This window comes from Microbispora sp. NPDC046973, from assembly GCF_040644495.1.
Classification (GTDB): Bacteria; Actinomycetota; Actinomycetes; order Streptosporangiales; family Streptosporangiaceae; genus Microbispora.
This window is the reverse complement of record NZ_JBEYWQ010000012.1, coordinates 1-57,671: the sequence shown is the minus strand read 5'-3', so window position 1 is coordinate 57,671 and position 57,671 is coordinate 1. Positions and strand designations below refer to the sequence as shown.

The 57,671-nt window shown below is 72.1% G+C and carries 40 protein-coding genes (1 of these 40 running past the window's edge); 16 read left to right on the top strand and 24 right to left on the bottom strand.

The window, feature by feature from the left end; all coding sequences use genetic code 11:
- On the bottom strand, window positions 1-59 hold the 5' portion of the coding sequence (locus tag ABZ860_RS22460) for a hypothetical protein (RefSeq protein WP_357223123.1). 532 nt of this gene lie to the left of the window's left edge; 59 of the gene's 591 nt are visible here — the first part of the coding sequence; its start codon is at window positions 57-59; its stop codon lies beyond the left edge, outside the window.
- Between the two features lie 80 nt (window positions 60-139).
- On the bottom strand, window positions 140-5,155 hold the full coding sequence (locus ABZ860_RS22455; RefSeq protein WP_357223120.1) for a LamG-like jellyroll fold domain-containing protein: 5,016 nt from the start codon (window positions 5,153-5,155) through the stop codon (window positions 140-142).
- Between the two features lie 526 nt (window positions 5,156-5,681).
- Here ABZ860_RS22455 and ABZ860_RS22450 point away from each other — a divergent pair.
- Together ABZ860_RS22450 and ABZ860_RS22445 are read left to right on the top strand one after the other, a co-directional pair.
- The gene (locus tag ABZ860_RS22450; RefSeq protein ID WP_357223117.1) at window positions 5,682-5,819 is read left to right on the top strand and encodes a hypothetical protein; all 138 of its coding nucleotides are present in this window, start codon (window positions 5,682-5,684) and stop codon (window positions 5,817-5,819) included.
- A 257-nt stretch (window positions 5,820-6,076) separates the two neighbouring features.
- A complete protein-coding gene (locus tag ABZ860_RS22445; RefSeq protein WP_357223115.1) occupies window positions 6,077-7,078 on the top strand; it encodes a helix-turn-helix domain-containing protein in 1,002 nt (333 codons plus the stop codon).
- 176 nt (window positions 7,079-7,254) lie between these two features.
- On the opposite strand, the gene ABZ860_RS22440 is transcribed toward ABZ860_RS22445, so the two are convergent.
- Window positions 7,255-8,202: an SDR family NAD(P)-dependent oxidoreductase gene (locus tag ABZ860_RS22440; protein WP_357223112.1), complete on the bottom strand. Its 948-nt coding sequence runs from the start codon at window positions 8,200-8,202 to the stop codon at window positions 7,255-7,257.
- Window positions 8,203-8,342: 140 nt separating this feature from the next.
- Here ABZ860_RS22440 and ABZ860_RS22435 point away from each other — a divergent pair, with 140 nt between their 5' ends.
- Window positions 8,343-8,942, top strand: coding sequence for a helix-turn-helix domain-containing protein (locus tag ABZ860_RS22435; RefSeq protein WP_357223109.1), 600 nt, complete (start codon window positions 8,343-8,345; stop codon window positions 8,940-8,942).
- A gap of 22 nt (window positions 8,943-8,964) precedes the next feature.
- Here ABZ860_RS22435 and ABZ860_RS22430 read toward each other — a convergent pair whose 3' ends face one another.
- From ABZ860_RS22430 to murQ, 3 genes are all read right to left on the bottom strand, one after another.
- Entirely contained in the window at window positions 8,965-9,777 is an 813-nt protein-coding gene (locus tag ABZ860_RS22430) for a DUF1206 domain-containing protein (RefSeq protein ID WP_357223107.1), read from the bottom strand.
- Window positions 9,778-9,864: 87 nt separating this feature from the next.
- Window positions 9,865-10,884: a serine hydrolase domain-containing protein gene (locus tag ABZ860_RS22425; RefSeq protein WP_357223104.1), complete on the bottom strand. Its 1,020-nt coding sequence runs from the start codon at window positions 10,882-10,884 to the stop codon at window positions 9,865-9,867.
- A gap of 14 nt (window positions 10,885-10,898) precedes the next feature.
- Window positions 10,899-11,801, bottom strand: a complete 903-nt coding sequence (gene murQ, locus ABZ860_RS22420; protein WP_357223101.1) for an N-acetylmuramic acid 6-phosphate etherase — start codon at window positions 11,799-11,801, stop codon at window positions 10,899-10,901.
- Window positions 11,802-11,830: 29 nt separating this feature from the next.
- Between murQ and ABZ860_RS22415 the strand changes: the two genes are divergently transcribed.
- Complete coding sequence (locus ABZ860_RS22415) at window positions 11,831-12,937, top strand: DUF1343 domain-containing protein (RefSeq protein ID WP_357223098.1); 1,107 nt, start codon at window positions 11,831-11,833, stop codon at window positions 12,935-12,937.
- Between the two features lie 17 nt (window positions 12,938-12,954).
- Here ABZ860_RS22415 and ABZ860_RS22410 read toward each other — a convergent pair whose 3' ends face one another.
- The 9 genes from ABZ860_RS22410 to ABZ860_RS22370 form a co-directional block, all read right to left on the bottom strand.
- A complete protein-coding gene (locus ABZ860_RS22410) occupies window positions 12,955-13,821 on the bottom strand; it encodes a GNAT family N-acetyltransferase (protein WP_357223095.1) in 867 nt (288 codons plus the stop codon).
- The gene (locus tag ABZ860_RS22405) at window positions 13,818-14,837 is read right to left on the bottom strand and encodes an ABC transporter ATP-binding protein (RefSeq protein WP_357223092.1); all 1,020 of its coding nucleotides are present in this window, start codon (window positions 14,835-14,837) and stop codon (window positions 13,818-13,820) included. The genes ABZ860_RS22410 and ABZ860_RS22405 overlap by 4 nt, the downstream gene beginning before the upstream one ends.
- Window positions 14,834-15,877, bottom strand: a complete 1,044-nt coding sequence (locus ABZ860_RS22400) for an ABC transporter ATP-binding protein (protein WP_357223089.1) — start codon at window positions 15,875-15,877, stop codon at window positions 14,834-14,836. Before ABZ860_RS22400 ends, ABZ860_RS22405 begins: the two co-directional genes overlap by 4 nt.
- A gap of 5 nt (window positions 15,878-15,882) precedes the next feature.
- Window positions 15,883-16,815 carry an ABC transporter permease gene (locus ABZ860_RS22395; RefSeq protein ID WP_357223086.1) on the bottom strand — a complete coding sequence of 311 codons (933 nt, stop codon included), beginning with the start codon at window positions 16,813-16,815 and terminating at the stop codon, window positions 15,883-15,885.
- Window positions 16,812-17,846, bottom strand: coding sequence for an ABC transporter permease (locus ABZ860_RS22390; RefSeq protein ID WP_357223083.1), 1,035 nt, complete (start codon window positions 17,844-17,846; stop codon window positions 16,812-16,814). The genes ABZ860_RS22395 and ABZ860_RS22390 overlap by 4 nt, the downstream gene beginning before the upstream one ends.
- Window positions 17,843-19,663, bottom strand: a complete 1,821-nt coding sequence (locus tag ABZ860_RS22385; protein WP_357223080.1) for an ABC transporter substrate-binding protein — start codon at window positions 19,661-19,663, stop codon at window positions 17,843-17,845. The genes ABZ860_RS22390 and ABZ860_RS22385 overlap by 4 nt, the downstream gene beginning before the upstream one ends.
- Before the next feature lie 149 nt (window positions 19,664-19,812).
- Window positions 19,813-21,282, bottom strand: coding sequence for a glycoside hydrolase family 3 protein (locus ABZ860_RS22380; RefSeq protein WP_357223077.1), 1,470 nt, complete (start codon window positions 21,280-21,282; stop codon window positions 19,813-19,815).
- Window positions 21,279-22,298 carry a BadF/BadG/BcrA/BcrD ATPase family protein gene (locus tag ABZ860_RS22375; protein ID WP_357223074.1) on the bottom strand — a complete coding sequence of 340 codons (1,020 nt, stop codon included), beginning with the start codon at window positions 22,296-22,298 and terminating at the stop codon, window positions 21,279-21,281. The genes ABZ860_RS22380 and ABZ860_RS22375 overlap by 4 nt, the downstream gene beginning before the upstream one ends.
- 85 nt (window positions 22,299-22,383) lie before the next feature.
- Window positions 22,384-22,608: a hypothetical protein gene (locus ABZ860_RS22370; protein WP_030509920.1), complete on the bottom strand. Its 225-nt coding sequence runs from the start codon at window positions 22,606-22,608 to the stop codon at window positions 22,384-22,386.
- 357 nt (window positions 22,609-22,965) lie between these two features.
- On the opposite strand from ABZ860_RS22370, the gene ABZ860_RS22365 reads away from it, so the two are divergent.
- A complete protein-coding gene (locus ABZ860_RS22365) occupies window positions 22,966-23,589 on the top strand; it encodes a hypothetical protein (RefSeq protein ID WP_357223071.1) in 624 nt (207 codons plus the stop codon).
- A 167-nt stretch (window positions 23,590-23,756) separates the two neighbouring features.
- On the opposite strand, the gene ABZ860_RS22360 is transcribed toward ABZ860_RS22365, so the two are convergent.
- On the bottom strand, window positions 23,757-24,410 hold the full coding sequence (locus tag ABZ860_RS22360) for a PadR family transcriptional regulator (protein ID WP_357223067.1): 654 nt from the start codon (window positions 24,408-24,410) through the stop codon (window positions 23,757-23,759).
- 152 nt (window positions 24,411-24,562) lie between these two features.
- Here ABZ860_RS22360 and ABZ860_RS22355 point away from each other — a divergent pair, with 152 nt between their 5' ends.
- The 5 genes from ABZ860_RS22355 to ABZ860_RS22335 all read left to right on the top strand — a co-directional run bounded on the left by ABZ860_RS22355 (window position 24,563) and on the right by ABZ860_RS22335 (window position 29,055).
- Window positions 24,563-25,435 carry an alpha/beta hydrolase gene (locus ABZ860_RS22355; protein ID WP_357223064.1) on the top strand — a complete coding sequence of 291 codons (873 nt, stop codon included), beginning with the start codon at window positions 24,563-24,565 and terminating at the stop codon, window positions 25,433-25,435.
- Window positions 25,436-25,598: 163 nt separating this feature from the next.
- Window positions 25,599-26,168: an MFS transporter gene (locus ABZ860_RS22350; RefSeq protein WP_357223061.1), complete on the top strand. Its 570-nt coding sequence runs from the start codon at window positions 25,599-25,601 to the stop codon at window positions 26,166-26,168.
- Window positions 26,169-26,382: 214 nt separating this feature from the next.
- Complete coding sequence (locus ABZ860_RS22345; RefSeq protein ID WP_357223058.1) at window positions 26,383-26,949, top strand: copper chaperone PCu(A)C; 567 nt, start codon at window positions 26,383-26,385, stop codon at window positions 26,947-26,949.
- Window positions 26,942-28,156, top strand: coding sequence for a Dyp-type peroxidase (locus ABZ860_RS22340; protein WP_357223055.1), 1,215 nt, complete (start codon window positions 26,942-26,944; stop codon window positions 28,154-28,156). Before ABZ860_RS22345 ends, ABZ860_RS22340 begins: the two co-directional genes overlap by 8 nt.
- Before the next feature lie 134 nt (window positions 28,157-28,290).
- Window positions 28,291-29,055 carry a glucose 1-dehydrogenase gene (locus tag ABZ860_RS22335; protein ID WP_357223052.1) on the top strand — a complete coding sequence of 255 codons (765 nt, stop codon included), beginning with the start codon at window positions 28,291-28,293 and terminating at the stop codon, window positions 29,053-29,055.
- An 88-nt stretch (window positions 29,056-29,143) separates the two neighbouring features.
- On the opposite strand, the gene ABZ860_RS22330 is transcribed toward ABZ860_RS22335, so the two are convergent.
- From ABZ860_RS22330 to ABZ860_RS22320, 3 genes are all read right to left on the bottom strand, one after another.
- Window positions 29,144-29,878 (bottom strand): YcnI family protein, encoded by a 735-nt coding sequence (locus ABZ860_RS22330; RefSeq protein WP_357223049.1) that lies wholly within the window; start codon window positions 29,876-29,878, stop codon window positions 29,144-29,146.
- A gap of 123 nt (window positions 29,879-30,001) precedes the next feature.
- Window positions 30,002-30,592, bottom strand: coding sequence for an MFS transporter (locus ABZ860_RS22325; protein ID WP_357223046.1), 591 nt, complete (start codon window positions 30,590-30,592; stop codon window positions 30,002-30,004).
- A gap of 191 nt (window positions 30,593-30,783) precedes the next feature.
- Window positions 30,784-32,529, bottom strand: coding sequence for a lectin (locus tag ABZ860_RS22320; RefSeq protein ID WP_357223043.1), 1,746 nt, complete (start codon window positions 32,527-32,529; stop codon window positions 30,784-30,786).
- Window positions 32,530-33,227: 698 nt separating this feature from the next.
- Between ABZ860_RS22320 and ABZ860_RS22315 the strand changes: the two genes are divergently transcribed.
- The gene (locus ABZ860_RS22315) at window positions 33,228-35,090 is read left to right on the top strand and encodes a cytochrome c oxidase assembly protein (protein ID WP_357223040.1); all 1,863 of its coding nucleotides are present in this window, start codon (window positions 33,228-33,230) and stop codon (window positions 35,088-35,090) included.
- A 47-nt stretch (window positions 35,091-35,137) separates the two neighbouring features.
- On the opposite strand, the gene ABZ860_RS22310 is transcribed toward ABZ860_RS22315, so the two are convergent.
- On the bottom strand, window positions 35,138-36,856 hold the full coding sequence (locus tag ABZ860_RS22310) for a DEAD/DEAH box helicase (RefSeq protein WP_357223556.1): 1,719 nt from the start codon (window positions 36,854-36,856) through the stop codon (window positions 35,138-35,140).
- Between the two features lie 243 nt (window positions 36,857-37,099).
- On the opposite strand from ABZ860_RS22310, the gene ABZ860_RS22305 reads away from it, so the two are divergent.
- Together ABZ860_RS22305 and ABZ860_RS22300 are read left to right on the top strand one after the other, a co-directional pair.
- A complete protein-coding gene (locus tag ABZ860_RS22305; RefSeq protein ID WP_357223037.1) occupies window positions 37,100-38,305 on the top strand; it encodes a monooxygenase in 1,206 nt (401 codons plus the stop codon).
- 21 nt (window positions 38,306-38,326) lie between these two features.
- On the top strand, window positions 38,327-39,511 hold the full coding sequence (locus ABZ860_RS22300; protein WP_357223034.1) for an MFS transporter: 1,185 nt from the start codon (window positions 38,327-38,329) through the stop codon (window positions 39,509-39,511).
- Here ABZ860_RS22300 and ABZ860_RS22295 read toward each other — a convergent pair.
- Entirely contained in the window at window positions 39,478-40,284 is an 807-nt protein-coding gene (locus ABZ860_RS22295; RefSeq protein ID WP_357223031.1) for an SAM-dependent methyltransferase, read from the bottom strand. The two genes, ABZ860_RS22300 and ABZ860_RS22295, sit on opposite strands and share 34 nt — an antisense overlap.
- Window positions 40,285-40,406: 122 nt before the next feature.
- On the opposite strand from ABZ860_RS22295, the gene ABZ860_RS22290 reads away from it, so the two are divergent.
- A complete protein-coding gene (locus ABZ860_RS22290; RefSeq protein ID WP_357223028.1) occupies window positions 40,407-41,729 on the top strand; it encodes an MFS transporter in 1,323 nt (440 codons plus the stop codon).
- Here ABZ860_RS22290 and ABZ860_RS22285 read toward each other — a convergent pair.
- The 3 genes from ABZ860_RS22285 to ABZ860_RS22275 all read right to left on the bottom strand — a co-directional run bounded on the left by ABZ860_RS22285 (window position 41,632) and on the right by ABZ860_RS22275 (window position 47,370).
- On the bottom strand, window positions 41,632-43,095 hold the full coding sequence (locus tag ABZ860_RS22285) for an acyltransferase (RefSeq protein ID WP_357223025.1): 1,464 nt from the start codon (window positions 43,093-43,095) through the stop codon (window positions 41,632-41,634). The two genes, ABZ860_RS22290 and ABZ860_RS22285, sit on opposite strands and share 98 nt — an antisense overlap.
- A gap of 81 nt (window positions 43,096-43,176) precedes the next feature.
- Window positions 43,177-45,831: an exo 1,3/1,4-beta-D-glucan glucohydrolase gene (locus ABZ860_RS22280; protein ID WP_357223022.1), complete on the bottom strand. Its 2,655-nt coding sequence runs from the start codon at window positions 45,829-45,831 to the stop codon at window positions 43,177-43,179.
- Between the two features lie 117 nt (window positions 45,832-45,948).
- A complete protein-coding gene (locus tag ABZ860_RS22275; RefSeq protein WP_357223019.1) occupies window positions 45,949-47,370 on the bottom strand; it encodes a carboxyl transferase domain-containing protein in 1,422 nt (473 codons plus the stop codon).
- Window positions 47,371-47,720: 350 nt separating this feature from the next.
- Here ABZ860_RS22275 and ABZ860_RS22270 point away from each other — a divergent pair, with 350 nt between their 5' ends.
- Both ABZ860_RS22270 and ABZ860_RS22265 read left to right on the top strand, forming a co-directional pair.
- The gene (locus ABZ860_RS22270) at window positions 47,721-55,799 is read left to right on the top strand and encodes a type I polyketide synthase (RefSeq protein ID WP_357223016.1); all 8,079 of its coding nucleotides are present in this window, start codon (window positions 47,721-47,723) and stop codon (window positions 55,797-55,799) included.
- 28 nt (window positions 55,800-55,827) lie between these two features.
- Window positions 55,828-57,671, top strand: a 1,844-nt coding sequence (locus ABZ860_RS22265; protein ID WP_357223013.1) for a type I polyketide synthase, incomplete at its 3' end; no start/stop codon positions are given.

Here is a 57,671-nt window from a genome sequence, read left to right as displayed (position 1 = left end):
AGATTCTCACCATGTCGATCGAGAAGCGACCGGTAGTGGGACTCAACTGCATCGAGCATGAGACCTCCATCAACAGGAGATTGCTGCGAGACGCTGTTTGCGCCTCGCAGCAATCAAAATTCGACTATCGTTCAGTCGTTTAGTTGGGCGTCTTCACGTAGAAGCGCTCGAACGGATGCCATCGGTCTACACCGTTCTCAGGATCGGAACCGAAGACCCGATAGTCCTGGAAGAACCATCTCAGGTATCGGCCAACGTGCTGATTATGATCCCAGATAATGTAGTCTACCGCAACGTTGCCGTTCGTGCTATCTCCCGCCGACCCTTCATGAGTGGCGGCGAAGGGAAACTCATCGCAGTCTCGGTCGATAGGTCTAGGCTCTTTGAGTTCCGCGAGCATTTGCGCACAGTAGGCCCTCGACTTATCCCTGTTCTTCTCGTCTCGTGCCGTACTACTGCTTCTATGTATAGGGCCGACCTGCTTCGCTCCCGGAATCACCTTAGGCCCGTCTGTCTTCTTCGGGTAGGTGTCCTTTGGTTCTTCAAGTGCCCGACGGATCAAGTCGGCAGACTCGTTCATGACGGGTACGCCATTTTTCCACTCGTAGATCATGGGCACTACGAAGGTGGGAGTGAACTCGGAGAAGACGCAGCCGCCGTAGCGCGACTTGAGCTCCTCTGACGTGTCGCAGCGCACCGGTTCGTCGGCCATTTTAGTATTGATGAATGGAGATCCCTGGCCAGGGTAGTATCCAGCCACAATTATGGGCGTGAAAGTGCACACGCTGAGCTTGTGCGGACCTCTGCTGGAGTTCTTGTCCGAGACGTACTCGTAGTACTGCTGCGGATTCGATCTCCACTCGGCCAGAGTAGACTTACGGGTGCCACCGGAGGTGAGCCTACAGCTCATATCATTGGCCGTGGCCGGCACCAGATGCACGGTAAGCTCCGTGGTTTCCGGCCAGACAACCGGCCCCGCCTCGCCACTGACGCGTATCTGGTCTATCCGCGCCCACAACCTCATCGTACGGCTATCGATGCTACCGTTGTTCTGGTCGCGTTCTGCATACGGGCCATCTTTTTTCCCACCGGCGAATGTGTGCCCTGCAACACTGAAGAGAAATTCGATCTTCCCCTTCACCTTGCGCTTGCATCCGCATTCATCCACGATCTCCTGCACACGGGCCTTTCCAACGGTCCGGACCGAACACCAATTGTACGAATCTCGCACCCACCCATGGGGGTAGTTCTTCTTACTGTTGGCCTTGTTGTTCCCCCAACAGTCTTCGAACTTGATCCGCTTGTCGGGCCACGTCGGCCACGGGCCGGTTGTCGGACCGGCCGCAGCGCTTTGAGTGTTGGGTGCCGACGCCCCCGCGACCGCTCCGGAGGCGCTGGTAGCGAGGGTGCGCCAGGCGGTCCAGGCGCCGCTCTTGCCTTCAGCGGTGGCACGAGCGCGCCAACGCACATCCCAGCCGTTCTTCAATTTCCCGGCAGGTATCTGCAGCGTTTTCCGGGAGCCGATGGTGGCATTTGCCGTCTTGCCTGACCAGATCAGGCGCTTGTCCTGTGAGGTCTTGCTCGGTTTATTTGCCACCTCGACTTCCACCGTCGTCTGGCGGCTCTGCCCTCCGGAAACCCAAACCGCAAGCTTCGGTGTGAGGGTGGGCGTGATCACCTTTTCACCCGCAGCCTTTGAACCGAGCACCGCCAGCTTCTCGACGACGGGAGCGGTGGTGTCCGCCGCTGCTGTCGTCCTGGCGAGTGCCTGTGCCCCGGCCGACGAGCCTATGCCGACGGGGGTGTTCATGTCGGTTTGGATCTGCGCTGCAGTTTGGGCGCGGTTGTAGATGCGGACCTCGTCGATGAGGCCTTGGAAGTATTCGCCCCATACGTTGTTGCCGCCGATGTGGAGCGGGCCGCCGTCGTCGTAGAGGCTGCCGCCGGTTATCGCGGCGGTGGCCGCCTGGGTGCCGTTGACGAACAGGCGGGCGGTCGTGCCGTCGTAGGTGACGGCGATGTGGCTCCAGGTGTTGGTCGGCAGTGGTGTGGGGGGGCCGAACTCCCAGTCGTAGTTCGTGGTGAGGTAGCCGACGGGTCCTTGTCCGTTGGATGCGTACAGCGAGTAGGAGGCTCCATCAAGTGAGCTGAGCTCCTTCATGATCACGCTGCGGTAGTTCGTCACTGTGCTGGGTTTGACCCAGGCAGACAAGGTCATGCCGGTGGACAGGCGAAGCGACGGCGCGTTGTTGATCGTGACCCAGCTCGAGGTGCCGTTGAACGACAGGGCCTTGCCGTACTTGCCCTGGGTGGTCCAGGTGGTGTCCGTGGCCGTGCCGGTGTTGTTCTTCCCGGACGAGTCGGCGACCACCGTGCCGGCGCCTTGCTCCATGCCGTAGGCCGCCACCAGCCCCTGAACCGGAGTCGGGGTGGGCGTCGGGCTCGGTGTCGGGCTGGGGCTGGGGCTGGGGCTGGGGCTGGGTGTGGGTCCCGGCGTAGTGGAGCCGACGGGGGTACTCATGTCGGTTTGGATCTCGGCCGCGGACTGGGCTCGGTTGTAGATGCGGACCTCGTCGATCAGGCCGCTGAAGAACTCGCCCCAGGCGTCGTTGCCACCAATGTGGAGCGGGCTGCCGTCGTCGTAGAGGCTTCCGCTCGAAGCTTTCTGGGCAACCTGCTGGCCGTTGACGAACATCCGCAGGGCGGTTCCGTCGTAGGTCAGCGCCAGATGGCTCCAGGTGTTCACCGGCAATGGCGAGGTCCCGCTGACCGTTGAGAAGTCTTCAGGGGAGGTCTGCACCCAGCCGGCCGGGCCTGCGCCGTTGGAGGCGTACAGGGTGTAGGAGACGCCCTCGGTGCTCAGCTCCTTGGCCAGCACGCTTCTCCAGTCGGTCACCGTGGCCGGGTTGACCCAGGCAGAAAGCGTCATCCCGGTCGTCAGGCGCAGCGACGCGGCGTCCTGGACGGTGACCCAGCTGGAGGTGCCGTTGAACGACAGGGCCTTGCCGTACTTACCATTCGCCCAGTCGATGTTGCTGCCCGTGCCGTTGTTGTTCTGCCCGGTCGCATCGGTCACCAGCGCCCCGGTGCCCTCCTCCATGCCATAGGCGGCCACCAGACCAGGAACAGGGCTCGGTGTCGGGGTAGGAGTAGGCGTCGGGGTAGGAGAGGGCGTAGGTGATGCCATCCCCGTCGACGTCGTGAACGACCAGGTGTACGGTTCCGACAGGGTGTTCCCGGCGGCGTCTGTAGCCCCGCTGACTTCCGCTGTGAATACGACGCTCGGCTCTAATGGTTGCGCAGGGACGAAGTCCACGATGTCACCATGAGGACTCTGCCGCATGGTGCCGGCGATGACCGCTCCGGAAGCGTCCTTCAGCGTGATTTGCTGACCGGTCACGGGTTCGCTCAAGAAGGCTGTGATGTAGCCGTTCCGAGGAACATCCACCGCACCCTTGAGGGGAACCGTGGCTACTACTGTTGGCGGTTTAGAGTCCGGTTCCGGATCGTCTGCCACAAGATCCTCGGTAGGCAGCGTCTCCGGATCCACTTCGATCGTCTGATCTGAAGCCTCTTGTCGCTGCGCCACCTCTTCGACACTGACCGGCTCCGGCTCGGGCTGCGTATCGGTCAGCGGAATCTGGTTTTCGAGCAGTTCCTCGTATGTCGGGAGCGTGTCGTCGGGAACGCCGTCACGCTCATAAGCAATGTCGAATTCCCTCACCTGCGGCGGCTCGTATTCGATCATGAGGGTGGGAGGGTGGCGGTAGCCCGGGTACGGTTGGCCGCCGCTGTATTCGCTGGAGTAGTACTGGCGCCAGTTGGTCGTCGCGGTTTCGCTGACGGCCCGCAACATCAATCCCTTGTTGGGCACGCCCTGTTCGATCCAGGCGCGGACCATGGTTTTGACCTGATGCCACAGCGCCTCGTCCTTGGCACACCAGGTGCCGCTGGCGTCGTAGTTGTAGCCGGCGTCGTTGGTGCCCTCGGTGCCGCTAGCTATCGACGGCTGATTGCCCCAGGAGACATAGCCCTCTTTCCAATCGGAAGTGACTCGCTGGACCGTGATGCCCGCACCCAGCGGGTCACCGCACAGCGCTCCGTTGGGGCCGCCGGACTTGTAGTTCCAGATGATCAGGTCGGCGTCGTTGACGGTGGCACCCTCCAGCGCCGGGTCCTTGGTGTCGAATTGCAGGTACACGCGGGCGATGTCCGCGCTGGTTTGGGTGGTGCCCGCGCGTAGCCACCCGTCCGGGCCGTGGTTGCTGTAGGGCTCGTTCTTGTTGACCCAGGCGTCGGCGGGTTTGCCGCCGCCGAACCAGTCGGAAGAGGCGGCGATCGTCACCGGGTAGGTCACCGCCGGGTCGGCCAGGAACTTCTCATCCGGGGTGAACACCAGCTCCGACGTCGTGCCAGAGGTATCCACGTGCGCGTCGACCCGGGAACTCCTGCCCTGCTCGGGCGAGGCCTCCACCTTGGCGTCCATCGCCGTCAGCACGACCGGCGCCGCCGCCGCCTTCCCCTCGGCGTCCTGCAGCTGGGGCAAACCCTCGGGACCCTTACCGAACTTCGTGCCCTCGGGCAGCGTGAGCGGCAGGCGCACCGTCACCGGGCCGTCCGGCTTGCGCCGGAAGACCACCTGGGAGACGAAACCGTCGCCCTGGGCGATCACCACCAGATCCGCCCCCGGCGCGACGGCGTCAGGATAGGTGACCGTACTGCCGGAGACCTTCGGCTCCGGCAGCGCCCGGGTCACCCCCAGGCCGCTGGTGCCCTTCTCCCCCTTCGCCGAGACCAGATGCTTGGCCCCGAGCCCGCCGAAGGTCAGCGGCGACTTGACCCGCGCCGCCTGCAGCGTGCCGCCACGGGCCACGATTTTGGTGTCGATCGGCTCCCACGCGCCGCTGGAGGGGTTCTTCAGCTGTACGGGCCGGGTGGACAACTCGGCGCGCAGGTGCTTGCCGTCGGGCTGCGCCCAGACCTTCATCTTCTCCGTGAAGCGGGCCGGGACCTCGACGGGTTTACCGGACTTGGCTGCCTTGTCCCAGGCGGCCTTCAGGTCCGGATCCGAAGAGTCCTTCGGTTGTGCCGCTGTTTCGGATTTCGGGGCTGGGGCGGGTGGCGTGGGGACCTGGGCGACCGCGGGCGCGCTCATGAGCGGGAGCGGTAGCACCAGGGTCGCGATCAGGGCAGCACGGCGGCGCGTCCGGACGGATAAGCCGGACGCTGATCGGCGTCTGTTCACTCACAACCTTTCGCAACACATTGGATGGGGGGATACAGCACGACCAGGAATGGAAACAGATATGTTTGAGCCGCCCTGCGCCAGGAGTGGTTACGCGACTCACATGGCCGTGCCTGGTTCTCGCGCTACGAGGCACGGATGAGGGGGCGATACGTCTTCCGTGTGAACGGCAGCGGCTTCACCCCGTGTTCACTGTGCTCCCCACGTGAAGTACAAGGGCCAAACCCTTCTCTTGCAGCACGGCGTACCACCCTGGCCGACGGGTGCCTATGTAGCCAGGGTGCCGGGAGCCCTCATGGATGTCTTGACTTCTTCTGCACGCTTCATGGCGATTTGTGCACGCCGCTGACGGCCGACGGCCTGCGCCACGTCCAGGCCGGACCTCGCCGGGGGCAACCGCCGGCGGCTGAGCCTCACCGACGAGGGAAAGCGGCGCGTGGCCTCGATCCGGCAGGAATTCGAAGACCGGCTGGCCGTCGTCGCGGCAAGCGGCGTGCCCTACGCCGGCTACGCCGAGCACACCGCGCGGCTGTCGGCCACCTTCGACCGGCTGGAGCGGGAGGCGGGCAAATGAGCCCGAGCATTGACCCCCGCCCTTACACACCCGCGCACGGTCTGTACGCGCAGGTCCGCTCCTCGGTGAGCGGCTTTCCCTGCTCACGCACCGCAACGCCACAATCGCGCACATGACATTGACGGCGACTTGTCAGCGAGCCATCCTGCTGTCTGCTCTGTACATCGTGCTCATCGCATTCACAATGCCGTGCGGCGAAGAGCGCTGCGCGCTAGAGAAGTTGGCGCTGCCGTAACGACGACTCGTTGAGGACAGGCATGAGAGTGATGGACTGGAGCACCAGGGATCTGGCCGTTCGGGATCGGTTTCCCTCCTGGTACGACGCCATGTCAGAGACACTTGTCTGCACATGGTTGACCACGGAAGATCCCGCCCGCTTCCACGCATCAGCCCGGCTGGCCGACCTCGGCGGATTACAGTTTTCGGTGATGAGCCATAACACGCTTCAGGCGAGCCGGCCCGCGAAGCTCATCCGGAAATCGGATCCGGAAGTTTTCCAGCTGCACCTTGTCCTCACCGGCGGTGGCGGCATACGGCAGGCGGGACGGGAAGCCACCTTTCAGGCGGGGCAGTTGCTCATCATCGATTCCTCTTGGCCTTATCAGGGGTGGCGAGGAGCGGACGACAATCAGGCCCGTGCGGTGATAGTCCAGTTCCCCCGGGCGGCGCTCAGCCTGCGTTCCGATATGGTCAGGCAGCTCGCGGCGGCGCCGATTCCCGTCCAGCACGGCATCACCGGCGTCCTTGCCGGGCATCTCAAGCATCTGGCAGAACACGCCGAGGGTCTCACCCCTCGCAACGCGGAGGCGGTGTCCGCCGTCACCCTCGATCTGATCGCGGCCGCCTGCGCCGACCGGCTCGAGACCACCGCCCTGCTGTCACCCGAATCGCGGCACCAGGCTCTGCTGTCGCTGATCCACGACTTCATCCGGCAGCGGCTCGGCGACCCGGACCTGACCCCGGAGACGATCGCCGCGGCGCACCAGGTCTCCGTCCGGCACCTGTACAAGATCTTCCAGAAGCAGGGCGTCACCGTAGCCGCCTGGATCCGCCGATGCCGGCTCGAACGGTGCCACCGCGATCTCGCCGATCCCCGACAGCGTGCTCGTCCCATCCAGGCCATCGCCGCCCGCTGGGGCTTCACCGATGCCGCGACCTTCAGCCGCGCCTTCCGCGCCGCCTACGGCATGTCACCCCGCGATCACCGTAATTCCGCTGCAGGAACCGAACTTCCGGTGAGTGCGCCCTTGTGGTCCTGATGCTTCTGTCTCGAAGCGCTCGACCGGTGACCCGCCAGGTCACCGGTCGACGAGGGCGGCGAAGGGCTCCAGCCCGTGCAGGCGGGCGATGAACGCGCGAGCGCCCCGGCCTGCACGGCGACGCGGGCGCCGGCAATGGCGAGCCCGTCGTGCCGGCAGGAGCACCCCGAGGTCTGTCAGAGGCCGAGCTGGTCCAACGACACCTGCCAGAGGAGGGTGGCCGCCTCCGGGTCGAGCGCGTACGCCGCGACGCCCCGGCCCGCGCCCGGCTCGACGATCTCCGCCTCCTGGTTGTCCTCGAAGTAGCGTCCGCTGACGCCCTCGACCAGCGGCGACGCGGCGAGCAGCACGGAGGTGGCCGCGCCCTGCTCGGTGTTCTTCCACGTCACGCCGGTCGAGTTGCCCAGCGCGCGGCGGCGCTCGATGTAGTCCGGCTCCAGGTGCCGCTGCAGGCCGGTCGGGATGCCGCCGGGCATGAGCGCGTTGACCGCGATGCCGTCGCCGGCCCACCGCCTGGCGGCCTCGACCGCGAACAGCACGTTGGCCGTCTTCGACTGCCCGTACGCCAGCCAGGGGTCGTAGGCGCGCTCCCGGAAGTGGATGTCGTCGAAGACGACCGGCGAGCGCAGGTGGGCGCTGGAGCTGACCGACACGACGCGGGCGCCGCCGGCCGCAGCCAGCGCCGGGTGCAGGCCCATGGCGAGCGCGAAATGACCGAGGTGGTTGGTCGCGAACTGCAGCTCCCAGCCCTCGGGCGTCCGGGTCTCCGGGCACGCCATCACCCCGGCGTTGTTGACCAGGATGTGCAGCGGACCCTCCCACGCGGCGGTGAACGCGGCCACGGAGGCCCGGTCGGCGAGGTCCAGCGGCGCGACGTGGACGGCCGCGCCTTCGGCGGTGGTGGCGATGTCGTCCGCGGTCCGCCTGCCGGCGTCGAGGTCGCGGACCGCGATCGTCACCTCCGCGCCCGCCGCGGCCAGCGCCCGGGCGGTCTCGACGCCGATTCCCGACGCCCCGCCCGTCACGATGGCCCGCCGCCCACGCAGGTCGACGCCCTCCAGGACCTCGGCCGCGGTGGACTGCCCGGTGAACGGTGTGGTGACACGAGTGGTCTGAGTCGTCATGGTCGTCCCCGTCCCGTACGGCGGCGAGGGCCCCTCGGGAGCCCGGCCGCTACAATCAGGAAAACCGGAGGAACCTCCGGTACGCCTGGAACTCTAATCGGAGGTTCCTCCGGTTAGCAACTCGCGCTTGTGGAGGAGCCGTGTCCACCCCCGCCCGACCGCCCGAAGCCAAGCCGTTGCGCGCCGACGCCCGGCGTAACCGCGAGCGGCTGCTCGACATCGCCGTGCGGGCGTTCTCCCAGGACGGGCCGGACGTCACCCTCGACGCGATCGCGAAGGAGGCGGGCGTCGGCATCGGCACGCTCTACCGCCACTTCCCCACCAGGGAGGCGCTGATCGAGGCGGCCTACCGCAACGAACTGGCGAAGCTGTGCGACGCGGCGGCCGAGCTCGCGGACGAGATGCCGCCCGACGTGGCGATGCGCACCTGGATGGACCGTTTCGTCGACTACCTGGCGACCAAGCGGGGCATGGCCGACGCACTGCGCGCCGTGATCGCCTCCGGCGCGAACCCGTACGCGCACAGCCGCGACCGGCTGCTCGGCGCGATCGGCACGCTGCTCGACGCGGGCGGCCGGGCCGGGACGCTGCGGCGGGACGTGGCGGCCGAGGACGTGCTCACCGGCGTGAACGGCGTCTGCCTCGCCGCCGGCGAGCCCGCGCAGCGCGAGCAGGCCGGGCGCCTGCTCGACCTGCTGATGGACGGCCTGCGCCACGGGGCGCCGGGCGCGCCTGCCTGAGGCGGGGCTGCGGCGGGTCCGCTCACACCCGGTGCCAGCGGGCCTCCGCGAAGCAGTAGACGGCGAACAGCACCAGGCCGAGGGCGACCACGACGAGCAGCCACGGGCCGGCCGGGGTGTCGGCGAGCGCCTTGAGCGCACCGTCGATGCCGGCCGCCTTGTCGGGGTCGTAGGTGAGGGCGGCCCGGCCGATCAGGACGCCCGCGGCCAGCGCGATGACGCCTCGGGCGATGTAGCCGGCCTTGCCGAGCTTGACCACGAGACCGCGGGCACGGGGCTCGGTCACGTGCATGTCCTTCATGAACTTCTCGGTCCAGCCCTCGTAGATCCAGAAGACGCCGAGGGCGAGCACGCCGAGCGCCATCAGGCCGACCAGGAACTGGCCGCCGGGCAGCTCGAACAGCGCCTTGGTGGCGTCCTGCGACTGGCTGTCGGACGAGGAGGCGGCCTTGTTCCGCGTGAGCAGCGCCACCATCGAGAACACCAGGGCGGCGTAGACGACGGCCTTGGCCGCGGCCTCCACGCGCTCCTTGACCCCGGGCCGGCCCCAGACGGCCTCGGAGACCTGCCAGATCGCCAGCGCGGCGAGGCCGACGGCCATGATCCACAGCAGGAGGTCGCCCAGGGGCGCGTCGCGCACGATCTGGAGCGCGCTGCTCTTGTCGGCCTCTCCTCCCCCGCCGAAGGCGATCTGGAGGGCGACCAGTCCGATGATCGCGTACAGGACGCCGCGGGCGGCGAACCCGACCTTGGCGAGCTTCTCCAGGACAGGGTGGTCGGCCGCTCTGCGGGCCGTCCCCTCGAGACGGCGGCCGGCCTGATGCGCGGTCGTCATCGCGGACTCCTCTCCTCGGCGGATCGGTCCGTCTGCCGGACTGCTCGCCTACTGACCCCGACGAGGAGGATCAAACATCGGCCGGGTTCAGCCGGCCAGGCGCAGGGCCTCGGCCGCGACGGCGTGCCGGAGGTCGCGGATGCCGGGGCGGCCCCGCAGCGGGTGGACGTTGTTGGTCAGCAGCACGACGGTCAGCCGGTGGGCGGGATCGACGACCAGCGACGTGCCGGTGAAGCCCGAGTGGCCGAACGCGCCCGCGAGCGGCCCCACGATGGCCGGGTCGTCGATGCGCACGCCGAGCCCCTGCCGGAATGCGGCGCCCGGCACGCCCTGGTCGCGCAGCATCTCGGCGGTCCATGCGGGAGACAGGACCGGGCCGCCGCCGGTGCGCAGCGTCTCGCCGAAACGCACGAGGTCGGCGGCGGTGGAGAACAGCCCGGCGTGCCCGGCCACGCCGCCCAGCGCGTGGGCCGTCTCGTCGTGCACCTCGCCCCGCACGCAGGTGCCGCGCTTGAACTCGGTGGCGACGGCCCGTCCCGGCTCGACCGGCCCGTACGCCGTGGCGCCGAGCCCGAGCGGCCCGGTGACCCGCTCGCGCACGAGCACGTCCAGCGGCGCACCGCCGGCGGCCTCCGCCACCCGCCCGGCCGTGATCATGCCGACGTCCGAGTAGAGGTGCGTTCCCGGCGGCCCCTGCACGGGAGTGGACAGAACCAGGTCCCAGCGGGCCTCCTCCGGATCCTTCTCCACCCGGCGGCTCGCGGGCAGGCCCGCCGAATGCGTCAGCAGGTGCCGAACGGTGATCTCGGGCCGGTGCCCGTAGAACCGGGGCAGCCGGGCGGCCACCGGCTCGTCGAGGTCGAGCGCGCCCTCCTGGGCCAGCGAGACCAGCACCACGGCCGTGAACATCTTGGTCAGGGAGGCGATGTCGAACAGCGCGTCCATCGCCACGGGCGGGCGCTGCGCCAGCAGCCCCCCGGACGGGTCGGCGTACCGCACGGCCTCCCCCACGGCGGCCGCGGCGGCCGTGCGCCCGTCCAGGGCGATCACGGCGACCGCCGCCGAGGCGACCTCGGGCACGGCCGCCCGCAGGACCTCCTCCAGCATGCGCCCAGGCCCCGTCAGGCGCTGCGCAGCGCCGGGCCGAGGCGGTTGCCGTGCGCCGCGAGCAGCGCTCGCGCGTCGTCGGCGCCCACGCCGCGCTCGATCATCACGACGGCCGTCTTCACGTCCCGGCCCGCACTCTCCAGGACCTCCCTGGCCCGCAGCACCTGCGTGCCGGTGATCTCGGAGACGATGCGGGCCGCCCGGTCGACGAGCTTGGAGTTGCTGGCCACGACGTCGACCATGAAGTTCCCGTACGTCCGGCCCGACCTGATCATCGTGATCGTGGAGATCATGTTGAGGACCAGCTTCTGGGCCGTGCCGGCCTTCAGCCGGGTCGAGCCGGTGACCACCTCCGGCCCCACGATGACCTCGATCGCGTGGTCGGCGGCCCGCGCGAGCGGGGTGCCGGTGTTGCAGGCCAGGCCCACGGTCAGGGCGCCGAGCCGCCGGGCCTGCTCGACCGCCGCGACGACGTACGGCGCGCGCCCGCTGGCGGAGATGCCGACGACGGAGTCGAGCGGGCCGACGTGCTTGTCGCGGATCACGGCGGCGCCCGCCTCCGCGTCGTCCTCGGCGCCCTCGACGGAGCGCACCAGCGCGGCCTCGCCGCCCGCGATGATGCCCTGGACCAGGTCGGGGTGGGTGCCGAAGGTCGGCGGGCACTCGGAGGCGTCGAGCACCGCGAGCCGCCCGGAGGTGCCCGCGCCCACGTAGAGGAGCCTGCCTCCGTCGGCCATCCGCGCCGCGATGGCGTCGACGGCCGCGGAGATCGCCGGGACGGCCCGGCCCACCGCGGCCGGGACGGCGGCGTCGGCCGCGTTCATGAGCCGCGCGATCTCCTCCGTCGGCAGCGTGTCGATCCCGCTGTAGCGGGGATCGCTCTGTTCGGTGGCCAGAGTGGCGAGTGAGTGCGTCATGGTCATGGTTCCTCGGCTTCGGAGTCTTCATGGATCGCGTGCGTACAGGGCTGGAACTGCTGGTGAGCGCGCCGAAGGCCAGGTGGGAACGGGTGGGCCTCGTCACCAACCCCACAGGAGTCCTGCCCGATCTGACCGCCGCCGCACCGGCCCTGCTGGCCGCCGGGGTGCCCGTGACCACGTTGTTCAGCCCCGAGCACGGCCTGCGCGGCACGGCCCAGGCGGGCGGCGGCGAGGGCGACACCGTCGACCCGGTCACCGGCCTGCCCGTGCTCGACACCTACCAGAGGACCGGCGGCGACCTGGACGCGCTGGTCGCGTCGTCCGGGGTGGACGCGCTCGTCTTCGACGTGGGCGACGTGGGCGCGCGCTTCTACACCTACGTCTGGACGATGTACGACCTCATGGGCTCGGCCGCCCGGCTCGGGCTGCGGTTCATCGTGCTCGACCGGCCCAACCCGATCGGCGGCGCGGTGGCCGAGGGCCCGGTGCTCGACCCGGCCTTCGCGAGCTTCGTCGGCCGCGCCGCCCTGCCCGTACGGCACGGCCTCACGCCCGGCGAGATCGCGCTGTCGGTCAACCCCGGGATCGGCGCCGAGCTGGAGGTCGTGCCGATGGAGGGCTGGCGCAGACAGTGGCACTTCGACCGGACCGGGCTGCCCTGGGTCATGCCGTCGGCCAACATGCCGACCCTCGACACCGCCCTGGTCTACCCCGGCACCGGGCTGCTCGAGGGCGTGAACGCCGCCGAGGGCCGCGGCACGACCCGGCCGTTCGAGCTGGTCGGCGCGCCGTACGCGGACGGCCGGTTCGCCGCCGCCCTGAACGGCCTCGGCCTGCCCGGCGTGCGCTTCCGCGACACGTGGTTCACCCCGACGTTCGGCAGGCACGCCGGCGTCGTGGTGCGCGGCGCGCAGCTGCACGTCACCGACCGGCAGGCCTTCCTGCCGGTGCTGACGGGCGTGTCGGTCCTGCACGTGCTGCGCACCCTCTATCCGGGCGACTTCGCCTGCGAGCCGTTCCTCGACCTGCTGTGGGGCTCGGCGTCGCTGCGCGAGCACCTGGAGGCGGGCCGCGACCCCCGGGGGCTGTGCCCCCCGCCGGGCCCGCCCCGGGGCGAACTGCTGTACTGCTGACATCTGTACTGCCGACATCAGGCCAGCACGCGGCGGTAGAGCCAGAACACCCGCTCGGCGCGGGCGCCCACCGCCCGGGAGTAGAAGCGGAGCGGGCCCACCCAGCCGATCTGCGCGGACGTCTGCCCCGCGGCGGCCTGCTCGTCGAGGCAGCGGCGCAGCAGCACCCGGCCCACGCCGAGGCCGCGGGCGGCCTCGGCCGTGCCCATCGGCCCGAACCACAGCGGCCGGGCGCCCCAGGCGGCGAAGCCGAGGATCTCCCCGTCGCGATAGGCATAGTGCAGGCCGGTCGCCTGCTCGGCCTCCCAGGCCCACTTGTCGTTCCACTGCTCGCGGACGAAGGCCGCCACCGCGCCGCGATCCCCCACGGGAGCCGCGGCGACGGTGACCCCGGCCGCGGCGAGCTTGGCCAGGTCGGCCTCGTGCTCGGCCCCGTCGTAGCGGGCGGGCAGGCCGGCCGTCATGTTCCAGGCCACGCGATACTGCTCGTACCCCAGGCTCTCGGCCAGGCAGGCGGCCGGGGTGTAGCGCACGTCGATCCCGGGCCAGGCGTAGCAGGGCGGGTTGCCGGCGAACCTCGCCTCGGCCGCGCCGTGCGCCCGCATCCACTCCTCGGCCGCGGCGACGAGCGCCCGCCCGATCCCCCGGCCCTGGGCGGCGGGATCGACGGCGATCAGGTCGATGTGACCGGCGCCGTCCGCGCCGATCGAGGCGAACACCACGCCGTCGCGGTCCGGCGTGGCCAGGACCGTCCACGCGCGCTCGCGCGGCGGGTCGGCCAGCCGCCGTACGACCAGTGCGGCGTCCTCGGCGTCGGCCCACAGGGCGGCGGCGGCCAGGCGCTCAAGCGTCCCGTCCGCCTCGACAGGAAGGATGTCCGTCACTCGCCCACCCCCACCGGGATCACGCTGCGCCGCCTGGGGTGGAAGCAGGCGTACTCCTGCTCGCTCTCCTGTCCGGGCTCGCCGTCGCGGCCCAGCACGGGCATCTCGCTCTCGCAGCGCTCGGTGCTGAACGGGCAGCGCCGGGCGAACAGGCAGCCGCCGTCGGGCTCTCCCTCCCGCTGCATCTCCCTCGGCACGACCCGCTCCGCGCCCGGCCGTTCCAGGCCGTGCAGCACCGGGATCGCCGACAGCAGCGACTGCGTGTAAGGGTGCACCGGATCCGCGATGATCTTCTCGGTGGCGCCCCGCTCGACGACCTGGCCGCGGTAGAGCACGTACAGCTCGCCGTCGTCGCCGATGTAGCGGGCGGTGGCGATGTCGTGGGTGATGAACAGCACGCCCACGCCGAGGCGCTCGCGCAGGTCCTTCAACAGCGCGAGGATGCCCAGGCGCAGCGACACGTCGATCATCGAGACGGCCTCGTCGGCGACGAGCACCTCGGGGTCCATGGTGAGCGCGCGGGCGATCACGACGCGCTGGCGCATGCCGCCCGACAGCTGGTGGGGGTAGCGCGGGAGCACGTAGCCGGGGTCGATGCCGACCATCGCCAGCAGCTCCGCGGCCCGCTCGTCGACCCACGACCTCGGACGGCCCGTCTGCCGGGCACGCAGCCGCAGCGGAGCCTCCAACGCCTGGTGGATCGTCCGGGTGGGGTTGAGCGCCGAGTAGGGATCCTGGTGGATGAGCTGGATCCGGCGGAAGTACGGCTGCCGCCTGCGGTGGCTGAGCGTGGACATCGGCACGCCGTCGATGACGATCTCGCCGGCGTCGTGGGTCTCCAGCCCGGCGATGATCCGGCCGAGGGTGGTCTTGCCGCTGCCCGACTCGCCGATGAACGAGACGGCGCCGCCCTTGGCGATGGCGAAGTCCACGCCGCGCAGCGCGGGCACCTCGCGGGCGCCGAGCACGCCGCCGCGCTGCTTGAAGATCTTGGTGATCCCGGTTCCTGTGATCACACGAGCTCCTTGCGCTTGACCAGCGTGAGGTGGCGGTCGGCGGCGTGGCAGGCGACGGTGCGGCCGTCCCTGTGGACGGACATCGGCTCGTCGCTGTCGCACACCTCCATGCGCCGCTCGCAGCGCTCGCGGAAGACGCAGCCCTGCTTCGGCAGCGTCCCGAGCGTCGGCGGGCGGCCCGGCAGCGCCCTGGCCAGCGACAGGTCGCCAGACAGGCGCGGGATCGCCCTGATCAGGCCTTGGGTGTACGGGTGCCGGGCGTCCCCGAGCACCTCGGCCACCGGGCCGTGCTCGACGACCCGGCCGCCGTACATGACGGCGAGGCTGTCGGCGACCTCGGCGACCGCGCCGACGTCGTGGGTGATGACGAGCGTGGTGAGCGCCCGCTCCTCGTGGACCTCGCGGATGATCCGCAGGATCGTCGCCTGCGTGATCATGTCGAGGGCGGTGGTCGGCTCGTCCAGAACGACGACCTTGGCGTTCAGGACGAGCGCGAGCATGATGCCGACCCGCTGGCGCATACCGCCGGACAGCTCGTGCTGGTAGGAGTCGAGCACCCGGGCGCCGTCCATGCCCATGCGGGCCAGCAGGTCCTTGGCGTCGCGCACCAGCCCCCGCAGGTCCTCCACGTCGTGGGAGCGGCCGAGGTCGAGCAGCTGCTTGCCGATGGTCTTGAGCGGGTTCAGCGAGTTCTGCGCGGCCTGGAAGACGTACCCGACCTGGCGTCCGCGGGCGCGGCGCAGGTCCTCGCCCCGCAGCGTCAGCACGTCGCCGAGGCCGTCGATCTCGACGCTGCCCGCCGCGATCCTGCCGGGCGGCTGGACGGCGTTGAGCAGGGAGAACGCGAGCGTCGACTTGCCCGAGCCCGACTCGCCGACGACACCGGTGATCGTGCCGGGGGCGAGGGTGAGGTCGACGCCGCGTACGGCGGGCAGCTCGCCGGCGGGCGTCTTGTAGACGACCGTGAGGTCCCGGATCCGGACCCCCGGTGCTTCCATGTCACGCGCGGCCGTGTGACGTGCGGCCGTGTGAGCGGTCATAGGGGCTACTCCTCCCGCAGGCGGGGATTGAAGATCTCGTCCATCGCGTCCACGATCAGCACGATGCCCAGGGTGAGCAACAGGATCGCGATCAGCGGGGCCAGCAGGTACGGCAGCGCGGCGGGAGTGGTGAGCGCCCCGCCGTTGAACACGGCGAGGTTGAGCATCACACCCCAGTTGTTCGACTCGAACGGCAGCACGCCGAGGAAGAACAGGCCCACCTGGGCGTACACCGCGCCGGTGACGGCGATGAGCATGTTCATCGCGATGTAGGGCGCCATGCTCGGCAGCAGCTCGCGGCCGATGATGTGCCGGGTGGGCAGGCCGAGGCCGCGGGCGGCCTCGATGAAGCCGCGCTCGCGCAGCGACAGCGTCTGCGACCGCACGGCGCGGGCGATGCCGCCCCAGCCGAGCACCCCGAGCACCAGGCCCATCTCCAGCGGGCTTTCGAACTTCCACACCGTGGACAGCACGAGCAGCAGCGGCAGGCCGGGGATCGCGAGGTTCATGTCGGTCAGCCGCATCAGCAGCGTGTCCCACCGGCCGCGGTGGAAGCCCGCGACCAGCCCGATGAGCGTGCCGAGCGCGACCGTGATGACGGCCGTGGCCAGGCCGGTGAGCAGCACGTAGCGCGCGCCGGTGACGACCAGCGCGAGCACGTCGGTGCCCTCGAAGTCGGTGCCGAAGGGATGGGCCAGGCTCGGCGGCGCGTACAGCGCGTTGTCGTCGCGCGGCAGCTGCGCGGGGTAGAGCAGCGGCCCGGCCGCGCCCATGAGCGCGAACAGGGCCACGATGACCACCCCGGCCATGCGGCTGGGCTTGCGCCGCAGCACCCGCCACACCCCGCGCCAGAAGTTGCGCCGCAGCGTGGCCCGCGTGGTCGCGGCCGGCGCGGCCTCGGGGCTGATCGCCCCCTCCGGGTTGACGATGACGGTCATGCCGCGCCTCCGCTCCTGACCCGCGGGTCGATCACCGTGTACAGCAGGTCGGCGGCGATGTTGGCGACGACGATGCCCACCGTGATCACCAGGAACGTGCCGCCCATCAGCGCGTAGTCGCGGCTGCTGATGCTGTTGACGAGCAGCAGGCCCAGGCCCGGGTAGTTGAAGATCTCCTCGATGAAGATCGAGCCGCCGAACAGCATGCCGATCGACAGGGCGAGGATCGTGAACAGCGGCAGGATCGCGTTGCGCGCGAGATACCGGAACACGAAGCCGCGCCGCAGCCCGCGCAGCTCGGCCGCGAGGATGAAGTCGTCGCCGAGCACGGCGACGACGTTCGACTTCATCGCGAGGATCCACCCGCCGTAGCTGGCCAGCGTGTACGTGACGACGGGCAGCACGGCGTGGTGCACCAGCGAGCCGATGTAGCCGGCGTTGAAGCCGGGGACGAACTCGACGTCCACCGGCCCGCCCGACGGCATGATCGGCCACAGCGTGGCGAAGATCGCGGTGAGCAGCAGGCCGATGACGTACACCGGCACGCCGTGCAGCAGCGAGCCCGACAGCGCGAGCGCGTCGCCCAGCTTGCCCGACCGCTTGATCGCGGCGTAGACGCCCATGGTGACGCCGAGCAGGAAGCTCAGCAGCGTGCCGGCGAGGACCGGCAGCACGGTCCACCGGGCGGCGTGCCCGATGAGCGTGGTCACCTCCACACCGGGCGTGCTGAGCGAACGCCCGAGGTCGAGGTGGATCAGCGAGCCCATGTAGCCGACGTACTGCTGCCACAGGTTGCCGGTGGGCAGGAAGCCGTACAGGACGGCGGTGGCCCGCTCGGCCTGCTCGGGCGACATGCCCTTCTGGATCAGGCTCTCGTACTGCCCGAGCACGGGGTTGCCGGGGATCTCCCGGATGATGACGAAGCTGATCGTGGCGACGACCCAGATCATCGCCAGGCCGCGGACCAGGTGGCCGCCGATCTTCCTGGCGATGGCGCCCAGCCGGGGACGCCCCGGAACGGCGTGCGTCATGCCTGCCCCTTCTCCGCTTTCCTGATCATCCCGAGCTGCATCCACACCCCGGACGACAGCCGCAGGGACTCGTCGTCGTCGGGCGGGAACGCGGTGTACCGGGAGGTGTTCACGAACTGGGTGTTCACGTAGTCCCAGAGCTGGACGACCGGGAGCTGCTCGTTGGCGACCTTGGCCAGGACGCCGACGATGCGCTGCTGCTCGTCGTGGGACGCGTAGTTCAGCCTGCTGGTCAGCTCGCCCGGGTCGACCGTGCCGGCGGCGCCGGCGTCGACCTTCTCCGGGCCGCCCATCCAGTTGCCCTCGGTGCCCGGCGCGACGTGCCGCAGCCGGCCGCCGAACATCTGCCAGCCGTTCGCCTGGCCGAACAGCCGCTGGAAGATGTTGTACGGCGAGGGGCCGAGGCCGATCAGCCAGAACCCGAGGTCGTACTTGCCGTCGGCGAGCTCACCGAGATAGAGCGTGTAGTCGGCGGCGGTGACCACGCTCGCGTCGATGCCGTGGTCGCCGAGCTGACTGCTGATCGACTTGGCCGCGGCGACCCAGTCGGAGAACGACGCGGGCACGTGGATGCGGACCTTCCACGGGCTGCCGTCCGGCAGGGTCCAGCGGCCACTCCGCTTGGTCATGCCGGCCGCCTTCAGCTCGGCGTCGGCCTTGGCGGAGTTCACGCGGTACTGCTCGAGCGTGTCGAACGCGTCGCCCAGCCAGGCCCGGGCGGCCTTGGCGTGGATGCCCGAGGTGGTGGTGGCGGGCGTGCCGCCCTCCGGGGAGGCGATCCTCGTGACCTGCGAGCGGTCGATCAGATAGGCCATCGCCCGCCGCACGTGCACGTTGTCGTACGGCTTGTGCGACTGGTTGAACGCGAGGGAGACCGCCACGGGCGAGTAGCCCTTGACCACCTCGCTGCCCTTCGCGCCGCGGATCCGGTTCATGACGGCGGTGGGCACGGAGGTGAAGGGGGCGTTGTCCAGCCGGCCGGCGATCAGGTAGTTCCAGATCTGCTCGTTGCCGGTGTAGTTCAAGATCTTCACCTTGTCCGGCGCGATGTTCTGCCGGGCGTAGAAATAAGGGTTGCGCTTGAGCAGCGCCGCGCCCGGGTTCACCCGCTCCAGCACGAACGGCCCGGCGGACACGTCGTGGCCGGGGTTGAAGGCGATGACCTTCTCCGCCAGCCCGGTGATCTGGTTCTTCGCCTTCTCGGCCGCCGCGCCCTGTCCGTGCTGGGCGACCTTGAGCGTCTGCCAGAAGTCCGCAGGCAGCAGCTTCCCGAAGACGTGCGCGGGCACGACCACGGTCGACAGCAGGTTGGCGAGGAACGTCGAGCTGCGGTTGGCGCCCTGCGTCACCCTGATCGTCTTGGGGTCGACGACCTGGATGTCGGCGGCGGCGCCCGCCGCCTTGGGGTCCAGCGCGTACGCCGTGCCGCCCTGGGTGTAGGCGAGACCGACAGAGACGCGCACGTCCTCGCTGGTCACCGGCGTGCCGTCGGACCACCTGGCGTTCGGCTGCAGGTGGATGACGACCTCCGACCGGTCCGGGGACATGCTCCAGCTACTGGCGATGGCCGGGTAGAACTGGTTGGGATCGGTGGGGTCGTTCTTGGGCCACGCCAGCGCCATGCCGTTGTATCCCGAGAAGACCGATCCGACGGGGTTGAACGGGTTGATCGGCGCGCTCGCGTTGATCTGCTTGCTGCCGTCGATCGTGGTGTACACGCCGCCGCCCTGCTGGGCGGTGTCCGTCGTCCCGGTAGTGCCGCAGGCGGTGGCTGTGACGATCGACGCCAGAGCCACGATCGCCGCGAGTCGCTTCATGGGCTGCTCCTGGTTCCCGATTGCCTGGACAATACGGGCGCTCTCGCGATGCCGTCAATTTTTTCCACGGGCAGACGCGGTGATGGAGTTAATTTTTACCCGAGCCCACTACCTGGGAAGACGTCCCGCTTGAGGGATCTTCGGACTGATCAGACGGCGCCGGTGAGCCAGCGCGCCGCCGCCCGCGCGGAGGCCGTGGAGTTGCCGTGGGTGGCGAGGTACAGCCGCCCGGCGGGCGGCCCCGGCACACCCGTCTCGACCACGACCGCGTCCGGGCGGGCCCGCAGCGCGTCGTCGAGGAGCCGCCGCATCCAGGCGTGTCGTCCGGCGTCGTGAACGGCGATCACGAGCGGGCGCCCGGCCTCGCTCAGATCCGGCAGGCGCCCGTCGTCGTCCACCTCGGCCGTCACCGTCCCGGGCAATATCTCCTCGATCGCCCGGCCGAGCTTCAGCGGGGTCGCGCGGCCGACGGCCTGGCTGGGCCTCGCCGCCAGGTGCACTACAAGCGGCGCCTTCGTCAGCGGCGCCGCCTGCTCCGCCGGGATCGCGCGCAGGGCGGCCGTCGCCGCCGCCAGGCCGAGGCCCTCGTCGGCGTCGCGGGCCACCGCGGCCCTGGCCCCGGCCTGCGCGTCGTACCACGCGGCCAGGTCCCGCACCCGGCCCGCCGCCTCGGCCAGGCGCTCCTCCGCCAGCCGTCCCTCGCGAACCGCGCCGGTGATCGCGTCGCGCAGCGCGTAGACGCTCTCCCCTCTGGCCGAGGACACTCCGACGCAGATCGCGTCGGCCCCGGCCGCCAGCGCGCGGACCGCGATCTCGCCCGGCTCGTGCAGGGCGGCGACCGCGCGCATCTCGATCGCGTCGGTCACCACGAGCCCGTCGAACCCCAGCTCCTCGCGCAGCAGGCCGGTCAGCACCGCCCGGCTCAGCGTCGCCGGAAGCGCGTCGACGGCGGGGACGAGCAGGTGACCGCACATCACGGCGCGCACCCCGGCCGCGATGGCGGCCCGGAACGGCGGCAGGTCGCGCCGTTCTATCACCTCACGAGAGGCCCGTACGGCGGGCAGCGCCAGGTGGGAGTCGGTCACCGTGTCCCCGTGGCCGGGGAAGTGCTTGGCGCAGGCGGCCACCCCCGCGCTCTGCAGTCCCTCGATCCAGGCGGCGCCGTGGCGGCCGACCTCCTCGGGGTCGGAGCCGAAGGAACGCACGCCGATGACGGGGTTGCGGGGATCGGCGTTGACGTCCACCACAGGGGCGTAGTCGAGGGTGACGCCGGCGGCGGCGACCATCCGGCCGATCTGCCGCGCCACCCGGCGGGTCAGCGACTCGTCGCCCGCCACGCCCAGCGCCAGGTTGCCCGGCCATGAGCTGCCGGTGGCGGCCTCCAGCCGGGTGACGGCGCCGCCCTCCTCGTCGATGGCGACGACCACGTCCGGCCGTTCCCGGCGCAGCTCGGCGACCAGGGCGGCCGTCCCGTCGAGACCGGCGACGTTGCGGGCGAACAGGACCACGCCGCCCAGGCCCTCCGCGAGCGCCCGCCGCAGCCACGCGGGCGGGTCTGTGCCCTCGAAACCGGGCTGGAGCACGGCCAACGCCATCCGGTCCAGCTCGCCGCCGATCATGCGACCTCCTGCCCGATCAGCACGCGGTGGGCTTCGGCGGCACGCGGGTCGCCGGGCAGGACGGCCCGCACCGCGAGCGCGGCGGCGCCCGCCGCGTTGTCCCTGGCGGGCACCAGCACGGCCCGCCTGCCCAGCTCGGCCCGGACCAGATGGGCGAGCTCGGTCGGCTCGGTCAGCAGCGACCCCGCGAGCACCAGCGGCCCTGCGCCTACCTGGTCCAGGCCGCCCTCCGCCTGGGCTCCCCATCGCCGGGCGCCCTCCCCCACGACGACCCGTGCCGTACGGCACAGCCTGCGGGCCGCCTCCGCGACGATGCCGCGCGCCACCTCGTCGCCCTCGCGGGCGGCGGCGTCCACCACGGGCGCGAGCGTGCCCAGCCAGGCGGGCCCCGCCTCGGCGACCCGCGCGTAGACGGCCGCGACCAGAGCCTGGGTGAGCGCGGGCCCGTCGTCCTCGCCGGCCGCCCCCGCTCCCAGCACGGCCTCGGCCACCCGGGCGACCAGCACCGTGGGCGCGCCCCTGCCGTCGATCGCGTTCAGCGCCGCGGCGGCGGCCCGGCGGCCCAGCCACACGCCCGACCCCTCGTCGCCCAGCAGCCAGCCGAGGCCGTCGGCCCGCCGTACGATGCGGCGGTCGCGGATGCGGGCGCCGATCGCGCCGGTGCCGGCCACCAGGACCGCACCGTCCGGCTGATCGGTGGCGCCGGTGAAGGCGACGAGCACGTCGGCGACCACCGCCGGGCGCCCCGCGAGCCCGGCCTCCCGCCAGGCCCGCTCCGCGGGCTCCGCGGCGCGGGCGGCTCCGGCCAGGCCGAACACGCCGCCGGCGACCCGCGCGGGGTCGAGGCCCTCCAGCGCGCCGAGCAGCGCGGCGCGCAGGTTGGCGGCCGGGTCGGGGACCGAGATCGCGTTGGCGCCGCCGGCCCGTCCCCGCCCGGCGATCTCGCCCGACTCGGTGACCACGACGCAGCGCGTGCTGGTGCCTCCCCCGTCCACGCCGACGAACAGAGCCCCCACGGCCGCTCCTTTGTAGATACCTTCCATCAACCTATAAGGCGACGGAAATCTTCTACAACGGCCGCCGGCCGGACGGGATGCCCGATTATTTCTTGCTGTCGGTGAGATCGACGAGCGCGGTGGCCGCCCGGAAGAACTTGTTGCGGCCGAGATCCCCGACGGTCTTGATGTGGAAGGCCTTCTTCAGCAGCTCCGCGTCCTCCGCGCTCACCCCGGCCAGCGCGTCCACCGGCGCCTTGATGATCTCGTCCAGGGTCTTGTCCTCGTACTCGCGGTCGAGCAGCTTCGCCAGGTCCGCCGATACAGCCATGGTTCCCCCCATCGAACACGCCCCCGATACCTCTTGAAGTGCCCAAACGGCCCATTTCCTATGCCGCTCGCACGACCTGCCCGGGCACGCCGGGCGGCGGAGGCCTGCGGCTGCCCCGGCCGGACCGGGAGCGGCGCGCCGGGCACCTCGGCCCGGGTGGTCAACAGCCGGCCTGAGTCCGGGTGGACGCGGCGCCGGTCGCCGGTAAGCTCCGCCGGGCACGCGACGGGCACGCGAGCGCCTGATCTCCTGGCTTCTCGGGCTTCCTGCTACTCCATCTGGCAGAACCGGTCGGTCGATCGCGGCTCTTCGTGGAGCGGAAAAGGCCGACGATCCAAACAGGTCTAACCTGTCGGCGTGGGCACCGACATCTACGGCTACATCGAGGCTCGCCATCCGTCCGCCGACGAGGACTGGTACGACTGGGATGCATGGGCGGTGTCCATGCCCCTCTACCCGCTCTATGACGGCCGCGACTATGACTCGTTCGGCTGCCTCTTCGGTGTTCGTAACCGGCTCGGCTGGACCCCGCTCGCGGCCGGCCGTGGCCTCCCCGCCGACGCGTCGAAACCTGTCCGTACCGACTATGAGGACTCCGTCCGGGTCGACGCCGCCATACGTGGCTGTACCTGGGTTACCTGGGCGGAGCTGCGTGATCTGGATATGACTGTGCGTCCCGCCGCTCGGGGGGTGCTTGATGTTCAGCCACGACATGGCTCCTCGATCAGCCGGTATCGGGTCGATGACCAGTGGCCCGAGGTTGTCGTGGAGGAGTACGGCATGCCGCCGTTGGGCGCCTCGCCCGTCGAGGCTCCGATGGGTCGCTGGGACGTTTCCGGAGCGACGCTCGAGTATCGCTTCGTGACGCGAGAGGACGCACTGGGACCCGGCACCGGATGGGAACACGTCTTCGAGGTGATGCAGGCATTGGCGAGGCGGTTCGGGCCCGAAGGCGTGCGCTTGGTCGTCTGGTTCGACTGACGGCGCTGCGAGGGTCGAACGCCTCTTTACCCCGGCTGATGGCACGGCGATCAGCCCTTCACGTGGGTTTTCATGCCTCTCATCAACCCGCCAAGCCGCCCGGTCGGATCGGCGAGGGGCTGCGAGGTCCGCAGGCTCGGGTGGCGCCTTGAACGGGCCGGCCTGTTTCAGCCGTGGGTACAGCGATGGAACGACAGGCCGGCCTTCGGCGAGGGGCGCGCCGGCCAGGTGCGGCCTTCGAAGAATTCGCGCCACTCCCTAACGTGATCCGGCTGACGGAGCGAGTCGACGAGCCGGGAGACGAATTGGTGCTCGGCCTCCAGGATCGCGAGATGGTACTCGTCGTCGGCCAGGAACACCCAGGAGACGCCTGCACCGGCGGCGGCCTCTACAGCCGACCGGATCTCCTCGATCTCGCTCGCCAGCGCCCGCAGCCTGCGGTCGAGCAGGCCGGCCGCCTCGTCTGGAGGTAGGACGCTGATCAGCGACAGCGCCACACCGAAGTGCGGGTACTCGCGCCGCGGCTCGGCGACCAGCTCACGCAGCCAGTTCCGCATCTCGTCACGACCTTCATCAGTGATCGCGTAAACGGTGCGCTCGGGCCGCCCGCCGTCGCGCACCGTGTCCTGTTCGGCGACGAAGCCGACCTTGGCGAGCTGCTTGATCACCATGTAGAGCGAGCCGTGGTTGTACCTGATGCTGCGGTCCTTGTCTGTTTCCCGCAGCCGCTTGCCCAGCTCGTAGGGGTGCATCGGCGCTGTGGACAGGAACGCCAGTACCGCCAGCGCCAGCGGGTTCGACACCTTGCGTTGCTTCTCCATCACGCCTCCCAGTCACTTACGACTATACCGTATCAAATAGTTGACACTGACTAAACGGCTTTTTATAGTCAGGATCAACTATTCGCGATACCCCGACGTGGTCGAGGTCCGGCCCCGACGGGCGCGCCCAAGAAGATCGGAGAATCCAGCCGATGAACGCCAGCATCTGCACCGAGCTGTCGGTGACCTCCAAGGACGGCACGACGATCGGTTACCGCCGGCTCGGCCAGGGCCCCGGCATCGTCGTCGTCCACGGAGCCATGTCGTCCGGCTACCACCACCTGCAGCTCGCCGAGGCGCTGTCCGGCGACTTCACCGTCCACCTCATGGACCGGCGCGGCCGGGGCCTCAGCGGCCCCTACCGGGACGACCACGACATCCGGTGCGACGTGGAGGATCTGGCCGCGGTACTCACCGCGACCGGCGCCCGCAGCGTCTTCGCTGTCAGCGCCGGAGCGCTCATCGCGCTGCAGGCGGCGCTGACGCTGCCCGGCATCGACCAGCTCGCCCTCTACGAGCCGTTACTGTTCCCCGACCGGGCGACCGGCGCGAAGGTGATGGCCCGCTATGACCGGGAGCTGGCGCAGGGAAAGGTGGCGTCGGCGCTCGCCACGGCCATGAAGGGCGCCCAGCTCGGGCCCGCGTTCCTGAACGCCATGCCGCACTGGCTCCTGACCGCCATGACGAAGGGCATGACGAGCCGGACGCCCGAAGGCGATTACCCATCCTTCGCCGAACTGGCCGCCGCCCTGCACCACGAGGGCCACATGATCAGCGAGATGAGCGACGGCCCACACGCCTTCAGTGACATCCGCGCGAGCGTGCTGCTGATCGGGGGGAGCAACAGCTCCGCGCTCCTGAAGAACGCTCTCGCTCGTGTGGCGCAGGCCTTACCCGGCGCCCGGCGGGTCGAGCTGCCGGGCCTCGACCACTCCTCCAGCTGGAACGAGGAACTGCGCGGCTGCCCCGAACCCGTGGCACGCATCCTCGCCGAGTTCTTCCGCGCCTCTGCACCCGACCGATGACCGGGCCCACCCCTGTGGCCGATCGACCGACGCGGGGCGGAGGGCACCCTGTGGTGCAGGGGGACACCGGCGCGCGACGCATGCCCCTCATGCCGATCACATTCCGACGCGTCCCGGAACGGGGACCGGGCACCCGGCGTGCGATATTGGCTGTGCCATGCCGGTGACATCGCCTCTCCGCCTCGCCCGAGCCGCCGCCTTCACCGCGGTGTGCCTCGGCCTGGGCGTGGTGGCGCACCTGTTCAGCGGCGGCGCGGTCGCTCCCGGCGCGCTGGCGCTGGGCCTGCCGGCGGTGTTCGCCGCCGCGCTGCCCCTGTCCGGCGGGGAACGGACGCTGCGCGCGATCCTGCCCCTGCTCGCGGCCCTGCAGGTCGGGTTGCACGTGCTGTTCGCCCTGTCGTCCCCGTCCCCGTCGCCGTCCGCCTGGCATGCCCTCGCCGGGCACGTCATGGCGGGACACGCGCATGCCGGGCCGGGCTTCGGAATGCTGCTCGGCCACGGCTGGGCGGTGGTGCTGACGGCGCTGTGGCTGGCCAGGGGCGAGGCCGCCCTGTGGGCGCTGCTGCGGCGGCTCGCCGTACGGCTCACGCGGATCGCGGCCGACCCGGCGCCGCCGGTGTTCACGCCGCCGGCGTCGCCGCACCCGGACGAGCCGCGCCTGCCGCGCTCCGTCGCGCCGCGTCACTGCGTCACCCGGCGCGGCCCGCCGAGCCTTCTCCAGCCGTCCGCCTGAGACGGCCCTCCTCACCCGCTCCCGGCCGCGTACGGCCCGGGGGCTGTCAGTGATCTTTTCCGGCGGAGCATGCCCGCGCGCCTGCCCCGGTCCTCGGCCGTGGCCGTCGGCCACGCCGCGCGGCCCCGCATCCGGGGACCGCCCGCAGGGCCTGCCGCGCGTGCCCGGGAACGCCGCCCGCATGCCCCGCCGGACGACCGAGAGAAGGCTTTGCATGACCATCACGACCGTCACCCGCGTGCTCCCGGCGGCGCTGGCCGCGCTCCTGACCGCCGCGGCCTGTGCCGCGCCGTCCGGCACCGCGGCCGGCACCGCGACTGGCACTGCGGCCGGCACCGTCTCGCCGGCCGCGACGCAGACCCCCGCCTCCGCGGCCGCCACGGCCGCCGCCCCGCTGTCGATCGAGGACCCGTGGGTGAAGACGGCCCGCTCCGGGATGAGCGCCGTCTTCGCCACACTCGTCAACACCACCGGCGAGGCGGTGACCGTCGTCGCGGCGAGCACTCCCGTCTCCCCTTCGGTGGAGCTGCACGAGGTCGTCGGAGACGGCGGCACCATGACCATGCGCCGCAAGCAGGGCGGGTTCGTGATCCCCGCCGGCGGCCGGCACGTGCTCCAGCCGGGCGGCGACCACATCATGCTCATGGACGTGCGCACGGCCGTCGAGCCCGGTGCGGAGGTGCCCTTCACGCTCACCCTGAAGGACGGCAGGACCGTGTCGTTCACCGCGGTGGCCAAGGAGTTCGCCGGCGCCAACGAGTCCTACGCCCCTCATGAGTGAGCGCGGATACCCGGCGGGACGGCGGCTGACCCGGCGCGGCCTGCTCGCGGGAGGGGCCGTCGCCGCCGCGGCGGCGGCCTGCGCCCCGGCGTCGGCCGTACCGGACCCGGCGGGGCGCGCATCGGCCGGGCCGGCGCCCCTTCCCGGGGGCGACGCCGTCGAACCCTTCCACGGCCTCCACCAGGCGGGGATCGCCACGGCTCCGCAGACGTTCGCGGTGTTCGCCGGGTTCGACCTGCGGCCGGGGACCGGCCGCGCGGCGCTCGCGCGCCTGATGCGGCTGCTCACCGACGACGCGCGGCGGCTCACCCGGGGCGAGCCCGCCCTCGCCGACACCGACGCCGAGCTGGCGCTGCTGCCCGCGCGGCTCACCGTCACCTTCGGGTTCGGCGCCGGCCTGTTCGAGGCGGCGGGGGCCGGACGGCTCGCGCCACGGCCGCTGCCGGCGTTCAAGGTCGACGCCCTCCAGCCCCGCTGGAGCGGCGGCGACCTGCTGGTGCAGGTGTGCGCGGACGACCGCGTCACGCTGGCGCACGCGCTGCGCGTGCTCGTCAGGGACGCCCGCTCCTTCGCGACCGTACGGTGGACGCAGCACGGATTCCGGCAGAGTCCGCAGGTGCGCGCGCCGGGGACGACCCAGCGCAACCTGATGGGCCAGCTCGACGGCACCGTCAACCCCCGGCCGGGGTCGGCGGACTTCGAGCGGGCCGTGTGGGTGCGCGACGGGTGGCTGCGCGGCGGCACCACGCTGGTGCTCCGCCGCATCCGGATGGACCTGGAGAAGTGGGACGCCGCGGACCGGGCGGCCAAGGAGTTCAGCGTCGGGCGGCGGCTGGACACCGGTGCGCCGCTGACCGGCCGGGCCGAGACCGACGAGCCCGACTTCGCCGCGCTCGGCCCGTCGGGCCTGCCGGTGATCTCCGAGTACGCGCACATCCGCCGGGCCAGGGTGGCCGACCCGGGAATGCGGATCCTGCGCCGGGCCTACAACTACGAGGACGGCCTCAGCTCCGAGGGACGGCCGGACGCCGGCCTGTTGTTCGCGTCGTACCAGGCCGACGTGGCACGGCAGTTCGTCCCGATCCAGCAGCGGCTCGCGGAGGTCGACCTGCTGAACCAGTGGATCACCCCCATCGGGTCGGCCGTCTTCGCCGTACCGCCGGGCTGTTCCCCGGACGGCTGGATCGGGGAGACCCTCCTGTCCTGACCGCCGTACCTCCTGGCGGCCGCGGTCCAGATCCCATGACGGCGTCCGGGCCGCGGCCCGCCTGCCGGGTTCGCCCGCCGCATAACCCACGGCTGTCGATCGTTACCAGGCGTACGTTCGATGACCGAGGAGTCGTGGAAGCCGTGGAGGGCGCAGTGGGAGTGTTGAAGGGCAAGACCGCCGTCGTGACGGGAGGGTCTCGCGGTATCGGCCGTGCGATCGTGGAGCGCCTGGCCCGCGACGGCGCTGCCGTCGTCTTCAACTACGCGCGCAGCAACGCCGCCGCCGCCGAGGTCGTGCGTGCGGTCGAAGAGGCTGGCGGCAGCGCCCGTGGCGTCCGGGCGGACCTCGCCGAGCCCCGGGCCGTGGAGCGGTTGATGGCCGTCGCGGACGAGGAGTTCGGCGGGCTGGACATCCTGGTGAACAACGCCGCGATGAACTTCGCTCCGGCTCCCATCGCCGGGACCGAGGACGAGCTCTTCGATCGCGTCATGAACGTCAACGTCAAGTCCGCGTTCTCGGCTGTCCGTCATGCGGCCAGGCATATGCGCGACGACGGGCGCATCGTCAACATCTCCACGATGAACACCGTTCGCCCTGCGCCGGGCATCGCTCCGTATCTGATGAGCAAGGGCGCTCTTGAGCAGTTGACGGCTGCGGCCGCCCGGGAGCTCGGGACACGCGGCATCACCGTGAACACGGTGTCGCCGGGTGCGACGGACACCGACCTGCTGCGCGGCGCCAATTCGGCCGACGCCCTGCGGATGATCGTCGCGATGACCCCGCTCGGCCGGCTGGGGCGGCCGAGCGATGTGGCCGACGTGGTGGCGTTTCTGGCCGGTCCGGACGGCCGCTGGATCACCGGTCAGAACATCCGCGCCACCGGAGGCGTGGCCTGAACCGGCGTCGGTTGCCGTCGCACGCCGGAAGAGGGAGCCCCTTCCGGGCCGTGTGACCCGGAAGAGGCTCCCGATAGGGCAGGGCGGCTCAGCCGCGCGAGCGGCGCAGGGCGGTGATGCCCGCCCCGGCCCCGACCAGGCCGGCGACGAGGCCGAGGCCGCCGAGCACCAGGGCCGGGGTGGTGTTCCCGCCCTCGTCATCGTCGTCGTCGCTCGCCGCGGCGGCCACCGTGGGGGCGGCGCCCGGCGAGGCGGGGGCGGCGCCGTGCTGGTCGTCCTCCCCTTCCTCTGCGGCGACCAGCTTCAGCGTCGGCGCGGGGTGTTCGGGCTCGGACCCGTCGGCCTTCGGCGCGTCCGCCCACTTGACGACTTCGTCGTTGGAGTAGGTCTGCACGGTGGGGAACGTGAGCGCGTCCACGTTCTTCGGCAGCGGGCCGACCGACGCCTCGAACTCCTGGAACTGGCCGGACTCGATCTTCCCGCCGGTCCAGGTGATCTTCAGTACCGACTCGGTGATCGTGTCGCCGTCGTCCGAGACGACGGGCTTGGGCAGCTTGCCGCGGGTGAGCTTGACGTCCCACCCGGGGACCGGGCGGACCGAGACGAACGGCAGCGGGTGGTCGGTCGGGAACTCGACCTCCACCTTGGTGGTCGAGGCGTTGTCGCGCTCGTTCGGGACCCGGAAGGCGATCTTCGTCCAGGAGCCCTGCACGGCGGTGCCGGGGTTGACGGTGACGTGGGCCAGGGCGGGCACGGCGAGACCGACGGTGAGGGCGAGGGCGCCGGCGGCGACGGTGGCCGCACGACGGACGTACGAGGTCATGGGGGTTCTCCAGTCGTCTGCGAGATTACGAAGGCGCGCGAGCATGGCCCTGTGGGGAAGCAGCCGATCCGATGGAGGACGAGCATGGTCCCAAGGGAGATACGCGCCGCTCGCGCGTGAAGCTCAGAGGACGGGGAGAACCGGCGGCCCGCGACGGACGACCGCGTGCCGCAGCACGCCCGCCGTGCGCGGGGCGTGCTCGGAGTCCGGCACCGCGCGCCCGCGCGGATGTCCGGTGCCGGTGAGATCGGCCCCCCACAGCGCCAGCAGCGCACGCACCAGCACGGCCACCGCCCGCAGGCAGCGGACCGCCCCGGCGCCGATCGCGCGCAGCACGGACCACAGGGCCTCCTCGCCGCGCGACAGCCACAGTCCGGTGAGCAGCGCCGCGGTGAGGTGGGCGGTGAGCATGCCGGTCTGCGCGCTCAAACCACCGTGCCAGGTGGGGTGCGACGCCGCGGCGGACCCCGTGACGTCGAGGAGGCAGTGCAGGAACACCTGGGCGCCGGCCAGCAGACCGGCGATCGCCTGGGGCGACCGTTCCCGGCCCGCCGCGACGGCCGCGCCGGCCGTCACCGCGAGCACGCCCGTGAGGAGCGCGGCGGGCGTCGGCCCGCCTCCGCCGGCGAACCGGTGCGCGCCGACGGCGAGGAGCACGCAGACGGCGGAGAAGGCGGCCGACCGCGCGAGCCTGAAGGAGAGCGTGGCGCGCATGACGCCGGGATTGTCTCACACACTGGCGATCTCGACTGGTCCGTCGCCGATCTTCAGCGCTCGTCATGGCGCACCGGCCAGGGGAAGGGCCGCGCCGCGGCCTGCGGCTGCCTGCACGGCCTTCGCCGGGACGGGCGCGGCCTTCGCCGGGGCGGATCGTGCCGTCCCGGCGAAGGGCGTGCGCGGAGAGGTCAGACGCGGGTCCAGCGCTGGTTGGCCTGGCCGTTGCAGGTCCAGATGACGACCTTGGTGCCGTTGGCGGTGCCGTTGTTGTAGGCGTCCAGGCACTTGTTCGCGCCTACGGCGGTGATGCTCCCGTCGGAGTTGAGGCGCCACTTCTGGTTGTTCTGGCCGTTGCAGTCCCAGATGATCACGCTGGTGCCGTCGGCCGTGGCGCCGCCGTTCACATCCAGGCACTTGTTGCCGTAGACCCTCAGCTCACCCGAGGCGGTCGGCGTCCACTGCTGGTTGGCCTGGCCGTTGCAGTCCCAGATCTGCGCCTGGGCGCCGTTGGCCTGTGACGCCCCGCTGACGTCCAGGCACCGGCCCGACCCCACGCCCTTGATCGCACTCGCGGTGCCGGAGGTGGGCGACGGGCTGGCGGACGGAGTGGCGCCACTCCCTGTGACGGTGAGCAGGACCGCCTCGCGGGCGGGCACGGTCACGGTGTAGCCGCCGTCGAACGTCCCGGCGTCGGTCCCCGTCCACAGGTTCCGTACGGCCGCCGGCCCGGTGAGGCCGAGGTCGGACCAGCGGGCGGTGATGGCGGCGGGCGAGGTGGTCCGGTTGAGCAGGAGCACCGCGCGCCGCCCGGTGCCCGACAACACCTTGGAATACACCTGGCGGCCGCTCTGGTCCTCGGCCACCTTCACCCCCTGCCGTCCGAGGGGGTCCTGGTCGACGGCCAGCACCTCCCGGTTGGTGAGGATCGCCCTGGTCTCGGCGCTCATCGTGGCGAGGTTGTTCCCGGCCAGCAGCGGCGCCCCCGAGATCGCCCACAGGCCCATGTGCGTACGGTTCTGCGCGGCGGAGAAGCCGTTCATCCCGACGACGAGCATGTCGGGGTCGTTGTAGTGCCCCGGGCTCTGGGCGGCGGGATGCTGGGCGGAGTCGAAGTTGGCCAGCACCCGGTCCATCGACGCGGTCTGCCCCCAGTAGATGATGTCGCCGCTGGTCCGCCACATGGTGGACATGCTCGGCGCCCAGTCCCAGGGGTTCTGGACCCCCCAGTTGCACACCGACAGCACCATCGGCCGCCCGGTCTGCGCCGTGGCCCTGTCGATCGCGTCGCTGATCGCCTGGTAGGCGGTGCGAGGGTTGAGGCCCTCGGCGCTACCCCCGCACCAGTCGACCTTCACGAAGTCGAAGCCCCACCGGGAGAACTGCAGGAAGTCCTGGTCGTAGTGGCCCTCGCTGCCGGTGTTCGGCGCGGCCGGACGGCCGGTCGGGTAGTAGTAGCCGCACCCGTTCCGACCGGCGTCGGTGTAGATGCCGGCCTTCAGGCCCTTGCTGTGGATGTAGTCGGCGATGGCCTTCATCCCGCCCGGCCACTCCGCCGTGTCGACCGTGATGTTGCCGGACGCGTCACGCGTTCCCTGCCACCAGCCCTCGTCGATGTTGACGTACTCGTAGCCGGCGTCCTTCATCCCCGAGGACACCATCGCGTCCGCCTGCGCCTTGATCACGTTGTAGTTGATCTGGGCGGCGAAGGTGTTCCAGGACGCCCAGCCCATCGGCGGAGTCGTCACCGCCGCAACGGCCGCCGCGGCGGCGACCGGTCTCGTCGCGGCCGCGGCGTCGTCCGCGACCGCCCAGCCCGCCGGCACCATCGTCGCGATCGCGAGGTGGACGGCGGCGACCAGCCGCCGGACGCGGGGCGTACGCCTGCTCGCGGTGTGCCCTGGGGGCCGTCGCCGGCCAGGCATGCACAATCGCATTCGTTTCTCCTTCTGGTAGGGGCCCTCGACAGGTGCGGGCACGGCCGATCTCCGGGCCACCGCCGATCCCTGCCGCTCCTCGCCGACCCCGGCAGGAAGAAGCCGAACGCGAGACTGAGTGTCGAAACCACCGTGAGATCTGTCAAGGCCGTCGGACGAATCGGTTCGCTCAGGCCCCTTCCCATCGCATGGCCCCCGGGCGTCCGGCGAATCCGCACCTCACCCCGCACGCCCCGGCCGGTGAAACTTTCAACAGGGTCCGTCACCGAGGAGGAGTGTGAGCGCCCGGACGACGCAATCCAGGAGGCAGCCCTGACCCCGGCTCTTGACAGTGCTCGCGGCGTCGTATTTGCTCCGCTGCACCACCGCCCTCGGGTGACTTCCGCAAGGAGGACATCTCCGCCGTCGAATTGTTAACGCTAACAACGCTGCGTAGAACCATCTGAAGGAAGACCTGGCCGTTCCGCGATGGCGCGGCGTCTCACGTCCGACCCCGTGAGACGGCGCGAACTCCCCCACGTCGTCCACCCCTGACAGGAGGAAAGAGACCGTGCCGGCACGTCGACGCTGACAAGGGGCCGTCGATCCCTTCCGCCGGACGCCGAGATGGCGCGGATCCTCTCGGGGGACTCCCCTGAGGACCGGCTCTTCGGTCATACTCGCAATCGATCAACGGTGCCGAGCCGAGGACGCCGACGATGACACCTCCCCAGCGCCACCGCGGCGTGGTCGTCCCCGCCGTCGCCGCGACGGCGTTCGCCGTGCTGGCGCTCGCCCTGTGGTTCGGCGGCGGCAGGCCGCCGCCGGCGATCCAGGGACTGCCGTCCCCCGGCGCGCTGACCACCTGGGGTCTGCCGGTCGCACGCCTCGTCCACGACGTCTGCGCCGCCGCGACGGTCGGGGTCCTGCTGGCGGCGGTCGTGCTGGCCCCCGCGCGCGGCCGGGACGTCGCGCGGGCGGCCGGAGCCTGGGCGCTCGGCTGGGCGGCGAGCGCGGCGGTCACCGAGGCGCTGACCCTGTCGGACTTCCTCGGGCTGCCCCCGGGCGACGCGCTGCGCTCCGGCGCGCTGCCCGCCTTCCTCTTCCACATCCCGCAGGGGCAGGCGTTCCTGACGGTGACGCTCGCGGCCCTGGCGATCGCCGCCGGATCGCTCCTGCCGAACGGGCCGCTGCTCCGGCTCACGCTGCTCGCGGTGGCGCTCCTCGCGGCGCTGCCCCCGGCGTACGTGGGCCACTCGGCCTCGGCCGCCGACCACAACCTCGCCGTCCTCAGCCTGATGGCGCACGTCGCCGCCGTCGTGCTGTGGACCGGCGGCCTGTACGCCCTGGTGGCGCACCTGCGCGCCGCGCCCGGGCTCACCGTCGCCGTGCGCCGCTTCAGCACGCTCGCGCTGGGCTGCTTCGCCGCCGTCGGGGCGTCCGGCGCGCTCAACGCCTGGGTGAGGCTCGGCTCGCTGCCCCTGCTCTGGCAGTCGAGGTACGGCCTGCTCGTGCTGGCCAAGATCGTCGCGCTGGCGGTGCTCGGCTGGTTCGGGTGGCGGCACCGGCGCAGGACCATCGAGGCGATGGACTCCGGCGGGGCCCGCGCGCCGTTCCTCCGCCTCGCCTGCGGCGAGATCGCGGTGATGGTCGGCACGCTGGGACTGGCCGTGGCGCTGGGACGCACGCCCCCGCCGCCCACGGAGACCGCCGTGCACCAGCACGACGCGCTGGGATACGCCCTGCCTCCTCTCACCCCGGGCGCGCTCGTCACCGAGGTGCGGCCCGACCCGATCGCGCTGCTCCTGCTCGCCGCCGCCCTCGCCGCGTACCTGTCCGGCGTACGGCGGGTGTCGCGCGCTCCGGGGGACGGCGAGGGGTGGCCGGCCGGGCGGACCGCCTCCTGGCTGGCCGGTCTGGCCGTGCTCGGGTACGCCACCTCGGGAGGAGTGGCGGCGTACGCGCCCGCGCTGTTCTCGGCGCACGCGGCGCAGTACGCGCTGCTCGGCGCGGTGGCCCCCGTGCTGCTCGCGTTCGGCGCCCCGCTGACGCTGTGGCGACGGGTCCGTCCGGACGCGGATCCCACCGCCGGTCCCGCCGGCCGCGCGCTGTCCCATCCGGTGACGGCGCTGGCTCTGTACGCGCTGCCGTATCCGGCGCTGTATCTGACCGGCCTGTTCGGCTACGCCCAGCCGAGCCTCGCCCTGCGGCTGGCCGCGCAGACGGTGGTGACGCTCACCGCGGTGCTGTTCGTCGCGGTGGTCGTCGGCGCGGACCCGCTCCCGCGCGCGATCCGGCCGCAGGTCCGCGCCTGGATGCTCGCCGGGGCGATCACCGTGGGCGCGTGGACCGGCCTGGTGGTGCTCGCGGGGCCGCCGCAGGCGCCGGTATGGTACGCGGCGCTCGGGTTGCCGTGGGCGCCGGACCGGGCGGCCGACCAGCGGCTGGGGGCGCTGCTCGGCGCCGGCGTGACCATCGCCGTCCTCACGGGCCTGCTCGCGCTGCTGCTCGCCCGCTGGCGCGCGGCGCGGCGCAGGACCGCCGCGGCCGCCCGCTCGCGGAGGTCGGTGGGCGCCCGCTGACGGCAGGCCGCGATCGCTCCCCGCGCCGCGGCGCCCGTCCGAAAAGGTCAGCGGCGGCCGCGGGGGGCGCCGTCGCGGTCCCTGCGCACGATCGGCTTCTTGCCCTTGATCGTGGTGCGGCGCAGCGCCGAGACCACCTCGTCCACGGCGGCGTCCGGGATCTCGACCAGGGTGAACCGGTCGGCGATCTCGATGGCCCCGATCTCGCGCCCGCTGACCCGGGTCTCCCCGGTGATCGCGCCGACGATGTCCTGGGGACGCACGCCCGCGCTGCGGCCCGCGCCGACGAAGACGCGGCTCATCGCACCGCCCGCGCGCCGCCCGCGCCGGTCGTCGCGGCCGTACCTGTCGTCGCGCGGCCCGCGCTCGGGCCGCTGCGGACGCGGCGTGACCTCGGGGATCTCCTCCTCGTCGGCGGCGGCGCCGGTGGACTCGTGGGCGAGCTTGACCGCCGCGAGCGCGATGTCGACCAGGTCGAACTCGTCGGCGAGCGTCTCGACCACCACCCGGAAGCGGTCGAGGTCGCCGTCCTCCATCAGGCTCTCCTGCAGGGCGGCCCTGGTCAGCTCCAGCCGCCGGGCGCGCAGGTCGGCGACCGTCGGCACCTTCTCGACCGCGATCCTGCTGCGGGTGACGCGCTCGATGGTCTTGAGCATGCGGTGCTCGCGCGGCTCGGCGAGCGTGATCGCGACGCCCTCGCGCCCGGCCCGGCCCACCCGGCCGATCCGGTGCACGTACGACTCGGGCGCCGACGGCACGTCGTAGTTGATGACGTGGGTGAGCTGCTCGATGTCGAGGCCGCGCGCGGCCACGTCGGTGGCGACGAGCAGGTCGGCGGTCCCGCTGCGCAGCCGGCCCATGACCCGGTCGCGCTGCTCCTGTCCCATGCCGCCGTGCAGGGCCTCGGCGCGGTAGCCACGGCCGTTCATGGTCTCGGTGAGGCTGTCGACCTCCTCACGGGTGCGGCAGAAGACGATGGCGGCGGTGGGGGCCTCCACGTCGAGCACCCGGCCCAGCGCGGCCGGCTTGTACGCGCGGCTCACGATGTAGGCGCTCTGCCGGATGAGCGGGGCCTCGCCGGCGGCGGGCGCCTCCCGCTCGATCCTGATCCGCACCGGCTCGCGCAGGTGGCGGCGGGCGATCCCGTCGATGCGCGGCGGCATGGTCGCGGAGAACAGCACGGTCTGCCGGTCCTCCGGAGTGTCCTGGAGGATCGCCTCGATGTCGTCGGCGAAGCCCATGTCGAGCATCTCGTCGGCCTCGTCGAGGACGACCATGCGCAGGCCCTTGAGCGGCAGCGTGCCCCTGCCGATGTGGTCGAGCGCCCGTCCCGGGGTGGCGACGACGACGTCCACGCCGCGCTCCAGCGCCCGCAGCTGCCGCCCGATCGGCTGGCCGCCGTAGATGGGCAGCACCCGCGTGCCGAGGTCGCGGCCGTAGCGGTGCATGGCCTCCGACACCTGCACGGCCAGCTCGCGGGTGGGCACGAGCACCAGCCCCGCGGGGTCGCCGCCGGCGGCCTCCATGGCCGCCGGGTGGAGGTCGCCGTGCAGCCGCTGGAGCATGGGCAGGGCGAACGCGGCCGTCTTGCCCGTGCCGGTGGCGGCCTGCCCGAGGAGGTCGCGACCCTCCAGCAACGGCGGGATGGCCTCCCGCTGGATCGGGGTGGGCTCCTCGTAGCCGAGACCGGACAAGGCCTTGAGGAGCTCGGGGCCCAGCCCCAGATCGGCGAATCCGGGTCCTTCGTCGGTCTCGTTCACGACCATGTCCTGCTCCTGGTCCTGCTCTTGGTCCCGGCCTGTGGCGGGGCGAATGTGCACGGGACGACCCTATGGTCTTTCCGCCCTTACCCCGAACGCCGCCCCCGGCACGCGGCGCGCTCCTCCCCCCGCTCGACACGGCGTACGCGTGTCCTTCCCTGGTCGGAGAGAGGTTTACATCCGAAGTAGGTCGACGTGACAGCGGCGGCAAGGGAGCGTGGAAAGGGTCCCCGAGGAGCAGGAGGCTCCATGGCAGGAAAGGCATGGTTCACCCGCAGGGCGGGCGGCGCGGCGGTCGCGCTCGCCGCCGTCCTCCTGGTCGCGTCGTGCGGCGACGCGGCACCCGGGCGCACCCTCGCGACGCCCACCGCACCGGCCGCCCAGACCGGCTCCGCAGGTCACGCCGGTCACGCGGGCCACGCCGCGGCGCAGCCGCCGCCGGCGGCGCCGCTGCGGGCGGGCGAACGGTTCATGACGCTGACGGTCCCGCAGCCCTACCGGCCCTCTGCGCCCTCGGGCGGCACCGACGAGTACCGCTGCTTCCTGGTCGATCCCGGGCTCACAGGGCCCGCGTTCCTGACCGGCAGCCAGTTCCTCCCGCAGAACCGCGACATCGTGCACCACGCGATCATCTTCCGGGTCGGCCCCAAGGAGGCTGAGGCGGCGCGCAGAACGGACGCCGCGACGCCGGGCGAGGGCTGGACCTGCTTCGGCGACGCCGGAATCGAGAACGGCGCGTGGGTCGGCTCCTGGGCCCCCGGGTCCGACGAGACCCTGCTGCGGCAGAAGGTCGGGTATCCCCTTCCCGCGGGCAGCCAGATGGTGCTGCAGATCCACTACAACCTGCTGGGCGGCGCGAGCGGCACGGACAGGTCCGGCATCCGGCTGCGGCTCGCCGACGGCGCGAGCGGCCTGGCCCCTCTGGCGACGGGGCTGATCGCGGGGCCGATCGAACTGCCCTGCACGGCCGAGGAGTCGGGGCCGTTGTGCGAGCGTGAGGCGGCCGTCGATGACGTGGCCCACCGGTTCGGCGAGCAGGCGCGCCACATGGTCGACGGCCTGACCCGGATGTGCGGGCGGGGCGAGCCCCCACGTCCGGGCCCGACGCAGCACTGCGACATGCCCGTCCGCAAGGACGCGACGCTGTACGCCGTCGCCGGGCACATGCACCTGCTCGGCCGCTCCATCCGGGTCGACCTCAACCCCGGCAAGCCGGGTGCGAGGACCCTGCTCGACATCCCCGCGTACAACTTCGACGACCAGGCGATCCGCCCGCTGGCCCGGCCGCTGGAGATCAAGGCCGGCGACACGCTCCGGGTGACCTGCACGCACGACGCGGGGCTGCGCGCCATGCTGCCCGCGCTGCACGGGTCGCCGCCCCGATACGTGGTCTGGGGCGAGGGAACCAGCGACGAGATGTGCCTGGGCCTGCTCGTGTGGTCGCCTCAGGCGTGACCCGGGGCATAACGTGTGATCGTGGATCTTCGGGAGCTGAGCCGGGCCAGGCTCGCGGTGTCGGTCACCTTCGCCCTGCACGGGGCGGTGACCGGCGGCTTCGCCTCCCGCATCCCGTGGATCCAGGACCACGTCGGGGCCGGGCCCGGCCAGCTCGGGCTCGCCCTGCTCGCGCCCGCGGTCGGCTCCATCCTCGCCATGCCGACCGCGGGGCGCCTCACGCACCGGTTCGGCGGGCGGACCGTCACCCGCGTCTCGATCGGCCTGTGGTGCCTGGTCCTCGTCCTGCCCCCGCTGGCGCCGAACCTGCCCCTGCTGTGCGCGGCGCTCATGCTGTACGGCGCGGTGGCCGGCATCGGCGACGTCGCGATGAACGCCCAGGGGGTGGTGGTCGAGCAGCGGCTCGGCCGTTCGATCATGTCCGGGCTGCACGGCATGTGGAGCGTGGGGACGCTCGCGGGCGGCGCGGTGGGCACGCTGGCGGCGAGCGCGGGCCTCGACGCCCGGCTCCACCTGGGCGGGGCCGCGGTCGTGCTGTTCCTCGCGGCCCTGGCCGTCGGCCCGCTGCTGCTCGACGTGCGGGCGGGCGAGGACGAGCCTGCCCCGCCCCATTTCGTGCTCCCGCCGCGCGAAGTGCTGCTCATCGGGCTGGTGGGCTTCTGCTCGGTGTTCGGCGAGGCCGCCGCCCAGGACTGGTGCGCGGTCTACCTCAGGCAGGTCGCGGGCGCGTCCCAGGCGGTGGGGGCCGCGGCGTACACGGCCTTCGCCTGCATGATGGCGGCGGGCCGGTTGTGCGGCGACGCGGTGGTGCGGCGGCTGGGGCCGGTGGCGACCGTGCGCGGCGGCGGGGCGCTGGCGGCGCTCGGCGGGCTGCTCGTCGTGGTCTCCCGGACCCCGGTGCCGGCGATCGCCGGGTTCATGTTGATCGGCGTGGGGATCGCGGTGGTCATCCCGCTGGTGTTCGCGGCGGCGGGCAACGCGGGGCCCTCACCGAGCGAGGGCGTCGCGGGCGCGGCCACGGTGAGCTACGCGTCGGGCTTCGTCGCGCCGAGCGCGATCGGCGGGATCGCCACGCTGGCCGGGCTGCCCGCCTCGTTCGCGCTGGTCACCGTGCTGCTGCTGGCGGTTCTGCTGGGTGCGGGCAGGCTCGCGCCCTCGCCCGGGAAGGCGCGTCAGGAGACGCGGCCGACCCCGCACAGGAAGTAGTTCTTCACCGTCAGCAGGCGCGGGTCGAACGCCTCGTGCTCGGGCCGCCACTGGTGCAGGTTGACCACGCCGGGCTCGACCAGGTCGAGCCCCTCGAAGAAGGGGATGATCTCGTCCGACTGCCTGGCCACGAACTGCGCGGACGCGCCCTGGTAGACCTGCTCGACGGCGGGCGCCCGCTCCGGCCGCTCGTCCACCGCGACGTGCGAGATGGCCAGGTAGCTGCCGGGTGCGAGCGCCTTGCGGATCTCCTCGAGCAGGCGGCGGGGCTCGTCGGAGTCGGGCAGGAAGTGGACGATCGCGAGCAGCAGCACGGCGACCGGCCGGTCGAGGTCCAGGTGGCCTCGCACCTCGGGATGGGACAGGATCTCCCCCGGCCGCCGCAGGTCGCCCTCCACGACCCGCACCTGCGGGCTGCCGGCGAGCAGCGCGCGGGCGTGCGCGAGCACCTGCTGGTCGTTGTCGACGTACACCGTCCTGGCGCCGGGCGCGTGCTCGGCCGCCACCTGGTGGACGTTGCGCTGGGTGGGCAGGCCCGCGCCGATGTCGAGGAACTGCCGGATGCCCTGGCCGGCGAGGAAGCGCACGGCGCGGACGAGGAACTCGCGGTTCTCCCTGATTCCGAGCGGGATCTCCGGCACGTGCCGCAGCACCTGCTCGGCCGCGGCCCGGTCGGCGGGGAAGTTGTCCTTGCCCCCGAGGAAGTAGTCGTACATCCGGGCCGCGTTGGGCACGTTCGGGTCGAAGCCGGGCCCCATCGTCGCCGGATCCATGACGCCTCCCCCTGATCGTCGCCGACGTGGGCGATCTTAGCCCGTCGCGCGCGAAGCACCGCATCCATAGAGGAACGCGACATTTCCCGAAGATCGACGCCGACCGATGTCATGATCGTTCCATGACACCCCTGCGCCGAGTGCTGGGCACCTACCTCGCCGACGGCGTCACCCGTGCCAACATGTGGGCCCTGCTGGCACTGGCGGCGGCCGGAACGGCGGTGATCTCCTTCCTGCCGTCGGCCCAGCCGCACATCCTCACCACGATCCTGGGGCTGCCCGAGTCGCGGCAGGGCACCGTCGTCGGCCTGCTCAACACGGCGGCCGAGCTCGCCATGGTCGCGAGCCTCGCGTGGTACGGCGCGCTGGCCGACCGGTTCGGGCGCCGCGTGATCGTGGTCTCCGGCCTGCTGCTGTGCGCCGCCGGCACCGCGATGTTCCCGTTCGCGACCGACACGGCCGTGCTGGCCGCGCTGCGGGTGGTGTTCGGCCTGGGCGTCGCGGCGATCAACGCGATGCTGTCGACGATCGCCGTCGACTACGTGCGCAGCAGGTCGCGCGGGGCGTCGTACGGGCTCGTCGGCTTCTTCGGCGGCCTCGGCGCGCTGGTCGCGGTGCTGGTCCTGGTGCGGCTGCCGCAGACGCTGGAGGCGGGCGGGATGGAGCCGGTGCAGGCGGCCCGCACGGCGTTCCTGCTGATCGCCGCGGGCATCGTGGTCACGGCGGGCCTGCTGTGGCTGACGCTGTCGCCGGTGCGGCCGGTCGCCGCCGAGCGCGTGCCGCTGGTCCGGCTGGTGCGCGAGGGCGTGGCCCTCGTCCGCGACCCGGGAGTGGCTCTCTCCTACGCGGCGTCGTTCGTGGCACGGGCCGACCTCGCCATCGTGGTCGCCTTCATGTCGTTGTGGATCAAGAACTACGGGACCGAGCACGGCGGGCTGTCGGGCGCGGAGGCGCTGGCCAAGGCGGGCGCCGTGGTGGGCGTCTCGCAGATGGTCGCGCTGCTGTGCGCGCCGCTGTTCGGCTGGCTGGGCGACCGGATGCGGCGCCAGGATCTGGTCGTCCTGGCGCAGGTCGTCGCCGCCCTCGCCTACCTGTCGACGCTGCTCGTCTCCGATCCCCTCGGCCCGGGGATGATGCTGGTCGCCGTGCTGATCGGGGTGGGTGAGATCGCCGCCATCACCACGGCGGGCCCGCTGCTCGCGCAGCAGGCGCCGGCGGCCGTGCGGGGCTCGGCGTTCGGCGTCCACACGCTCTGCGGCGCGGCCGGGGTGATGGTCATCTCGGCGCTGGGCGGGGCGTTGTTCGACGCGTGGCGCCCCGCCGGGCCGTTCGTGGTGGCCGGTGTCTTCAGCCTGGCGGTCGCGTGCTTCGGCCTGGCCGTACGGCGGCGGGTGAGGGCCAGGGCCGAGGCCGACGTCGCCGGGGAGGCCGTCCCGGCGGCCTGACGCCGGCGGGGCCCGTCGCGAAGGATCCCGTCGCGAAGGATCCCGTCGCCAAGGATCCCTTCGCCAAGGATCCCTTCGCGAAGGATATGGAGCGCGCCCGGCGGGACAGGTGACGGCCGAGGGACTGGGCCGGGCGCTCGACGGCGCGGTAGGTCAGCGCGGAGCAGGCGAGCACCACCGCGAGCAGCAGGACGGCCATGGCCAGGCGTTCGGGGAGGGAGAAGCGGCCCGGGTCCGCCGTCAGCCGCCGGAGCACCTGCACGGCGAGGGGATGCAGCAGGTAGACGGAGTAACTGATCAGGCCGAGCCCCACGAGGGCGCGGGGCATCGGCCGGTGCCGCAGGAGACGGGCGGCCAGGAAGGTGACCCATGCCGCGGCGACGGCCGTGGACCATCCCCGGGTGAACGCCAGCGCCTGGTCACCGGGCATGCCCCAGCCGGGGCCGAAGGCCCACGCGGCGCCGATGGACGCGACCGGCACGCACGCCAGCGCCCACCCGCTCGTCTTGCGGCGCGGTTGTCCCTGGTCGAGCCGGTAGAGCACGGTGCCGGCGAACATCGTGGCGAGGATGGCGAGGCTCTGCCACGCCCCGATCCGGCTGTTGGCGCCGAGCAGCACCAGAGCCAGCACGGCCGCCGCGGCGGTGCCGCAGACGCGCAGCCGCCCGCGGCATGCCAGCGACGCGGCCGCCGCGAGCAGCACGACCGCCGTGATCCCCACGACCTGGGCGGTGCCGGCGCCGCGCGACAGAGCGCCCGCCGGAAGCAGTCCGCCCACGGTGAGGGCCGCCGCGGCGAAGGCGAGCATGCCGGTGGCGCCGGCGCGGTGCACGCCCGCCACGAACATCGCCGTCACGAGCAGGTAGAAGACCATCTCGTACGACAGCGTCCAGAACACGTTGACGACGCTGACCACCTGCAGGAGGTCCTGCAGCATCGTCAGGTGCGCCAGGGCCGAGATGCCCGGGTGGTCGGCCAGCTGACCCGGCAGCGTCGCGTAGACGCCCTCCACGCCGAACACCGTCCCGGCCGCCGCGGCGACGAACCACAGGGGATACAGGCGGAAGACCCGGTTGATCCAGAACCCGCCGACGCTGCCGCGGCGTTCCAGCGAGACCGGCACCACGTAGCCGCTGACGAGGAAGAACACGAGCACGCCGTACTGGCCGAAGTTGAACCACTGGCCCGCGCCCGCCCGCACCTCGGGAAACAGCGCGTCCAGGGAGTGTTCGAACACCACGACGAGCGCGGCCAGGCCGCGTAACGCGTCCAGCCATCCCTGCCGCGGCGCCGGCGGCTGCGGCCGCGCCGGTGACGCCTCCTCCCTGACACCGCTCCGGCTCGTTTCCACAACATCGACGAACATCCGGTCAGGGTAGGAGGTCAGCCTGGGAGAATCATGAGCGCCCCCCGAACGCCGCCGCGCGCAGAGGGCGCTCACGTGCCTTTATGTCAGGTCCGCGCAGCTTCGCGCGTCGGCGTCCTCGGCCGCGCCCGGCACCCACCGGACGTTCGCGAAGGAGGCCGAGAACGCGCCGTCCGTGTACACGAGGAACGGCGTGTTGACGTTCTCGAAGTCCAGGTTCGGCGCGAAGCAGGACAGCGGGATCTTGACCGTCGCCTTGGCGCCCACGGGCAGTTTCTGGAACAGCGACGTCGCCACGACCTCCGCCAGGCACGGGTAGACGCAGTGCGCGCTGATCACCGTGCGGGCCGCCGGAGGCTGGTGGACGATCGTGTCGAAGACCAGTGCCGCGTCGGCGTTCAGGTAACCGCGCAGGTCGCTGCCGCCCGCGGGGTCCTGCATGTAGATCTGCGCCGCCCCGGCGCCGTTCCAGGTCGCCTTCAGCCCGTCGCCCTGCACGTTGACGTCCGACGGGGCGACGGCGATCTCCGAGTGCGCCGCCTCGCCGTCCACGCCGATCTCGGTGCCGCCCCAGTTCTCGGCCGAGCCGATGTAGCTCTTGTACGGCGCCACGTCCTGGCGGTTGTAGATCTCCAGGTCCTCGGTGGCGGTGCCGCCGCCGCCCGTGCCGCCGCAGCCGAACTCCGGCGAGGTCTCGTCGAGCGTGCCGACCGCCCCGGTCTGCCCGTAGCGCAGGCCGTAGCCGAGGGGGAAGAGCGGGTCGTAGCCCTCCTCGCCCGAATTCAGAGGGGTCTGGCAGGCGCTCCTCGGCCACGAGTACGACAGCGTGCCCGTGTAGCCGGGGCCGCTGTTGCGGCTCCTGACCAGCAGGTCGGCCACGCCGCCGCCCTCGGTGCCGGGGAGCCAGGCGGCCACGAACGCGTCCGACCGGTTGAGCTCCTTGTTCACGTGCAGCGGGCGGCCGGCGACGTAGACGGTCACCACCGGCGTGCCCTTGCCGGCGACCTTGTCGAGCACCGCGAGGTCGCCGGGGTAGAGCTTGGCGGCCTCCAGCGAGCGCCGCCCGAGGTCGCCCACGCCCTCGGCGTACGGCGTCTCGCCGATCACGGCGATCACCGCGTCGTACCGGCTGGGATCCACGCCGTCGGCCGTCTCGCTGAAGGTCACGTGGTCCGCGCCGAGGACCTCGCGCAGGCCGCCCAGGATGGTCGTGCCGTTCGGGAAGTCGGCGTCGGTGTTGCCGGTGCCCTGCCAGGTGAGGGTCCAGCCGCCGGTCTGGTTCTGCATGCTGTCGGCGCTCTTGCCGACCACCAGCACCGTGGATCGGGGGGAGAGCGGGAGGACCTTGCGGTTGTTCTTCAGCAGGACCTGCGACTCCCGCACCGCCTTCCTGGCCAGCGCCCGCGCCTGGAGGGCCCTCGCCGAGCCCGCGCCGGGGCGCGCGGAGGGCTTGGGCGCGCCGAACAGGCCCGCCCGCAGCTTCACCCGCAGGATGCGCGTCACGGCGTCGTCGATGCGGGACATCGGGATCTCCCCGGCCTCGACCTGCGCGATCGTGGTGGAGATGAACGCCTTCCAGTCGTTCGGCACCATCACCACGTCGATTCCGGCGTTGACGGCGCGGGCGCAGTTCGCGTTGGTGCAGCCGGCGACCTGGCCGATGCCGTTCCAGTCGGAGACGACGACGCCGTCGAAGCCCATCTTCTGCTTGAGCACCTCGGTGAGGAGCTTGCGGCTGCCGTGCACCTTGCCCTCGGTGATGCCGAGGTCCTCGTTGGTCCAGCTGTTGAAGGACGCCATGACGGTCTGCGCCCCGGCGGCGAGCGCGCCGTAGTAGCCCTGGCCGTGGATGTTGATCATGTCGGCCTCGGACGAGGGGTTGACCCCCTGGTCCTGTCCCTTCAGCGTGCCGCCGTCGCCGATGAAGTGCTTGGCCGTGGCGATCACGCCCCGGTCGCCCAGCCTGCGGGAGCCGCCGTCCTGCAGGCCGCGCACGACCTCGTAGCCGTACGCGCGGGTGATGCGCGGGTCCTCCGAGTAGCCCTCGTACGTGCGGCCCCAGCGGTCGTCCCTGACGACGGCGAGGGTGGGCGCGAAGGCCCAGTCCTGGCCGGTCGCGCGGACCTGTGCGGCGGTGGCGGCGCCGATGTCGCGCAGCAGGCAGGGATCGTGCGCGGCGCCGAGCCCGATGTTGTGCGGGAAGAGCGTCGCGCCGAACACGTTGTTGTTGCCGTGGACGGCGTCGATGCCCCAGATGACCGGGATCTTGGTGCGCGTGCTCACCGACGCCTGCCAGTACGCGTCGGCGAGGGCGAGCCAGTCCTGCGGGGAGGCGTGCTTGTCGCGGCCCGGCCATGACCCGCCGCCGTTGAGCACCGAGCCGATGCCGTACTGTGCGACCTCCTCCGGAGTGATCGCGGAGATCTCCGGCTGGGTCATCTGGCCGACCTTCTCGGCCAGGGTCATCCCCGCGACGATTTTGGCGATGCGCTTCTCGTCGGCCGGGTTCCGCCCGACGTCGCTTCTGACCGCAGGCCAGTCGGGCAGCGTGGGCAGGCGCTTCTCGATACGCGCGCAGCCGTGGTCCGTGTCCGGTCTGCCGACCACCGGGGGCTTGCCTGGGGGCTTCCCCGACGCCTCGCCGGGGGTCGCCGCCGCCACGGCGCCCGGCAGCAGGGCGAGGCCGGCCAGGGCCGCGAGGACGCGCCGGGGCGATCGGGTGATGACTCTGCGCATGAACGTCCGTTCTCGAGGGGCCACGAGGACCAGATCGGGTGTTACGGGCGTGTTGCGCAGATCGTCACCCCGTAAGTCCCATCGGTCAAGAAAGCGCTCTCCCCGCGTTCGGAAGGGTCAGAGCGGGATGTTGTTGTGCGCTCCCCGCCTGGCCGGCGCCGCGGCGAGCGCCTCGGCGAGCCGCCGCCGGGTCGTCCGCGGCTCGATCACCTCGTCCACGACCCGGAGGTCGAGCGCCCGGCCGACGCCGCCGGACAGTTCCTCGTGTTCCCGCACCAGTTCGGCGCGCAGCCGCTCCCTGTCCTCCTCGGAGGCGGCCGCGGCGAGGCGCCGGCGGTGCAGGATCCCCACCGCCGCCTCGGCCCCCATGACCGCCACCTCCGCTCCCGGCCAGGCGAAGACGGCGGTCGCCCCGAGCGAGCGGGAGTTCATGGCGATGTAGGCGCCGCCGTAGGACTTGCGGACGACCACCGTCACCCGGGGCACGGTCGCCTCCGCGAAGGCGTGCAGCAGCTTCGCCCCCCGGCGGACCACGCCGCCCCACTCCTGGCCGACGCCGGGGAGGTAGCCGGGGACGTCCGCCAGCACGACCAGCGGAACCCCGTGGGCGTCGCACATCCGGACGAATCTGGCGGCCTTCTCCGCCGACAGAGCATCGAGGCAGCCGCCCTTGCGGAGCGGGTTGTTCGCCACGACGCCGACCGTGTGCCCGGCGAGGCGGCCGAGCCCGACGACGATGTTCGGCGCCCAGCGCGCCTGGATCTCGACGAACGCCTCGCCGTCGTCGAGCAGCGCGCGGATGACCGGGCGGATGTCGTACGCGCGGCGGGCCGACTCGGGCAGCAGAGCGGCCGGGTCGCGGTCGTCGGCCAGGCCGTCCATGGCGTACCCGCCGGTGTCTGCCAGGAGGCCGGTGACCGTGCGGGCGCGCCGGTAGGCGTCGTCCTCGTCCCCGGCGACCACGTGCACCACGCCGGAGCGGCGGCCATGCGCGTCGGCGCCGCCGAGCCCCTCCATGTCGATCTCCTCGCCCGTCACGCTGCGGACCACGTCGGGGCCGGTGACGAACACCCGGCCCAGGTCGGACATGACGATCAGGTCGGTGAGGGCCGGTCCGTACGCCGCCGCGCCGGCCGCCGGGCCCACGATGACGGAGATCTGCGGCACCCGTCCCGAGGCGCGGATGTTCGCCTCGAAGACCAGGCCGGCGCCGTGCATCGACTCCACGCCGTCGGCGAGACGGGCCCCTCCGCAGTGCCACACCCCGATCACCGGCACCCGGCGCCGCAGCGCCTCGTCCACCCCGGCGACGATGTGCCGGGCCCCTGCCAGCCCCAGGGCCCCGCCCATGACCGTCGCGTCGGTGCAGAAGGCGACCACCGGGCAGCCGTGGACGCGCCCGGTGACCGCGAGCACGCCGCTCGCGTCCTCCGCGTGCAGCGGCGTCATCGAGTCCGCGTCGAGCAGGCGCCCGAGCCGGGCGACGGGCCTGCGGACGTCGCGGCTCTCCCGCGCCGCCACCGCCTCGGCAACAGTCATGGATCCACCCCCATCGATGTGCGTGCGCTCGCGTTTCTCCGAAAACGGTAGACAGACCGCATCCCCCGGGTCCAATTACGATTTCCGATGGAAATAGATAAAGAAATACTTATGAATGGCCCGATATCCCGTGATCGGTGTCACAGTTGACTATTTCACGAATTCCATGCAAATGTCGATTGGGCCGGCCGGGCCGGGGCGCGGGCTCCGGAACGAGAAGCGCGGGCACGGCGAAACCGCGCCGCCGATGCTCACGCGCGCTTTTTGAGAAGGCCGCCGGGCGGGCCGGGCTGTTCCAATCTCCGTTTCGGCCGTGGAAAGGGGGCAGCCCGGGCCGCGCCGCCTTTCACGTGAAAGGAAGCGGCGAATACGGCGGGTCCGGCCACGCGTACGCGGACGAGAAGCACGACGAGAAACACGGGCACGACGCGAGGGGGCGGATGTTCACCATGGACGAGATGGTCGGCTACGGCGAGGACGCGATCGCGGTGGTCGGGCTCGCCTGCCGGCTGCCGGGGGCGCCACATCCGCGGGACCTGTGGGAACTGCTGCGCGCCGGGCGCGACGCGGTCGGCCCGCCTCCGGAGAGCCGCCTGGCGGACGAGCCCCGGCTCGCCGGCCTGCGGGGCGGTTTCCTGGACCGGGTCGACGAGTTCGACGCGGGGTTCTTCGGCGTCTCGCCGAAGGAGGCGGCGGCGATGGACCCCCAGCAGCGGCTGACGCTGGAACTCGCCTGGGAGGCGCTGGAGGACGCCGGCATCCGGCCCGCCGACCTCGCGGGCACGTCGGCGGGCGTGGTCATCGGGGCGATGGCCGCCGACTACGCCACGCTCGTCTACCAGCGGGGAGAGGCGGCCATCACCCGCCATACCCTCGCCGGGCTCACCCGCGGCATCCTGGCCAACCGCGTCTCGTACGCGCTGGACCTGCACGGCCCGAGCCTCACGGTCGACACCGCTCAGTCGTCCGCGCTGGTGGCCGTGCATCTGGCCAGTGAGAGCCTGCGCTCGGGCGAGGCGGCCGTCGCGCTCGCGGGCGGAGTGAATCTCAACCTGGTCCCGGAAAGCACGGCGACCGCCGATCGGTTCGGCGGCCTGTCCCCCGACGGGCGGTGCTTCACCTTCGACGCCCGGGCGAACGGCTACGCCCGCGGGGAGGGCGGCGGGATCGTCGTGCTGAAGCCGCTGCGGCAGGCACTGGCCGACGAGGACCACGTCTACGCGGTCATCCTGGGCAGCGCGATCAACAACGACGGCGCGACCCCCGGTCTCACCGTCCCCGGCGCGGCCGCTCAGGAGCAGGTCGTACGGCTGGCCGTGGAGAGGGCCGGCGTCGACCCCGCGGCCGTGCAGTTCGTCGAGCTGCACGGCACCGGCACCAGGGTCGGCGACCCGATCGAGGCGGCGGCCCTCGGCGCCGTGCTCGGCGCGGCCCGGCCCGCGACGCGGCCCCTCCTGGTCGGGTCGGTGAAGACGAACGTCGGCCACCTGGAGGGAGCGGCCGGCATCGCCGGGCTGCTCAAGGCCGTGCTCAGCATTCATCATCGGGAGGTGCCGGCCAGCCTGAACTACGAGGCGCCGAACCCCGGCATCGACCTCGACGCCCTCAACCTGCGGGTCGTCACGGAGCTCTCCTCCTGGCCGCGCCCGGACGCGCCGCTGGTCGCGGGGGTCAGCTCGTTCGGCGTCGGTGGAGCGAACTGTCACGTGGTCCTCGCCGAGCCGCCGCCGCGACCCGCGGCCCCCGAGCCGGAAGCGCCGCGCCGTACGGAGCGGCGGACGGCTGGGGCGGAGGTCGGCACCGGCACCGGCCCGGCCGGGGACGGCGAGGCCGCCGGCTCCGATGGGAGTGGCCCGGCGGCCGTCCCTCTCGTTCTGTCGGCTCGCGACCCGGCCGCGCTGCGGGAGCAGGCCGCCCGGCTGAGCGCTTCGGCCGCCCTCGACGCGAACCCCTCCGACGTCGCACTGTCGCTGGCCACCGGCCGGGCCGCGTTCGAACACCGGGCTGTCGTGGTGGGCACGGACCGCGAGGACCTGCGGGAACGGCTGCGCGCGTTCGGTTCGGGCGACCTGGCGTCCGGGGCGGTGCAGGGCAGGGCGCGCGACCTCGGCGGCACCGTGCTCGTCTTCCCCGGTCAGGGCAGCCAGTGGGCGGGCATGGGCCGGGACCTGGCCGACGCCTCCCCCGTCTTCGCCCGGCACCTGGATGAGGCCGCCGACGCCCTCCGCCCCCACGTGGACTGGTCACCCCGGGACGTGCTGTGGAACCTGCCCGGCGCGGAGTCGTTCGAGCGGGTGGACGTCGTGCAGCCCGCGTTGTTCGCCCTCATGGTGGCGCTCGCCCGGCTGTGGGAGCACTTCGGCGTCCGCCCCGACGCCGTCATCGGCCATTCCCAAGGTGAGATCGCCGCCGCGCACGTCGCGGGCGCCCTGTCGCTTGAGGACGCCGCCGCGATCGTGGTCCTGCGCAGCCAGGCGCTCGCCGCGATATCGGGTCGCGGCGGGATGGCCTCGGTGCCGCTGCCGCGTCCCGTGGTGGAGGCGCGGGTGGCCGAATGGGCGGGGCGGCTGGAGATCGGCGCCGTCAACGGCCCCTCGGTCACCGTCGTCTCCGGTGACGCGGACGCGCTGGACGAGCTGATCGCCCGATACGAGGCCGAGGGCGTCGGGGTGCGGCGCGTACGCATCGACTACGCCTCGCACTCGGCGCACGCGGAAGCCGTACGGGACCGCCTCCTGGCCTCCCTGCCGGGGCATCCGGCTCGGCGAAGCGGCGTGGCCTTCTACTCCGGGCTGACCGGCGGGCGGCTCGACACCGCGGAGCTGGACGCGGACTACTGGTACCGCAACCTGCGGCACACCGTGCGGTTCGACCGGGCCGTCGAGGCCGCGCTGTGTGACGGTCACACCGTGTTCGTGGAGGCCAGTCCGCACCCGATCCTGGTTCCGGGCGTCCGGGAGATCCTGGACGCCGCCGACGACGCCGCGCCGGACCTCGGGCGTGTGGTCACCGGAACACTGCGCCGCGGCAGGGGTGACCTGGGCGAGTTCCTCCGGGCGCTCGGCACGCTCCACGCCGGCGGCGGCCACGTCGACTGGAGCCGGGCCCTATGGCCCGGCGCGCGGCGCGTCCCCCTGCCCACCTATCCCTTCCAGCGCCGCCGGCACTGGATCGACGCCCCCGTCGTGCCCAGGGAGCCGAGCGAACAGCGGGCACAGAGCGGGCGGGAGACACAGAACGAGCCGGAGGCGCAGCGTCGGCGGGAGACATCTCCCGGGTCGGTGGTCGCGCGGAGCGAGCAGGCGTCGCTCGACCTCGTCCTGTCCGCCACGGCGGCCGTCCTGGGGCACGCGGACGCGCGGAGCGTCGCGCCGCATCTTTCCTTCAAGGACCTGGGGCTCGACTCGCTGGGCGTGGTGGAGCTGCGGGACGCCCTGGCCGCGGCGACCGGTCTGACGGTTCCCGCGACCGTCACGTTCGAGCACCCCTCGCCCCTCGCGCTGGCCCGCCACCTGCTCGCCCTGTCCGAGGGCGGCACCACCGCCGCTCCCGCGGCGCCTCCGGCCCCGGCCTCCGGGGAGCGGGCGGCCGACGAGCCGATCGCGGTGGTCGCCATGGCCGGTCGGTATCCCGGAGCCGACAGCCCGGAAAGGCTCTGGGAGCTCGTGCTCGACGGCGCCGACGCCGTCACCGCCTTCCCCGCCAACCGGGGCTGGGACGTGGATGCGTTGTACGACCCCGCCGCGACGCGGCCCGGCACATCCGTCACCGGTGAAGGAGGCTTCCTCCACGACGCCGACCGCTTCGACGCGGAGTTCTTCGGCATCAGCCCCCGCGAGGCGGCGGCCATGGACCCGCAGCAGCGTCTCCTGCTGGAGGTGGCGTGGGAGGCCTTCGAACGGGCCGGCGTCGTGCCGGGGTCGCTGGCGGGCAGCCGCACCGGCGTGTTCGTCGGCATGATGCCCCAGGACTACGGCCCCCGTTTGCACGAGACCGCCGAGGGGTCCGAGGGCTACGCCCTCACGGGCACGGCGGCCGCCGTCGCCTCGGGGCGGATCGCCTACACCTTCGGGCTGGAGGGCCCGGCGGTGACGGTGGACACCGCCTGCTCGTCGTCGCTGGTCGCACTGCATCTCGCCGTACGGTCGCTGCGGTCGGGCGAGTCGGACCTGGCCCTGGCGGGCGGGGTGACGGTGATGTCGTCGCCCGGCATGTTCACCGAGTTCTCCCGGCAGGGCGGGCTCGCGCCGGACGGGCGGTGCAAGGCGTTCTCCTCGTCGGCGGACGGCACCGGCTGGGCCGAGGGCGTGGGCCTGCTGCTGGTCGAACGCCTGTCCGACGCACGCAGGAACGGCCACCGGGTGCTGGCGGTCATCCGCGGCACCGCCGTCAACCAGGACGGCGCCTCCAACGGCCTCACCGCGCCCAACGGGCTGTCGCAGCAGCGGGTGATCCGCCAGGCCCTGGCGGACGCCGGACTCACCCCGGACCAGGTGGACGCGGTCGAGGCGCACGGCACGGGCACGACGCTCGGCGACCCCGTCGAGGCGCGGGCGCTGCTGGCGGCCTACGGTCAGGACCGCCCCGCCGACCGGCCGCTGTGGCTCGGCTCGCTGAAGTCCAACATCGGCCACACCCAGGCCGCGGCGGGCGTCGGCGGCGTCATGAAGATGGTGCTGGCGATGCGGCACGGCGTGCTGCCGAAGACGCTGCACGCCGACGATGCGTCCCCGTACGTCGACTGGTCGGCGGGCCTGTCGCTGCTGACCGAGCCCGTGCCCTGGCCGGAGACCGGCCGCCCGAGACGCGCGGGCGTGTCGTCCTTCGGGATCAGCGGCACCAACGCCCACGTCATCGTGGAGCAGGCGCCCGACCAGGGCGGCGCCCCTCAGGCGTCTCATGCCGTCTCTCGGGGCGGTCCGCCGGCCCGGGACAGCGGAGGCTCGCCCACCGTCGCGTCGGACGGTCTTCAGAAGGTGCCGGACCCACGGGGTTCGGTTCCGGTGGTGCCGTGGGTGCTCTCGGCGCGGTCCCCGGAGGCGCTGCGCGCTCAGGCCGCACGGCTCGCGCATCATCTGGACCGGCACCCCGAACTGGACGCGGTCGACGTCGGCTACTCCCTGGCCACCACCCGCACCCACTTCGACCACCGCGCCGTCGTCACCGGCACCACCCGACAAGAACTACTGGACCGCACCCGCGCCCTCGCCGACGCGGCAACGCCGAACGGAGTGGTCACGGGTGTGGCGCGGCCGGGCGGAGTCGCGTTCGTCTTCACCGGGCAAGGCAGCCAGCGCGCCGGCATGGGACGCGGTCTGTATGCCGCCTACCCCGCCTTCGCCACCGCCTTCGACCACACCATCGACCTGCTGGACGAGCAGTTGGCCGGGCACACCCCCGTGCCGCTGCGCCAGGTGCTGCTCGGCGACGCCGACCCCCGCCTGCTCGACCAGACCCTCTACACCCAGCCCGCCCTGTTCGCCCTGCAAACCGCCCTCACCCACCTACTGGCCACCTGGGGCATCACCCCCACCGCCGTCGCCGGACACTCCATCGGCGCCATCGCCGCCGCCCACACCGCCGGCATCCTCACCCTCCCCCACGCCGCGGCCCTCGTCGCCACCCGCGCCCGCCTCATGCACACCCTCCCCCCAGGCGGCGCCATGACCGCCATCAACGCAACAGAGACCCAGATCACCCCTCACCTGACCGACGCCGTCACCATCGCCGCCCTCAACACCCCCACCTCCACCGTCATCTCCGGCGACACCGAGGCGGTCACCCAACTCAGCGAACACTTCCGGGACAAGGGGCACAAGGTCCGGCCGCTGACCGTCAGCCACGCCTTCCACTCCCCCCACATGGACCCCATCCTCGAGGACTTCGAGCAGGCGATCAGCGGCCTGACCTACGCATCCCCGGCCATCGACTACGTCTCCGACCTGACCGGGCAACCCGCAACCTCCGGGATCGACGCCGCCTACTGGACCCGCCACCTGCGCAACCCCGTCCGCTTCGCCGACGCCACCCGAACACTCCACAACCAGGGCGCCGCCACCTTCATCGAGATCGGCCCCGACGCCATCCTCACCGCCCTCATCCGCGACACCCTCGACCAACAGCAGGACATCGTCGCCGTCCCCGTGCTCCGCCGCGACCGCCCCGAACCCCACACCGTCGTCACCGCCGCCGCCCACGCCCACACCCACGGCACCCCCACCGACTGGACCACCCTCCACGGCCAAGCCACCACCGTCGACCTACCCACCTACGCCTTCCAGCGACGCAGGCACTGGGTCAGCCCGCCGAAGTCCGGCCAGGCCGGGCCGTACGACGACGGGAAGGCGCGTTTCTGGGACATCGTCGGCCGCGGTGACCTCGACGCTCTGGTCGGCACCCTGGGCAGGGAAGCCGAGCGCGTACGACGGTCGCTCGGGGAGGCCCTGCCGGTCCTGGCCTCGTGGCACGCCGCCCGGGACGCACGGGCCACGCTCGATTCGTGGCGCTACCGCGTCGTCTGGCGGCCGGTGGAGGAGCCCGCGCTCCGGTCCGGGGGCCGCTGGCTGATGGTCCATACGACGTGGGAGACGGCCGCGGCCTGGGCGGAGGCCCTGCGGCGCGTGCTTGAGGAGCGCGGCGCCGAAGTGGCGGAGGCCGTCGTCGGCGAAACGGCCGACCGGAATGCCCTGGTGGCGTCGCTCGCCTCCGTACGGACCGGTGGGCGCTTCACCGGTGTCGTGTCGCTGCTCGGCCTGGACGGCGCCCCTTATGAGGGCCAGGACGTCGCGCTGCTGCAGGCGCTGGACGCGGCGGGGATCGATGGCCCGCTCTGGCTCACGACGACCGGCGCGGTCGCGGCGGCGCCGTCCGACCGGGTGCCGAATCCTGCCGGGGGCCTCGCGTGGGGCCTGGGCGGAGTGATCGCCGCCGAGAGGCCCGAGCGATGGGCCGGGATCGTGGACCTTCCGCCGCTGCACGCATCGCGGCCTGACGGGCGGAGCGCCGCACACGCGGTGAGCGCGCTGACGGGTGGACACGGCGAGTCGGAACTCGCGGTGCGCGCCTCGGGACTTCTCGCGCGCAGACTGGTCCCCGCACCGAGCCGGAAGGCGGCACCCGCGGAGTGGACGCCGGCGGGGACCGTGCTCATCACGGGCGGCACGGGCGCGCTCGGTGCTCATGTGGCCCGGAGGCTGGCCCGGCGCGGGGTCCCGCACCTGCTGCTGGTCAGCCGGAGGGGGCTCGACGCTCCCGGGGCGGAAGACCTGCGCGCCGAACTCACCGGGCTGGGCACCGGGGTGACGGTCGCCGCGTGCGACGTTTCCGACAGAGACGACCTCACCGCCGCGCTCGCTGCCGTGCCGCCGGAGCATCCGCTGACCGCCGTGGTCCACACCGCCGCCGTACTGGACGACGGCCTGCTCGGATCGCTCACGCCGGAGCGGCTGGCCGCGGTGAACCGGGTGAAGGCGGGCGGCGCGCTCGCCCTGCACGAGCTGACCCGGGAGCTTCCGCTGACGGCGTTCGTGCTGTTCTCGTCGATCACCGGGCTGATCGGCAACCCGGGCCAGGGCAACTACGCGCCGGGCAACTCCTTCCTGGACGCTCTTGCCGAGCACCGCCGGTCGCTCGGCCTGCCCGCCACCTCCATCGCCTGGGGGCACTGGGACGGCGACGGCATCGCAGGCGAGGAGGCCCGGCAGGGGCTGCGGCGAAGCGGCTACCCGTCCATGGCCCCCGATCTCGCGGTGTCGGCGCTGGAAGAGGCGGTGACCGAGGGGGAGACCCGGCTGGTCGTCGCCCGCGCGGATTGGACGACGGTGCTCGCCGTACGACCTCGCTCCCTGCTCGCCGAGTTGCCCGAGGCACGCGCGGCGCTGCGCGGCGCGGCGTCGGAGACCTCCGGCGGCGAGCCGGATCTCCTCGCCCGGCTGACGGGGCTGCCGGAGCCCGAGCGACGGCAGACGCTGCGCGCGCTGGTCCGCGCCGAGATCGCCGACGTGCTCGGGTACGGCTCGGCGGCCGAAGTGGACGACGACCGGGGCTTCCGCGACCAGGGGTTCACCTCGCTGTCGGCCGTCGAACTGCGCAACCGCCTCAACCGGCTGACGGGGACGGCGCTGCCGAGCACGCTCGTGTTCGACTATCCGACGCCGGCGGGGCTCGTGGACCACCTGCTCCACGTGCTGCTGCCCGACGCCGAGCCGCCCGTCGCCGCGGTGCTCGCGAAACTCGACGAGCTGGAGGCGCTGCTCGGCGAGGCGGTCTCCCCGTCCGACCGGGAGGCCGCGATGAACCGGCTGCGGCGCCTGACGGAGATTCTCGGCGACGACTCGCCGGACGAGCGTCCCACGGCGACCGCCGACCTGTCCTCGGCCTCCGACGACGAGCTCATCGAATTCATCAGCAACGAGCTCGGCATCTCCTGACCTTGTCCCATCGCCCCACCCCGTGCCCATGGAAGGCGGACCTGTGAGCGACGACCAGATCCGGCGTCTCCTCCGACGCGTGACGGAGGAACTGCACAAGACCCGCGAGGAACTGCGGGACGTCCGGGACGAGCAACGCGAGCCGATCGCGATCGTGGGGATGGGCTGCCGCCTGCCCGGCGGGGTGAGCTCCCCCGAAGACCTGTGGGACCTGGTCGCCGAGGGCCGCGACGCCGTCTCCGAGTTCCCCGCCGACCGCGGCTGGGACCTCGACGCCCTGTACGACCCCGACCCCGACCACCCCGGCACCTCCTACACCCGACACGGCGGCTTCCTCGACGACGTCGCCGGATTCGACGCCGACTTCTTCGGCATCTCCCGCCGCGAAGCCCTCGCCAGCGACCCCCAGCAACGCCTCCTGCTCGAAGTCGCCTGGGAAACCCTCGAACGCGCCGGCATCGACCCCGCCACCCTCAAAGGCAGCCGTACGGGGGTCTTCACGGGCACCAACGGTCAGGACTACGCCAAGTCATCGGGCCCCGCGCCCGAGGAGGTCGAGGGTTACCTGATCACGGGCACCGCGGCCAGCGTGCTGTCGGGGCGGATCGCCTACACCTTCGGGTTCGAGGGCCCGGCGGTGACGGTGGACACCGCCTGCTCGTCGTCGCTGGTCGCCCTGCATCTCGCCGTACGGTCGCTGCGGTCGGGCGAGTCGGACCTGGCCCTCGCCGGCGGAGTCACACTCATGACGTCGCCGAGCACGTTCGTCGAGTTCTCCCGGCAGCGCGGGCTGTCCCCGGACGGGCGGTGCAAGGCGTTCTCCTCGTCGGCGGACGGCACCGGCTGGGCCGAGGGCGTGGGCCTGCTGCTGGTCGAACGCCTGTCCGACGCCCGGCGCCTCGGCCACCGGGTGCTGGCGGTCATCCGCGGCACCGCCGTCAACCAGGACGGCGCCTCCAACGGCCTGACCGCACCCAACGGCCCCTCACAACAACGCGTCATCACCCACGCCCTCGACAACGCCGGACTCACCCCTGCAGACGTGGACGCCGTCGAAGCCCACGGCACCGGCACCACCCTCGGCGACCCCATCGAAGCCCAAGCCCTGCTGGCCACCTACGGCCAGGACCGGCCCGCCGACCGGCCGCTGTGGCTCGGCTCCCTCAAATCCAACATCGGCCACGCCCAAGCCGCCGCCGGCGTCGCCGGCGTCATCAAAACCGTCCACGCCATCCGCAACGCAGTGCTGCCCCAAACCCTCCACATCGACCAGCCCACCCCCCACATCGACTGGACCACCGGCGCCATCCGCCTCCTCACCGAACAGCGCCCCTGGCCCGACCACGGCCACCCCCGCCGCGCCGCCGTCTCCGCCTTCGGCGTCAGCGGAACCAACGCCCACGTCATCATCGAACAAGCCCCAGAACCGCCCGAGCACGAATCGCACGAGCGCCGTCCGCTGCCGGTGGTGCCGTGGGTGCTCTCGGCGCGGTCGCCGGAGGCGCTGCGTGCTCAGGCCGCACGGCTCGCGCATCATCTGGACCGGCACCCCGAACTGGATGCGGTCGACGTCGGCTACTCCCTGGCCACCACCCGCACCCACTTCGACCACCGCGCCGTCGTCACCGGCACCACCCGGCAAGAACTACTGGACCGCACCCGCACCCTCGCCGACGGCACACCCACCAGCGGAATCGTGACCGGGGTGGCCCGGCCAGGCGGAGTCGCGTTCGTCTTCACCGGGCAAGGCAGCCAACGCGCCGGCATGGGACGCGGCCTGTATGCCGCCTACCCCGCCTTCGCCACCGCCTTCGACCACACCATCGACCTGCTGGACGAGCAGTTGGCCGGGCACACCCCCGTGCCGCTGCG

Bases quoted from the DNA above. Each gene is read 5' to 3' on its own strand.
- ABZ860_RS22455 (WP_357223120.1), bottom strand. From the start codon at position 5,155: ATGAGCGCGCCCGCGGTCGCCCAGGTCCCCACGCCACCCGCCCCAGCC.
- ABZ860_RS22445 (WP_357223115.1), top strand. From the start codon at position 6,077: ATGAGAGTGATGGACTGGAGCACCAGGGATCTGGCCGTTCGGGATCGG.
- ABZ860_RS22440 (WP_357223112.1), bottom strand. From the start codon at position 8,202: ATGACGACTCAGACCACTCGTGTCACCACACCGTTCACCGGGCAGTCC.
- ABZ860_RS22430 (WP_357223107.1), bottom strand. From the start codon at position 9,777: ATGACGACCGCGCATCAGGCCGGCCGCCGTCTCGAGGGGACGGCCCGC.
- ABZ860_RS22425 (WP_357223104.1), bottom strand. From the start codon at position 10,884: ATGCTGGAGGAGGTCCTGCGGGCGGCCGTGCCCGAGGTCGCCTCGGCG.
- murQ (WP_357223101.1), bottom strand. From the start codon at position 11,801: ATGACGCACTCACTCGCCACTCTGGCCACCGAACAGAGCGATCCCCGC.
- ABZ860_RS22415 (WP_357223098.1), top strand. From the start codon at position 11,831: ATGGATCGCGTGCGTACAGGGCTGGAACTGCTGGTGAGCGCGCCGAAG.
- ABZ860_RS22400 (WP_357223089.1), bottom strand. From the start codon at position 15,877: ATGACCGCTCACACGGCCGCACGTCACACGGCCGCGCGTGACATGGAA.
- ABZ860_RS22395 (WP_357223086.1), bottom strand. From the start codon at position 16,815: ATGACCGTCATCGTCAACCCGGAGGGGGCGATCAGCCCCGAGGCCGCG.
- ABZ860_RS22390 (WP_357223083.1), bottom strand. From the start codon at position 17,846: ATGACGCACGCCGTTCCGGGGCGTCCCCGGCTGGGCGCCATCGCCAGG.
- ABZ860_RS22385 (WP_357223080.1), bottom strand. From the start codon at position 19,663: ATGAAGCGACTCGCGGCGATCGTGGCTCTGGCGTCGATCGTCACAGCC.
- ABZ860_RS22380 (WP_357223077.1), bottom strand. From the start codon at position 21,282: ATGATCGGCGGCGAGCTGGACCGGATGGCGTTGGCCGTGCTCCAGCCC.
- ABZ860_RS22370 (WP_030509920.1), bottom strand. From the start codon at position 22,608: ATGGCTGTATCGGCGGACCTGGCGAAGCTGCTCGACCGCGAGTACGAG.
- ABZ860_RS22360 (WP_357223067.1), bottom strand. From the start codon at position 24,410: ATGGAGAAGCAACGCAAGGTGTCGAACCCGCTGGCGCTGGCGGTACTG.
- ABZ860_RS22355 (WP_357223064.1), top strand. From the start codon at position 24,563: ATGAACGCCAGCATCTGCACCGAGCTGTCGGTGACCTCCAAGGACGGC.
- ABZ860_RS22345 (WP_357223058.1), top strand. From the start codon at position 26,383: ATGACCATCACGACCGTCACCCGCGTGCTCCCGGCGGCGCTGGCCGCG.
- ABZ860_RS22340 (WP_357223055.1), top strand. From the start codon at position 26,942: ATGAGTGAGCGCGGATACCCGGCGGGACGGCGGCTGACCCGGCGCGGC.
- ABZ860_RS22330 (WP_357223049.1), bottom strand. From the start codon at position 29,878: ATGACCTCGTACGTCCGTCGTGCGGCCACCGTCGCCGCCGGCGCCCTC.
- ABZ860_RS22325 (WP_357223046.1), bottom strand. From the start codon at position 30,592: ATGCGCGCCACGCTCTCCTTCAGGCTCGCGCGGTCGGCCGCCTTCTCC.
- ABZ860_RS22320 (WP_357223043.1), bottom strand. From the start codon at position 32,529: ATGCGATTGTGCATGCCTGGCCGGCGACGGCCCCCAGGGCACACCGCG.
- ABZ860_RS22315 (WP_357223040.1), top strand. From the start codon at position 33,228: ATGACACCTCCCCAGCGCCACCGCGGCGTGGTCGTCCCCGCCGTCGCC.
- ABZ860_RS22310 (WP_357223556.1), bottom strand. From the start codon at position 36,856: ATGGTCGTGAACGAGACCGACGAAGGACCCGGATTCGCCGATCTGGGG.
- ABZ860_RS22305 (WP_357223037.1), top strand. From the start codon at position 37,100: ATGGCAGGAAAGGCATGGTTCACCCGCAGGGCGGGCGGCGCGGCGGTC.
- ABZ860_RS22295 (WP_357223031.1), bottom strand. From the start codon at position 40,284: ATGGATCCGGCGACGATGGGGCCCGGCTTCGACCCGAACGTGCCCAAC.
- ABZ860_RS22290 (WP_357223028.1), top strand. From the start codon at position 40,407: ATGACACCCCTGCGCCGAGTGCTGGGCACCTACCTCGCCGACGGCGTC.
- ABZ860_RS22285 (WP_357223025.1), bottom strand. From the start codon at position 43,095: ATGTTCGTCGATGTTGTGGAAACGAGCCGGAGCGGTGTCAGGGAGGAG.
- ABZ860_RS22280 (WP_357223022.1), bottom strand. From the start codon at position 45,831: ATGCGCAGAGTCATCACCCGATCGCCCCGGCGCGTCCTCGCGGCCCTG.
- ABZ860_RS22275 (WP_357223019.1), bottom strand. From the start codon at position 47,370: ATGACTGTTGCCGAGGCGGTGGCGGCGCGGGAGAGCCGCGACGTCCGC.